At 60.2% G+C, this 49,999-nt stretch carries 81 protein-coding genes, 1 tRNA gene and 1 pseudogene (2 of these 83 only partly in view); 47 read left to right on the top strand and 36 right to left on the bottom strand.

Going from position 1 to position 49,999, the window contains the following annotated elements; genetic code table 11:
• From FQ668_RS18850 to FQ668_RS18835, 4 genes are all read right to left on the bottom strand, one after another.
• On the bottom strand, positions 1–366 hold the 5' portion of the coding sequence (locus tag FQ668_RS18850; protein ID WP_014590423.1) for an SLC13 family permease. The gene continues 1,464 nt to the left of window position 1, outside the view; 366 of the gene's 1,830 nt are visible here — the first part of the coding sequence; the start codon lies at positions 364–366; the stop codon falls past the left edge of the window.
• A gap of 126 nt (positions 367–492) precedes the next feature.
• A complete protein-coding gene (locus FQ668_RS18845) occupies positions 493–885 on the bottom strand; it encodes a glycine zipper domain-containing protein (RefSeq protein WP_003251091.1) in 393 nt (130 codons plus the stop codon).
• Positions 886–958: 73 nt separating this feature from the next.
• A complete protein-coding gene (locus tag FQ668_RS18840; RefSeq protein ID WP_019438252.1) occupies positions 959–1,144 on the bottom strand; it encodes a hypothetical protein in 186 nt (61 codons plus the stop codon).
• Positions 1,145–1,389: 245 nt separating this feature from the next.
• The gene (locus FQ668_RS18835; protein WP_014590424.1) at positions 1,390–1,680 is read right to left on the bottom strand and encodes an RcnB family protein; all 291 of its coding nucleotides are present in this window, start codon (positions 1,678–1,680) and stop codon (positions 1,390–1,392) included.
• Positions 1,681–1,797: 117 nt separating this feature from the next.
• Between FQ668_RS18835 and FQ668_RS18830 the strand changes: the two genes are divergently transcribed.
• Positions 1,798–2,148: a hypothetical protein gene (locus FQ668_RS18830; RefSeq protein ID WP_012051882.1), complete on the top strand. Its 351-nt coding sequence runs from the start codon at positions 1,798–1,800 to the stop codon at positions 2,146–2,148.
• A 169-nt stretch (positions 2,149–2,317) separates the two neighbouring features.
• Entirely contained in the window at positions 2,318–3,139 is an 822-nt protein-coding gene (locus FQ668_RS18825) for a bifunctional 2-polyprenyl-6-hydroxyphenol methylase/3-demethylubiquinol 3-O-methyltransferase UbiG (protein WP_144180586.1), read from the top strand.
• On the opposite strand, the gene FQ668_RS18820 is transcribed toward FQ668_RS18825, so the two are convergent.
• The 4 genes from FQ668_RS18820 to FQ668_RS18805 all read right to left on the bottom strand — a co-directional run bounded on the left by FQ668_RS18820 (position 3,140) and on the right by FQ668_RS18805 (position 6,279).
• Positions 3,140–3,907: an SDR family oxidoreductase gene (locus FQ668_RS18820; RefSeq protein ID WP_003251082.1), complete on the bottom strand. Its 768-nt coding sequence runs from the start codon at positions 3,905–3,907 to the stop codon at positions 3,140–3,142.
• A gap of 36 nt (positions 3,908–3,943) precedes the next feature.
• Positions 3,944–5,011 carry a phosphotransferase family protein gene (locus FQ668_RS18815; protein ID WP_014590426.1) on the bottom strand — a complete coding sequence of 356 codons (1,068 nt, stop codon included), beginning with the start codon at positions 5,009–5,011 and terminating at the stop codon, positions 3,944–3,946.
• A gap of 183 nt (positions 5,012–5,194) precedes the next feature.
• Entirely contained in the window at positions 5,195–5,512 is a 318-nt protein-coding gene (locus tag FQ668_RS18810; RefSeq protein WP_003251077.1) for an SCP2 sterol-binding domain-containing protein, read from the bottom strand.
• A gap of 56 nt (positions 5,513–5,568) precedes the next feature.
• Positions 5,569–6,279, bottom strand: a complete 711-nt coding sequence (locus tag FQ668_RS18805) for a histidine phosphatase family protein (RefSeq protein WP_010954748.1) — start codon at positions 6,277–6,279, stop codon at positions 5,569–5,571.
• Between the two features lie 197 nt (positions 6,280–6,476).
• Between FQ668_RS18805 and sohB the strand changes: the two genes are divergently transcribed.
• From sohB to FQ668_RS18790, 3 genes are all read left to right on the top strand, one after another.
• Positions 6,477–7,496 carry a protease SohB gene (gene sohB, locus FQ668_RS18800; protein ID WP_019438253.1) on the top strand — a complete coding sequence of 340 codons (1,020 nt, stop codon included), beginning with the start codon at positions 6,477–6,479 and terminating at the stop codon, positions 7,494–7,496.
• A 154-nt stretch (positions 7,497–7,650) separates the two neighbouring features.
• A tRNA-Cys gene (locus tag FQ668_RS18795) sits at positions 7,651–7,724 on the top strand.
• A gap of 138 nt (positions 7,725–7,862) precedes the next feature.
• Positions 7,863–8,840 carry a site-specific integrase gene (locus FQ668_RS18790; RefSeq protein WP_064590543.1) on the top strand — a complete coding sequence of 326 codons (978 nt, stop codon included), beginning with the start codon at positions 7,863–7,865 and terminating at the stop codon, positions 8,838–8,840.
• Here FQ668_RS18790 and FQ668_RS18785 read toward each other — a convergent pair.
• From FQ668_RS18785 to FQ668_RS18735, 11 genes are all read right to left on the bottom strand, one after another.
• Entirely contained in the window at positions 8,837–9,082 is a 246-nt protein-coding gene (locus FQ668_RS18785; RefSeq protein ID WP_064590544.1) for an AlpA family transcriptional regulator, read from the bottom strand. The two genes, FQ668_RS18790 and FQ668_RS18785, sit on opposite strands and share 4 nt — an antisense overlap.
• A 28-nt stretch (positions 9,083–9,110) precedes the next feature.
• A complete protein-coding gene (locus tag FQ668_RS18780; RefSeq protein WP_144180584.1) occupies positions 9,111–9,539 on the bottom strand; it encodes a hypothetical protein in 429 nt (142 codons plus the stop codon).
• Between the two features lie 38 nt (positions 9,540–9,577).
• Positions 9,578–9,901 (bottom strand): hypothetical protein, encoded by a 324-nt coding sequence (locus FQ668_RS18775; RefSeq protein ID WP_144180582.1) that lies wholly within the window; start codon positions 9,899–9,901, stop codon positions 9,578–9,580.
• A gap of 56 nt (positions 9,902–9,957) precedes the next feature.
• A complete protein-coding gene (locus FQ668_RS18770; protein WP_144180580.1) occupies positions 9,958–10,149 on the bottom strand; it encodes a hypothetical protein in 192 nt (63 codons plus the stop codon).
• Positions 10,150–10,195: 46 nt separating this feature from the next.
• A complete protein-coding gene (locus FQ668_RS18765; RefSeq protein ID WP_144180578.1) occupies positions 10,196–10,579 on the bottom strand; it encodes a phage protein NinX family protein in 384 nt (127 codons plus the stop codon).
• Positions 10,576–10,950 carry a hypothetical protein gene (locus FQ668_RS18760; RefSeq protein WP_144180576.1) on the bottom strand — a complete coding sequence of 125 codons (375 nt, stop codon included), beginning with the start codon at positions 10,948–10,950 and terminating at the stop codon, positions 10,576–10,578. The genes FQ668_RS18765 and FQ668_RS18760 overlap by 4 nt, the downstream gene beginning before the upstream one ends.
• Entirely contained in the window at positions 10,947–11,198 is a 252-nt protein-coding gene (locus FQ668_RS18755; RefSeq protein WP_024086938.1) for a hypothetical protein, read from the bottom strand. Before FQ668_RS18755 ends, FQ668_RS18760 begins: the two co-directional genes overlap by 4 nt.
• Entirely contained in the window at positions 11,195–11,689 is a 495-nt protein-coding gene (locus tag FQ668_RS18750) for a hypothetical protein (protein WP_144180574.1), read from the bottom strand. Before FQ668_RS18750 ends, FQ668_RS18755 begins: the two co-directional genes overlap by 4 nt.
• Before the next feature lie 76 nt (positions 11,690–11,765).
• Positions 11,766–11,999, bottom strand: coding sequence for a hypothetical protein (locus tag FQ668_RS18745; protein ID WP_144180572.1), 234 nt, complete (start codon positions 11,997–11,999; stop codon positions 11,766–11,768).
• Positions 11,996–12,646 carry a hypothetical protein gene (locus tag FQ668_RS18740; protein WP_144180570.1) on the bottom strand — a complete coding sequence of 217 codons (651 nt, stop codon included), beginning with the start codon at positions 12,644–12,646 and terminating at the stop codon, positions 11,996–11,998. The genes FQ668_RS18745 and FQ668_RS18740 overlap by 4 nt, the downstream gene beginning before the upstream one ends.
• A 304-nt stretch (positions 12,647–12,950) precedes the next feature.
• Complete coding sequence (locus tag FQ668_RS18735) at positions 12,951–13,874, bottom strand: DNA cytosine methyltransferase (protein WP_144180567.1); 924 nt, start codon at positions 13,872–13,874, stop codon at positions 12,951–12,953.
• Positions 13,875–13,948: 74 nt separating this feature from the next.
• Here FQ668_RS18735 and FQ668_RS18730 point away from each other — a divergent pair, with 74 nt between their 5' ends.
• Positions 13,949–14,215, top strand: a complete 267-nt coding sequence (locus FQ668_RS18730) for a hypothetical protein (protein WP_144180564.1) — start codon at positions 13,949–13,951, stop codon at positions 14,213–14,215.
• 39 nt (positions 14,216–14,254) lie between these two features.
• Here FQ668_RS18730 and FQ668_RS18725 read toward each other — a convergent pair whose 3' ends face one another.
• The 12 genes from FQ668_RS18725 to FQ668_RS18665 form a co-directional block, all read right to left on the bottom strand.
• Positions 14,255–15,013, bottom strand: coding sequence for a hypothetical protein (locus tag FQ668_RS18725; protein ID WP_144180562.1), 759 nt, complete (start codon positions 15,011–15,013; stop codon positions 14,255–14,257).
• Positions 15,014–15,383: 370 nt separating this feature from the next.
• The gene (locus FQ668_RS18720) at positions 15,384–15,911 is read right to left on the bottom strand and encodes a hypothetical protein (RefSeq protein ID WP_144180560.1); all 528 of its coding nucleotides are present in this window, start codon (positions 15,909–15,911) and stop codon (positions 15,384–15,386) included.
• 242 nt (positions 15,912–16,153) lie between these two features.
• Positions 16,154–16,687 (bottom strand): single-stranded DNA-binding protein, encoded by a 534-nt coding sequence (locus FQ668_RS18715; protein WP_144180558.1) that lies wholly within the window; start codon positions 16,685–16,687, stop codon positions 16,154–16,156.
• Positions 16,684–17,451, bottom strand: a complete 768-nt coding sequence (locus tag FQ668_RS18710) for a lambda exonuclease family protein (RefSeq protein WP_144180556.1) — start codon at positions 17,449–17,451, stop codon at positions 16,684–16,686. Before FQ668_RS18710 ends, FQ668_RS18715 begins: the two co-directional genes overlap by 4 nt.
• Entirely contained in the window at positions 17,448–18,209 is a 762-nt protein-coding gene (locus FQ668_RS18705; RefSeq protein ID WP_144180554.1) for an ERF family protein, read from the bottom strand. Before FQ668_RS18705 ends, FQ668_RS18710 begins: the two co-directional genes overlap by 4 nt.
• 10 nt (positions 18,210–18,219) lie before the next feature.
• Positions 18,220–19,350, bottom strand: coding sequence for a hypothetical protein (locus FQ668_RS18700; protein ID WP_144180553.1), 1,131 nt, complete (start codon positions 19,348–19,350; stop codon positions 18,220–18,222).
• A gap of 157 nt (positions 19,351–19,507) precedes the next feature.
• Positions 19,508–19,729 (bottom strand): hypothetical protein, encoded by a 222-nt coding sequence (locus FQ668_RS18695; RefSeq protein ID WP_144180551.1) that lies wholly within the window; start codon positions 19,727–19,729, stop codon positions 19,508–19,510.
• The gene (locus FQ668_RS18690) at positions 19,726–19,929 is read right to left on the bottom strand and encodes a hypothetical protein (RefSeq protein WP_144180549.1); all 204 of its coding nucleotides are present in this window, start codon (positions 19,927–19,929) and stop codon (positions 19,726–19,728) included. The genes FQ668_RS18695 and FQ668_RS18690 overlap by 4 nt, the downstream gene beginning before the upstream one ends.
• Positions 19,926–20,342 (bottom strand): hypothetical protein, encoded by a 417-nt coding sequence (locus FQ668_RS18685; RefSeq protein ID WP_144180547.1) that lies wholly within the window; start codon positions 20,340–20,342, stop codon positions 19,926–19,928. Before FQ668_RS18685 ends, FQ668_RS18690 begins: the two co-directional genes overlap by 4 nt.
• A 278-nt stretch (positions 20,343–20,620) precedes the next feature.
• Positions 20,621–20,803, bottom strand: a complete 183-nt coding sequence (locus FQ668_RS18675; RefSeq protein ID WP_144180543.1) for a DUF551 domain-containing protein — start codon at positions 20,801–20,803, stop codon at positions 20,621–20,623.
• Positions 20,800–21,078: a hypothetical protein gene (locus FQ668_RS18670; protein WP_144180541.1), complete on the bottom strand. Its 279-nt coding sequence runs from the start codon at positions 21,076–21,078 to the stop codon at positions 20,800–20,802. Before FQ668_RS18670 ends, FQ668_RS18675 begins: the two co-directional genes overlap by 4 nt.
• A gap of 492 nt (positions 21,079–21,570) precedes the next feature.
• Positions 21,571–21,753: a hypothetical protein gene (locus FQ668_RS18665; RefSeq protein ID WP_144180539.1), complete on the bottom strand. Its 183-nt coding sequence runs from the start codon at positions 21,751–21,753 to the stop codon at positions 21,571–21,573.
• Between the two features lie 442 nt (positions 21,754–22,195).
• On the opposite strand from FQ668_RS18665, the pseudogene FQ668_RS18660 reads away from it, so the two are divergent.
• Positions 22,196–22,522, top strand: a pseudogene (locus tag FQ668_RS18660) (DUF1654 domain-containing protein).
• Positions 22,523–22,569: 47 nt separating this feature from the next.
• Here FQ668_RS18660 and FQ668_RS18655 read toward each other — a convergent pair.
• From FQ668_RS18655 to FQ668_RS18645, 3 genes are all read right to left on the bottom strand, one after another.
• Positions 22,570–23,028 (bottom strand): Panacea domain-containing protein, encoded by a 459-nt coding sequence (locus FQ668_RS18655; RefSeq protein ID WP_144180537.1) that lies wholly within the window; start codon positions 23,026–23,028, stop codon positions 22,570–22,572.
• The gene (locus FQ668_RS18650) at positions 23,025–24,017 is read right to left on the bottom strand and encodes a hypothetical protein (RefSeq protein ID WP_144180535.1); all 993 of its coding nucleotides are present in this window, start codon (positions 24,015–24,017) and stop codon (positions 23,025–23,027) included. The genes FQ668_RS18655 and FQ668_RS18650 overlap by 4 nt, the downstream gene beginning before the upstream one ends.
• 142 nt (positions 24,018–24,159) lie before the next feature.
• A complete protein-coding gene (locus FQ668_RS18645) occupies positions 24,160–25,002 on the bottom strand; it encodes a S24 family peptidase (protein ID WP_060498327.1) in 843 nt (280 codons plus the stop codon).
• A gap of 96 nt (positions 25,003–25,098) precedes the next feature.
• Here FQ668_RS18645 and FQ668_RS18640 point away from each other — a divergent pair, with 96 nt between their 5' ends.
• From FQ668_RS18640 to FQ668_RS18545, 21 genes are all read left to right on the top strand, one after another.
• Positions 25,099–25,347, top strand: coding sequence for a Cro/CI family transcriptional regulator (locus tag FQ668_RS18640; protein ID WP_144180533.1), 249 nt, complete (start codon positions 25,099–25,101; stop codon positions 25,345–25,347).
• A gap of 33 nt (positions 25,348–25,380) precedes the next feature.
• Complete coding sequence (locus tag FQ668_RS18635) at positions 25,381–25,569, top strand: hypothetical protein (RefSeq protein ID WP_004573832.1); 189 nt, start codon at positions 25,381–25,383, stop codon at positions 25,567–25,569.
• 18 nt (positions 25,570–25,587) lie between these two features.
• Positions 25,588–25,767, top strand: coding sequence for a hypothetical protein (locus FQ668_RS18630; RefSeq protein WP_016711302.1), 180 nt, complete (start codon positions 25,588–25,590; stop codon positions 25,765–25,767).
• Positions 25,768–25,854: 87 nt separating this feature from the next.
• Positions 25,855–26,652 carry a Rha family transcriptional regulator gene (locus FQ668_RS18625; RefSeq protein WP_144180531.1) on the top strand — a complete coding sequence of 266 codons (798 nt, stop codon included), beginning with the start codon at positions 25,855–25,857 and terminating at the stop codon, positions 26,650–26,652.
• The gene (locus FQ668_RS18620; RefSeq protein WP_144180529.1) at positions 26,649–27,059 is read left to right on the top strand and encodes a DNA translocase FtsK; all 411 of its coding nucleotides are present in this window, start codon (positions 26,649–26,651) and stop codon (positions 27,057–27,059) included. The genes FQ668_RS18625 and FQ668_RS18620 overlap by 4 nt, the downstream gene beginning before the upstream one ends.
• The gene (locus FQ668_RS18615; RefSeq protein ID WP_144180527.1) at positions 27,056–27,961 is read left to right on the top strand and encodes a helix-turn-helix domain-containing protein; all 906 of its coding nucleotides are present in this window, start codon (positions 27,056–27,058) and stop codon (positions 27,959–27,961) included. The genes FQ668_RS18620 and FQ668_RS18615 overlap by 4 nt, the downstream gene beginning before the upstream one ends.
• Positions 27,948–28,754 (top strand): hypothetical protein, encoded by an 807-nt coding sequence (locus FQ668_RS18610; RefSeq protein ID WP_144180525.1) that lies wholly within the window; start codon positions 27,948–27,950, stop codon positions 28,752–28,754. Before FQ668_RS18615 ends, FQ668_RS18610 begins: the two co-directional genes overlap by 14 nt.
• The gene (locus tag FQ668_RS18605; protein WP_144180523.1) at positions 28,751–29,119 is read left to right on the top strand and encodes a hypothetical protein; all 369 of its coding nucleotides are present in this window, start codon (positions 28,751–28,753) and stop codon (positions 29,117–29,119) included. The genes FQ668_RS18610 and FQ668_RS18605 overlap by 4 nt, the downstream gene beginning before the upstream one ends.
• Entirely contained in the window at positions 29,119–29,361 is a 243-nt protein-coding gene (locus FQ668_RS18600) for a hypothetical protein (protein WP_144180521.1), read from the top strand. Before FQ668_RS18605 ends, FQ668_RS18600 begins: the two co-directional genes overlap by 1 nt.
• Complete coding sequence (locus tag FQ668_RS18595) at positions 29,361–29,675, top strand: hypothetical protein (protein ID WP_144180519.1); 315 nt, start codon at positions 29,361–29,363, stop codon at positions 29,673–29,675. The genes FQ668_RS18600 and FQ668_RS18595 overlap by 1 nt, the downstream gene beginning before the upstream one ends.
• Positions 29,672–29,947, top strand: coding sequence for a hypothetical protein (locus tag FQ668_RS18590; RefSeq protein ID WP_144180517.1), 276 nt, complete (start codon positions 29,672–29,674; stop codon positions 29,945–29,947). Before FQ668_RS18595 ends, FQ668_RS18590 begins: the two co-directional genes overlap by 4 nt.
• A complete protein-coding gene (locus FQ668_RS18585; protein WP_144180515.1) occupies positions 29,940–30,410 on the top strand; it encodes a hypothetical protein in 471 nt (156 codons plus the stop codon). The genes FQ668_RS18590 and FQ668_RS18585 overlap by 8 nt, the downstream gene beginning before the upstream one ends.
• Positions 30,407–30,685 carry a hypothetical protein gene (locus FQ668_RS18580; RefSeq protein ID WP_144180513.1) on the top strand — a complete coding sequence of 93 codons (279 nt, stop codon included), beginning with the start codon at positions 30,407–30,409 and terminating at the stop codon, positions 30,683–30,685. The genes FQ668_RS18585 and FQ668_RS18580 overlap by 4 nt, the downstream gene beginning before the upstream one ends.
• Positions 30,685–31,287 (top strand): recombination protein NinG, encoded by a 603-nt coding sequence (locus tag FQ668_RS18575; RefSeq protein ID WP_178095722.1) that lies wholly within the window; start codon positions 30,685–30,687, stop codon positions 31,285–31,287. Before FQ668_RS18580 ends, FQ668_RS18575 begins: the two co-directional genes overlap by 1 nt.
• Positions 31,284–31,430 carry a hypothetical protein gene (locus FQ668_RS28595; RefSeq protein WP_178095717.1) on the top strand — a complete coding sequence of 49 codons (147 nt, stop codon included), beginning with the start codon at positions 31,284–31,286 and terminating at the stop codon, positions 31,428–31,430. Before FQ668_RS18575 ends, FQ668_RS28595 begins: the two co-directional genes overlap by 4 nt.
• Positions 31,427–32,098, top strand: a complete 672-nt coding sequence (locus FQ668_RS18570) for a hypothetical protein (RefSeq protein WP_144180508.1) — start codon at positions 31,427–31,429, stop codon at positions 32,096–32,098. The genes FQ668_RS28595 and FQ668_RS18570 overlap by 4 nt, the downstream gene beginning before the upstream one ends.
• Positions 32,099–32,250: 152 nt before the next feature.
• Positions 32,251–32,562, top strand: coding sequence for a hypothetical protein (locus FQ668_RS18565; RefSeq protein WP_012053006.1), 312 nt, complete (start codon positions 32,251–32,253; stop codon positions 32,560–32,562).
• Positions 32,562–32,831, top strand: a complete 270-nt coding sequence (locus tag FQ668_RS18560) for a hypothetical protein (RefSeq protein ID WP_012053005.1) — start codon at positions 32,562–32,564, stop codon at positions 32,829–32,831. The genes FQ668_RS18565 and FQ668_RS18560 overlap by 1 nt, the downstream gene beginning before the upstream one ends.
• A gap of 95 nt (positions 32,832–32,926) precedes the next feature.
• Positions 32,927–33,397, top strand: coding sequence for a lysozyme inhibitor LprI family protein (locus FQ668_RS18555; protein WP_144180506.1), 471 nt, complete (start codon positions 32,927–32,929; stop codon positions 33,395–33,397).
• Between the two features lie 60 nt (positions 33,398–33,457).
• The gene (locus tag FQ668_RS18550) at positions 33,458–33,649 is read left to right on the top strand and encodes a hypothetical protein (protein WP_053867850.1); all 192 of its coding nucleotides are present in this window, start codon (positions 33,458–33,460) and stop codon (positions 33,647–33,649) included.
• Positions 33,646–33,894, top strand: coding sequence for a hypothetical protein (locus FQ668_RS18545; protein WP_144180504.1), 249 nt, complete (start codon positions 33,646–33,648; stop codon positions 33,892–33,894). The genes FQ668_RS18550 and FQ668_RS18545 overlap by 4 nt, the downstream gene beginning before the upstream one ends.
• Positions 33,895–33,925: 31 nt before the next feature.
• On the opposite strand, the gene FQ668_RS18540 is transcribed toward FQ668_RS18545, so the two are convergent.
• Complete coding sequence (locus FQ668_RS18540) at positions 33,926–34,135, bottom strand: hypothetical protein (RefSeq protein ID WP_256677217.1); 210 nt, start codon at positions 34,133–34,135, stop codon at positions 33,926–33,928.
• Positions 34,136–34,209: 74 nt separating this feature from the next.
• On the opposite strand from FQ668_RS18540, the gene FQ668_RS18535 reads away from it, so the two are divergent.
• The 15 genes from FQ668_RS18535 to FQ668_RS18465 all read left to right on the top strand — a co-directional run bounded on the left by FQ668_RS18535 (position 34,210) and on the right by FQ668_RS18465 (position 45,574).
• Positions 34,210–34,809 carry a hypothetical protein gene (locus FQ668_RS18535; protein ID WP_144180502.1) on the top strand — a complete coding sequence of 200 codons (600 nt, stop codon included), beginning with the start codon at positions 34,210–34,212 and terminating at the stop codon, positions 34,807–34,809.
• Between the two features lie 2 nt (positions 34,810–34,811).
• Positions 34,812–36,299 carry a terminase gene (locus FQ668_RS18530; protein WP_144180500.1) on the top strand — a complete coding sequence of 496 codons (1,488 nt, stop codon included), beginning with the start codon at positions 34,812–34,814 and terminating at the stop codon, positions 36,297–36,299.
• Positions 36,300–36,307: 8 nt separating this feature from the next.
• Entirely contained in the window at positions 36,308–37,732 is a 1,425-nt protein-coding gene (locus FQ668_RS18525; protein WP_144180498.1) for a DUF4055 domain-containing protein, read from the top strand.
• On the top strand, positions 37,722–38,768 hold the full coding sequence (locus tag FQ668_RS18520) for a phage head morphogenesis protein (RefSeq protein WP_144180496.1): 1,047 nt from the start codon (positions 37,722–37,724) through the stop codon (positions 38,766–38,768). Before FQ668_RS18525 ends, FQ668_RS18520 begins: the two co-directional genes overlap by 11 nt.
• A gap of 117 nt (positions 38,769–38,885) precedes the next feature.
• Positions 38,886–39,596 carry a hypothetical protein gene (locus tag FQ668_RS18515; RefSeq protein ID WP_144180494.1) on the top strand — a complete coding sequence of 237 codons (711 nt, stop codon included), beginning with the start codon at positions 38,886–38,888 and terminating at the stop codon, positions 39,594–39,596.
• Positions 39,597–39,608: 12 nt separating this feature from the next.
• Positions 39,609–40,577 (top strand): major capsid protein, encoded by a 969-nt coding sequence (locus FQ668_RS18510; RefSeq protein ID WP_012052995.1) that lies wholly within the window; start codon positions 39,609–39,611, stop codon positions 40,575–40,577.
• A 46-nt stretch (positions 40,578–40,623) separates the two neighbouring features.
• Entirely contained in the window at positions 40,624–41,217 is a 594-nt protein-coding gene (locus tag FQ668_RS18505; protein WP_178095715.1) for a hypothetical protein, read from the top strand.
• A gap of 38 nt (positions 41,218–41,255) precedes the next feature.
• On the top strand, positions 41,256–41,648 hold the full coding sequence (locus FQ668_RS18500) for a protein singed (RefSeq protein ID WP_144180492.1): 393 nt from the start codon (positions 41,256–41,258) through the stop codon (positions 41,646–41,648).
• 2 nt (positions 41,649–41,650) lie between these two features.
• On the top strand, positions 41,651–42,031 hold the full coding sequence (locus tag FQ668_RS18495) for a glutamate 5-kinase (protein ID WP_144180490.1): 381 nt from the start codon (positions 41,651–41,653) through the stop codon (positions 42,029–42,031).
• A 2-nt stretch (positions 42,032–42,033) separates the two neighbouring features.
• Positions 42,034–42,462 (top strand): HK97 gp10 family phage protein, encoded by a 429-nt coding sequence (locus FQ668_RS18490; RefSeq protein ID WP_144180488.1) that lies wholly within the window; start codon positions 42,034–42,036, stop codon positions 42,460–42,462.
• The gene (locus FQ668_RS18485) at positions 42,459–42,863 is read left to right on the top strand and encodes a phage tail terminator-like protein (protein WP_144180486.1); all 405 of its coding nucleotides are present in this window, start codon (positions 42,459–42,461) and stop codon (positions 42,861–42,863) included. The genes FQ668_RS18490 and FQ668_RS18485 overlap by 4 nt, the downstream gene beginning before the upstream one ends.
• A gap of 126 nt (positions 42,864–42,989) precedes the next feature.
• Positions 42,990–43,493: a KilA-N domain-containing protein gene (locus tag FQ668_RS18480; protein WP_144180484.1), complete on the top strand. Its 504-nt coding sequence runs from the start codon at positions 42,990–42,992 to the stop codon at positions 43,491–43,493.
• Between the two features lie 66 nt (positions 43,494–43,559).
• The gene (locus FQ668_RS18475; RefSeq protein WP_144180482.1) at positions 43,560–44,729 is read left to right on the top strand and encodes a phage tail tube protein; all 1,170 of its coding nucleotides are present in this window, start codon (positions 43,560–43,562) and stop codon (positions 44,727–44,729) included.
• Between the two features lie 57 nt (positions 44,730–44,786).
• Positions 44,787–45,227: a hypothetical protein gene (locus FQ668_RS18470; protein ID WP_144180480.1), complete on the top strand. Its 441-nt coding sequence runs from the start codon at positions 44,787–44,789 to the stop codon at positions 45,225–45,227.
• Positions 45,228–45,334: 107 nt separating this feature from the next.
• Entirely contained in the window at positions 45,335–45,574 is a 240-nt protein-coding gene (locus tag FQ668_RS18465; RefSeq protein ID WP_144180478.1) for a hypothetical protein, read from the top strand.
• Here the strand turns inward: FQ668_RS18465 and FQ668_RS18460 are convergent.
• Positions 45,571–46,287, bottom strand: a complete 717-nt coding sequence (locus FQ668_RS18460) for a DNA translocase FtsK (protein WP_178095713.1) — start codon at positions 46,285–46,287, stop codon at positions 45,571–45,573. The genes FQ668_RS18465 and FQ668_RS18460 overlap by 4 nt on opposite strands.
• 124 nt (positions 46,288–46,411) lie before the next feature.
• Here FQ668_RS18460 and FQ668_RS18455 point away from each other — a divergent pair, with 124 nt between their 5' ends.
• The 4 genes in view from FQ668_RS18455 to FQ668_RS18445 are tightly spaced (at most 55 nt apart) and all read left to right on the top strand, a layout consistent with a single transcriptional unit that may run on beyond the window.
• Positions 46,412–46,708 carry a hypothetical protein gene (locus FQ668_RS18455; RefSeq protein WP_144180474.1) on the top strand — a complete coding sequence of 99 codons (297 nt, stop codon included), beginning with the start codon at positions 46,412–46,414 and terminating at the stop codon, positions 46,706–46,708.
• A 55-nt stretch (positions 46,709–46,763) separates the two neighbouring features.
• Positions 46,764–49,556, top strand: a complete 2,793-nt coding sequence (locus tag FQ668_RS18450) for a tape measure protein (RefSeq protein WP_144180472.1) — start codon at positions 46,764–46,766, stop codon at positions 49,554–49,556.
• Positions 49,557–49,565: 9 nt separating this feature from the next.
• Positions 49,566–49,709 (top strand): hypothetical protein, encoded by a 144-nt coding sequence (locus FQ668_RS28590; RefSeq protein WP_178095712.1) that lies wholly within the window; start codon positions 49,566–49,568, stop codon positions 49,707–49,709.
• Positions 49,710–49,734: 25 nt separating this feature from the next.
• On the top strand, positions 49,735–49,999 hold the 5' portion of the coding sequence (locus FQ668_RS18445) for a transposase (protein ID WP_144180470.1). It continues 206 nt past the right edge of the window; 265 of the gene's 471 nt are visible here — the first part of the coding sequence; the start codon lies at positions 49,735–49,737; its stop codon lies beyond the right edge, outside the window.

Here is a 49,999-nt window from a genome sequence, read left to right as displayed (position 1 = left end):
CACCACCGGGATAAAAATGGCCACCACGCCGGTGGAGCTCATTATCGATCCCAGCCCGGCCACCGCCACCATCAGCAGTACCAGCAGGCGCGCTTCGCTATTGCCGGCCCGCTCGCTCATCCATTCGCCGATGCGATATGCAATGCCGGTGCGCACCAAGCCTTCGCCAATCACGAACAGGGCGGCGATCAGCACCACGTTGGGGTCGCTGAACCCGGCCAGGGCCTGTTCCACGGTCAGGATGCCGAGTAGTGGCAGGGCGAGAATCACCAGCAGCGCGACCACGTCCATGCGTGGGCGGTTGATGACGAACAGGATGATCACGATGGCCAGCAGGCCGAGGACCCAGAGCAACTCTTGGTTCATGGATAGGGGGTGTTCCTTCACACGGGGGCACGATAGACAGTAGCAGTCAGTGTGCCAGCTTGTAGTGAAGGGGGTGTTGATGTGCTGCAACAAAAAGGGCCGCTATGCGGCCCTCCGGTCACGGGGTCAGTGACGGTGGCGGTGGTGCTTCTTGCTGCCGCGGTTGTCGTCGCCCAGATGGTTGCCGAGGGCACCACCGGCCGCGCCGCCCAGGCCGGCACCCACGGTCGAACCGGTCTTGCCGCCTACTGCGCCGCCCAGCAGCGAGCCGCCGGCTGAGCCCAGGCCACCGCCAATGGCGGCTTCGGTACGGTTGCCTTTGCGCGCACCGACAGCGCTGCCGGCTGCGCCGCCAACGCCGGCACCGATGGCTGCGCCGGTCTTGCCGCCGAGCTGTTGACCAACAACGTTGCCCAGGACACCCCCCAGGCCACCGCCAATGGCGGCAGTACCGTCACCGGCGAAAGCGCCCTGGCATAGCAGCAGGCCGAGGGCAAGGGAAGGCAGAGTCAGACGCATGATACGAACCTCAAAGGAATCATCAGGATAAGTTGCCGCGCAACGGGCGGCAGGTCAGGGCTGAAAGGACGCTTCAGCGGTAGTAGCGGTCACCGCGGTATTGCCGATCGTCATCGCCGTCGCGGTCATGGCGGTGGTGGTGGCGATGGTCACGGTCGCGGTCACGCCAGCCGTCGTCATCATGGTAGCGATGGCTATGGCAACCTGCGGTCAGCAGAACAACAGCAACCAGGGAAAGGCTTGCAAGACGCGTGAGCACGATATAGGTCCTTGATCCGCATAGGTTTACGGGGCACCTTTTAAGACTGGGACCGATCGATTTGGTTTCCCGGGCGGGCAAAAAAAATTGTGCGTTCCAGCGATCAGCGCCAATGCGCCCGCCTGCAACAACGGGCTGTGGCGCTGACCGGCATCGACCAGCCCTGGCGTCTCGACGCGTTCCAAGCGCACTTGGCCGGCGGCGAGGTGCTGTGCAATGGGTCGCCTTGGCCAGGGCGTGTCGAATCAGGATGCCGGTTGAATCGCCAGCACCACGCCATTGGTGATTTGCACCAGCACATAATGCCTGCCCATGCGCACCCAGTGGCTTTCCTTTTCCGGTTCGGGCAGGCCCTTGGCTTTCCAGTCCTGGATGGCCTGGTCATCGCGTTTGTACTGGTCCGGGGCCTTGTCGCCGACGTTCAGTTCACGGTTGTGGGTTTCGGGGGCGGTGATGCTTTCTTCGCTTGATGGGGCGGCGCTGACGCTCAGGGGCAGGCAAGGCAGGGCGGCGAGTAGCAGATAGTGCAGTTTCATGATGCGTTCCTCGTGATGGCATGTTTTATCTGCGACAGCGGCAAGTGCGCGGCAATTCACTCGGGATGCCTGCCAGTGCTAGAGTCGCCTTCTTTTTCGCGACCCCGAGGATGGAACATGCGTGCGATTCTGCCGTTGGCTGCGGTGCTGATGCTGGCCGGTTGTGCTTCTGCGACCATGGAAACGGCGCGTGGCGGCAAGCCGACTGCGCAGCTCGACTCGCACAAGGCGCCAGAGCTGGTCGCCCAGTGCATCCAGTTCAGCTGGCAGGAAGAGAAGGTGTTCGGTGATGACGCCAGCGGCTACCTGGAACCACGCAAGCAGGGCGGGTTCACCGTGTTTACCCGTGAGGCCGAAGCGTTCGTGGACGTTTACCCGCAGTCGGGCGGGACGCGTGTGGATTACTACGCTAAGCAGAACGACGGCGTGGCCCTGCAACGCCGAGCGGCTGCTGCAACCTGCCTGTAACGGCTGGCGCTATCGCCGCTCCTGTAAGTGCCCGTACATTCAGGGTATTGAGCAAGGCAGTTGTTGCCGCAGCAGAGGCGCGCGGGCTTTACAATTTTTATCAAGGCAGTTGTGTCGCAGGGCGCGCGGTGACGACTAGCATAAGGTGCTTCCACGCAAGGACGACACCATGGACCGTTCACTGCAACTCAACCGCATCAGCTGCGATGAGCGTGCCCCGTTGCACGCCGCTTCGAAGGACTACGAGGTCGAACGCCTGGTCCAGCAACACGGGCACTTGTCCGAAACCGTACGCTTCGACCTGCCATTGCTCGGTGACATCGACGGGCTTGATACGGTCCACTTGCAGTGCCACATCGGCACCGACACCCTGTCGCTGGCGCGCCTTGGCGCCAAGGTTTGCGGCCTGGATTATTCCAAGGCTTCGCTGGCCGAGGCACGGGCATTGGCCGAGCGTTGCGCGCTGCCCATCCGGTATGTCGAGTCTGACGTCTATGCCGCCGACAAGGTACTGCCGGCGGGTACTTTCGACCTGGTCTACACGGGTATTGGCGCGCTGTGCTGGCTGCCCCGCATCGAGCCGTGGGCGCGCACCGTCGCGGCACTGCTGAAACCGGGCGGGCGGCTGTTCCTGCGCGACGGGCACCCGATGCTGATGGCTGTCAACGAAGATCATCAGGACCGCCTGCAGCTCGAATATCCGTATTTCGAACACGAAGCGCCGACGGTGTGGCACACCGACCAGACCTACGTCGAAACCGATCAACGCCTGACCCACACCGAAACCCACGAATGGAACCACGGCCTGGGTGAAGTGATCACTGCCTTGCTGGCCCACGGCCTGCAGCTGACAGCGCTGGTCGAGCACCAGAGCATCCCCTGGGAGGCGCTGCCGGGGCAGATGGTCAAGGGCGAAGATGGCGAATATCGCCTGCGCGAGCAGCCTGCACGCCTGCCCCTGAGTTACACCTTGGTCGCCGTCAAAGCCTGATCAGGACAGGAAGCCACCGTCGACATTGAGCGTGGTGCCGGTGGTGTAGCTGGAGGCATCGCTGGCCAGGTACAGCACCGCGCCCGCCATTTCCTTGGGGTCGGCCACGCGCTTGAGGGGGATCTGCTGCAAGGCGGCGTTGAGGATGGCTTCGTTTTTCACCAGTGCCGAAGCGAACTTGGTGTCGGTCAGCCCCGGCAGTAGCGCGTTGCAGCGAATACCGAAGGGTGCACACTCTTTGGCGAACACCTTGGTCATGTTGATGACCGCCGCCTTGGTCACCGAATAGATGCCTTGGAACAGCCCGGGTGAAACACCGTTGATCGACGCCACGTTGATGATGCTGCCGCCGCCGTTCTCGCGCATCAGCTTGCCAGCCTCCACCGACATGAAGAAGTAACCACGGATGTTCACATCCACGGTCTTCTGGAACGCCCCTGGGTCGGTGTCCAGCACATTGCAGAATTGCGGGTTGGTGGCTGCATTGTTGACCAGCACGTCCAGGCGCCCGAACTGTTCGCGAATGCCGGCGAACACCTGCTGAATCTGTTCCAGCTCACCAATGTGGCAGGCCACAGCCGTGGCCTTGCCGCCGGCGGCAATGATGGCGTCGGCCACCTGCTGGCACCCGTCAAGCTTGCGGCTGGAAACGATCACATGGGCCCCTTGCTGCGCGAGCAAGTGGGCGATGGCCTCGCCGATGCCTCGGCTGGCGCCGGAAACAAAGGCAATCTTGCCGTCGAGGTCGAACAGGTGGGTCTTGGACATGCTGTTTTCCTTGTTATCCGTCGTCGTGGGCTGTGCTCAGAGGCTGGACTTGGAAATGACCTGCAAGGTCATTTGTTCCAGCAAGCGGTTCATGTGAATGAACTGGGCGAAACGCTTGTCCTGGGTCTGGCCATGGTAGTAGCGGTAGTAGATCTGCTGAACGATGCCTGCCAGGCGGAACAGGCCATAACAATAGTAGTAATCGAAGTTGTCCAGGCGGATGCCGGCGCGCTCGGCGTAGTAATCGACGAACTGGCGACGGCTGAGCATGCCCGGCGCGTTGCTTGGCTGGCGGCGCATCAACTGCACTGGCGCCGGGTCGCCGGCTTCGATCCAGTAGGCCAGGCAGTTGCCCAGGTCCATGAGTGGGTCACCCAGGGTGGCCATTTCCCAGTCCAGCACACCGATGATGCGCATGGGGTTGTCCGCGTCCAGGATGACGTTGTCGAACCGGTAGTCGTTGTGCACGATGCCTGGGCGCGGGTGGTCGGCGGGCATTTTTTCGTGCAACCAGGCGGTTACCGTTTCCCAGCGTGGCGCATCCGGTGTCAGGGCTTTTTCATAACGGCTGGTCCAGCCCTCGACCTGGCGCTGCACGTAGCCCTCCGGCTTGCCCAGGTCGGCCAGGCCGCAGGCGGTGTAGTCCACCTGGTGCAGCTCGACCAGGCGGTCGATGAAGCTTTTGCACAGGGCTTCGGTCCGGCTGGCGTCCAGGTTCAGTTCGGTCGGGATGTCCGAGCGCAGGATGATGCCCTTGACCCGTTCCATCACATAGAACTCGCCGCCGATCAGGCCGGTGTCGGTGCAGTGTGCGTAGGCCTTGGGGCAGTAGGGGAAGCCGCTGTTCAGCTGGTTGAGGATGCGAAACTCGCGGCCCATGTCGTGTGCCGACTTGGCCTTTTGCCCGAAGGGTGGTCGGCGCAGCACGAAGTCGCGGCCCGGGTAGCTGACCAGGTAGGTGAGGTTGGAGGCGCCGCCAGGAAACTGGCTAATGCTCGGCAGGCCGTGCAGGCCGGGGATATTGGCTTTGAAGTAAGGGTCGATGACGGCCGCGTCGAGTTCTTCGCCGGGGCGTACCTGGGTGGACTGGTCGGTGAGCGTCATGCGTCTTCCTTATTCTCGATAGCAAGTACTATTGGGTAATCTAATGGTCCGTCAGGATTGGAACAATCGTCCCATGTGCCAAATAGGTGAGGGTGTTGCTGTTGGATCACTGCACCGAATGCAGGGCAAAAAAAACCGAAGCCGTCAGGCTTCGGTTTTTCGATCATCCGGTATTCCCAGCCCTCAGGACGGGAACAGCTCGCTGAGTTTCATCGACAGCATCATGTCGCCCTCAACCCGCAGCTTGCCACCCATGAAGGCCTGCATGCCGTCGGTTTCGCCGCTGACGATACCCTTCAGGGTTTCGGCGTCCATCACCAGGGTGCAGTTGGCATCCGGGTTTTCGCCTTCCTGCAGGTCGCAGGTGCCGTCCTTGACGATCAGCGCGTAGTGCTTGTCTTCGTCGGTGATGTTGAAGCCGAACACCAGGTCCAGGCCGGCGGCAGCGGATGGGTTGAATTTCTCTTGCATCTTTTTGACGGCATCAGCTACGGAGGTCATGGCGCATTCCTTATAGAGTGATTTACACGTCCCCGCAGGGACACAACAAGCCGGGCTTATCGGTAGGTGACAAGCTCCGGCGCCCTCAACAGCTGCACATGGGCCTGGCTGTTGAAGGAGGCTAGTGCCACGTCGCGGCCGCGAAACTTCAGCTGGCTGAGCGACGTGTTGATGATCTGCCAGTTCAGCGCGAACGCCTGGCTGGGGGTAATACCGGTAACCAGGTGGAGCAGGGCGGCAATGGTGCCACCCGAGGTGAAGATAGCAACATGATCGCCGCTGCCGGCGCTGTCCAGCACGCGTTGCAAGCCCCCTTGTACGCGTGACGTAAACGAATGCCAGGTTTCCAGGCCATTATCGGCATGCTCGCCATCGTGCCAGCGCTGCACCATCAACGCGAACAGGCGCTGAAACTCGCTGCGGTGCTGCGCAGCATTGCGCAGCACATGCAGGGCATCGGGCTCTTCGGGCAGCAGGTCGGGCAACAGGGCGCGGATCACACCGTCGGCATCGAACTCATTGAATGCGGCGTCGGTCTCAACCGCCGGCACCGGGCAGCCGTTGGCGTGCAGCGCCTGCAGCGCCAGCCGTGCGGTATCCTGCTGGCGGCGCAGGTCGCCAGCCACGCAGCGGTCCAGCCGCACGCCCAACTGGGCCAGGTGCTCACCCAGGGCCTGGCTCTGGCGTACCCCCACGGGCGAGAGGACGTCGTAGTCATCGGCACCGAAGGAGGCTTGGCCATGTCGAATCAGGTAGAGATTGCCCACGAAAGGTTCCGGCCTGTTGGAGGTTGCTGCGAGGTTAGGATGCGGCTCACGGGCTGTCAACGAAAAAACATACAAGCGTTTGAAAAGGTTGTTTGAAAGATGTTGCCAGCGTTTACACCGGCTGGCAGCACCACAGACGCAACGGTATGCTTGCAACAGTGACGCGCCGTAGTGGCGCAGGCATTTAAGGAGTCAACGTGGAGTTTCTTGCCGAATACGCAAGCTTTCTCGCCAAAACCGCCACCCTGGTCATCGCCATCCTGGTGGTGCTGTCGGCCATCGCCGGTCTGCGTGGCAAAGGTCGGCGCAAACCGGGCGGGCAATTACAGGTCACCCGCCTGAACGATTTTTACAAGGACCTGCGTGAGCGCCTGGAGTCCGGCCTGCTCGACAAGGCCCAGCTCAAGGCCCTGCGCAAGCAGCAGGCCAAGGCGGAAAAACAGCAGAAGAAGGGCAAGGCCGAGGACAAGAGCCGGGTATTCGTACTGGACTTCGATGGCGACATCAAAGCCTCGGCCACCGAAAGCCTGCGCAACGAAATCACCGCGCTGCTGACGCTCGCCACCGCGCGTGACGAAGTGGTACTGCGCCTGGAAAGCGGCGGTGGCCTGGTGCACAGTTACGGCTTGGCTGCATCGCAACTGGCGCGTATTCGTCAGGCGGGCATCCCGTTGACCGTGTGCATCGACAAGGTGGCTGCCAGCGGTGGGTACATGATGGCCTGCATCGGCGAGAAGATCGTCAGTGCCCCATTCGCGGTACTGGGGTCTATTGGCGTGGTGGCACAGTTGCCCAACGTCAACCGCCTGCTGAAAAAACACGACATCGACTTCGAAGTGCTGACTGCTGGCGAGTACAAGCGCACCCTGACCATCTTTGGCGAAAATACCGAGAAGGGCCGGGAGAAGTTCCAGGAAGACCTGGACATCACTCACCAGTTGTTCAAGGATTTCGTCTCCCGCTATCGTCCGCAGTTGCACATCGATGAAGTGGCCACTGGCGAAGTCTGGCTGGGCGTGGCCGCCTTGAATCGCAAGCTGGTGGACGAGCTGCAGACCAGTGACGAGTACCTGAGCGAGCGCGCGCGCAACGCCAACCTGTTCCACCTGCACTATGCCGAACGCAAGAGCCTGCAGGAGCGCATTGGCATGGCCGCCAGCGGTACCGTGGAGAACGCGGTGGTAGGCTTGTGGAGTAAACTCAGCCGCCTGCGCTAACACCTTGAACCCGTTGAAATTTTTTTTCGTTCAGGGGGTTGCAAGGTTAAAAGAATGAAGACATAATGGCGCCCATCGAAACGCAGCAAACTTTGAAAAAGGTTCAGCGTTTCAAGGAGATAGCAAAGCGCAAGCAGCTAGATCCGACCTTTGAGGCCGAGTAGCAAAGTGGTTATGCTCCGGATTGCAAATCCGTCTACGCCGGTTCGATTCCGACCTCGGCCTCCACCATTCGAAAGCCCCGCAGCCATTGAGGTTGCGGGGCTTTTTTAATGCCTGCGGATTTTGTCCCGCGCTCAGTTTGGGACAAATTTGGGACACCGAAGAAAATTGCGTGTCCCAGGTGTCCCCGGCAAAATCCGGTGCATGGCCACTTACGAGCAGCGCCCAGGCGGCGCATGGCGGGCAAAGATCCGCCGGAAAGGATACCCATCACTCTCTGCGACCTTCGATACCAAGGCCGAGGCCCAGCGCTGGGCAGCGGAGATCGAGGGCGATATGTCGCGCGCCCGTTTCGTCGACATGCGAGAGGCGGAGCGAACCACCCTGGCTGAAGCCTTGGATCGGTACTCCAGGGAAGTCAGCTCGACCAAGAAAGGCGCGAAGCAGGAGCAGACCCGGATCAACAAGTGGAAAAAGCATCCATTTGCCGGGAAAGGCCTGGCTGCTTTGCGATCAAGTGATTTTGCGTCGTACAGGGATGAAGAGCTCAAGGCGGGCAAGTCCACGGCCACGGTCAGGCTCGACCTGGCAATCATCAGCCACCTGTTCACGGTAGCCATCAAGGACTGGGGTATTGAGGGGCTGAGCAACCCGGTGATGAAACTTCGCATGCCCAAAGGGGCAAAGGAGAGGGATCGCCGACCGAAGAGCTTCGAGCTGGCCGGCGTCATCGAGAAGGCGGGAGCGATTCACGCCGAGATGCCGGCGATCATCCAGATTGCGGTGGAGACGGCGATGCGCCGCAGCGAGCTGCTGGGCCTGCGCCGGGAGAATGTGAAGGCCAAGCATGTGCTGCTCGAGGACACCAAGAACGGTACCCGGCGGCTGGTCCCGCTTTCTACCAAGGCGCGCGCGCTCCTTGACGGGTTGCCGGCGCGCCTGGACGGCAAGGTGTTCTCTCTTGCACCCCATTCGGTGAGCCAGTACTTCAACCGGGCCTGCAAAGCGGCCAAGGTGGAAGACCTGCACTTCCATGACCTGCGCCACGAAGGTACATCCCGGCTTTTCGAAAAGGGTCTGTCGATCATGGAGGTGGCCTCGATCACGGGACACAAAACCATGAGCATGCTCAAGCGATACACCCACCTTTGCCCGGACGCGCTGGCAGACAAGCTGGGTTAGCGGACACTGGCCAGCGTCGGCGGCGCTTGGCGCTTGCGTCCGGGTTTGGCCGGAGTGTGCAGGCCCTGTTCGAACTCCTGCAGGAACTCGCGCACCGTGCTGACCCGCCAGCACACGCGCGCGCCCTGCTTGAAAAAAGGTGGAAGCCACGCTGCACCGGCCTGCCGGGCGCTGCGAATGGCTGATTCGGACCGACCCAGCAGCTTTGCCAGTTCGGGAATGTGGATGATCTCTGGTTCCATTTAGGGCTCCTGCCGTACCCGGCGGTGATCAGTAGGATGCAACGATCTTCTTCCGCTGCTCGTGCAGCGCGTTTTCTTTGGCAAGCTGCGCGTCGCGGTCAGCCAGCCATTTCCTCGCTTTGTCCTGCGCAGCCTTGGCGCTGGTGAACAGCTTCGGCTTCGGGTGCTTCACGCCTTGGCTGTCCACGCAGAACAGCCCGTTGCGCACGATGGTGACCTCCCGTACGGCGAAATCCTCGCCCAGGGTGTAGGCCTTGAATGGAGTGGTCATTGGTAATCCTAAGGCCGTGAAGTGGTGCCCGACCTTCGCCGCCCGGGCGGCTTCCTCGGTGCGGAACATGAGTTCTTTGGTTCCAGGCCAGCCCTCAGCCGTGTATTCCACGGATACCCACCAGTGGCCGAACTTGCGGTACGGCTCGCCGAGGATCTTCGTGACGTAGCAGTCGATCAGGTTCATGGGCGATCTCCACGCCGCCGGTGGCGGCAGGTTGGTTGTCAGTCGACCTGGTAGTAGACGTAGCAGTTGACGCCTTGGTCCTTAAGCGACTTGTGCATGGCTTGCACGCCGGCACTGTGCTGATTGCCCTGGCCTGGCCAAGGCGTATCCAGATGGATGCCCTGCTGGTGGTAGCGGCTCTTCTTCTGCAGGTAGCCCGGCAGTCCTGGCAGCTGGTTAGGCCGCAGGCCCGGTACCGGGATCACGACTCGATCAAGGTTGGCACTGCCACCATCATCGGTGCAGGCAGCTGCTGCAGCCTTGCCAGCCTCCGTGGCGATGCGCACTTTCGCCGGCAGGCTGGCCAGTTCTTCTTTCGTCATGGCAATAGCTCTCCATGCCCGCTCATGTCGGCGGGCTTGAGTTGTATGGGGAGGGGTTAGGCTTCTGGCTCGAAGCAGCGTTTGTAGCGGGACCGGTATTCCTCGCGGTCAAGGTTGGCGTGCAGTTCTTGCTCGCGGCCGGCGGCCCACATCTGGTTATGGCGCTTGTTGCAGGTGAATCCGGTGTCCGATTCGTCCTCGCCGTCTACCCACTCCAGCCATTTGCAGGTGTTGCAGTTCTTGCTCATCGTGGCGCCTTCTATACTAGGTAGGCCATGTACATCAGGGGCAGAATCATGGCACTAGCTCCTTCGGCACCTGGACGTTATCGCCGAGCTTGGTGAGTACTAGGGTTCGGCAGAAGGCAACCAATGCTGTCGGGCCGTATAGCCAGATGCCGGCGCCCGCTGGGCCGGCGCTGTATTGGCAGCTGCTGTCCTGCAGGTGCTGGTTGTGATGTGCGCTGCCCCGATAACTGTCAATCAGCAGGCCGCCCTGGCTCCAGTCCTTGGACGGCTGATAGAGGTTCGTCCAGCAGCCGCCTTCTGGGGTGTCGTAGATGCAGATGACGCCATGCTCACCGATTCCAATTTCAGCGGCATCGGTTGCCATGGCCACCGCCCAGTCCAGCGCTGCGCCGATCAGGTTGGATACCCTCACTTCAATCAGGTCGGTCATGGCTGCACCTGCTGCGTGTTGCACAAGACGACTTCGTCGTCATCCAAGGCCTGCACCGGGCCAAGGCTGGCCAAGGCCTCAAGCGCAGCGGGTCGGTTTGCTTCCAGAGCCTGTCGCTCGGCCGCCATCCATATGGTCAGGCCAGTTCCGCTTCCGCCGGTTCCTCCATAGCTGGAGACTGATTCGGCTTCTTCTTTGGCCGACTCCAGAAAATCCTGCGTGCGGCAATGAGGGCACAGGTAGGAGCAGTCTTGCGGGTCGTATCCCTCGCCGGTACCGGCATCGAACAGGTAGCCGCCAGGCCTGCATTCCCAGTCATTGAGTGAGTACCCGCAGGCGCTCGGCTCAGGCTTTGCTTTGGCTTTGGTCACAGCTGATACCTCTCATCAATCCAGCGCCCAGGCGCCAGTGCGGGTGTAGGTTCGGGTTGTGTTTCGTGCGGGGAGAGCTGGCGCTCGTTGCCTGCCTGCAGCTGGCTGTCGGGGATGCAGCTGATGCCGACCCCGTTGAGCAGGTAGCAGGTGACGCCGCGCTGGCTGTCGTGCTGCACGTCGATGACGTTCTCGGTTGCGCTGGCGCCGGTGGCCAGCAGCAGGAGGCAAAGGGCGAGGCGGGTCATGGGTGCGACTCAGTGGCGTCGGGAAGATCCTCGAACGTGTAGGTCTTGATGACCCGCTCCTGCACGCCTGTGATCTTGATGAACTTGGCCTCATTCACCCACGGGTAGGCATTCGGCTCGCCGTGCTTTCCACCGCCGCTCATCTCGCAGAAGGCCAGGGCGCGGCCGTCAGGCAGGATGAATGCCTTCACGTCGATTTCGTAGTTCCTTCCCCAGCTGTAGTGGCACCACTCGCGGATGCCGCTGACCTGTTCAGCTTCGTATCGCACTTCGTTGATGGCGTCGTCATGCTCGTTTTCTTCGAAAAGAACCTCGAGCAGCTCGCCAGGTGCCGCAGCCAGGAAGGCCAGATCGACGTCGGTAGACCGCCCATCATCGTCGGTAAACGTGTAGTCGTAGCCGAACTGGAGGCCCTTGCGCATGACAAGCAGCATGGCCAACTGGCTTGCGGTAAGGGTGCTCAGGTGCTGGTTGATGTTTGCTTCGAGCATACGAATTCCTTGGCCGCCATATCGCGGCAGTGAATAGAGGGGAGAGGGGTTACAGCTATGGAGTACAGATGTTCTCTTACGGGGCAGAGCCTTCCGCGCGCATGAAAGCCGCCATGTCGCCCATCTGCTCAACGATGAATCGCTCTTCATCAGCTGCGGCTGCGATGATCCTTTCTCGGCGCTTCTTGCAGAGTCGGCAATCGACCATGGCCCAGTCGCCTGACAGCTCGGAGGATTGCCCTAGCCAGGAGCCGCACGGCGCTTGCTCAAGGTCCTCCAGGTCGGTGAATGGTGCGAAGTGCGTTTTCACGACTTCGCCTCCGGCTCGCGCTGGTTTTGCGAGCTGAGAGACATCCAGATAAATGGTTCTGCCTGCTCATACAAAGCAGCGCTATAGCCAGCCATGTAGCTATCTGCGTCATGGCCCATGCTGGATTTGGCATCTAAAGATTCCACCGCCAAAGCCTCAACGGTTTCTGATCCGCCTTCGTTCTTAAAATCACCTATACGGCAGGCTTCCATCAGCCGGTGCATGTAGTTGGTGATCGGAAACGGATCGCCCTGGCTTTGCTCCGCAGGCGCGATTCCGGCCATCGGCCCCAGGCCAACAATCGGCAGCCCAGTCGCTGCCGCATCCCGCTCCGCCTCTTCTTTGGTCCACCAGAAGGCAGTACCAACCATCCACGCTATAGGCTCAGGGTGGGGCTGCGTGGCTGCCATGGCTTGGATGATGTTCAGCAGATCATGGCGCTCAAGTTCATCGCAGTCGCCCAGGCACAGGCGATCGCCAATGTCGCGCGTGCACTGCGCATCGTCCTCGGTCAACTCTTCGGAGCTGCCAACCCAACCGCAACGACGGCATTGGGCGGGGTAGTAACGTCCAACCAGTGGCTCCAGGCCAATGTATGGCGGCACGCTGACCATCTCGGTGGTGCTGGATCGGTTTTCTGTGGGCATGGGAATACCTCGCCATGGAACTGGCAGTTCATGGTTTATGATTGGGGCACTAGGCCATCAGGAAGAAGTTATGAACGCAGCGCAAAGGGATCTCGTGGAGAGATCGTTGAGGGTGCTTGGCTGGGTATTCGCGGCTGCGCTTGGACTGGTGCTGTTCGCTGGATTCGCCAACCGAGGCACCAGGTTCATCGAAGACATTTTTGACCCAGACGAAGCCGCGACCATTATCTGGCCGCTACTTGTTGCCGCTACCGTCCTGCTTTGGACTAGGGCATTCATGCGAGCTGGGCGGGAGTAGCACAGGTCACGCTGCTTTCAGCAGGGCTTCGATCACTCTCTGCCCAGCCAGCGGAGGTACCGCGTTGCCGGCCATGTGCATGGTCAGCCGGTGGTTGTCCGGCCGCAGGGTGTCAGCTGGGAACGACATGGCGGCCAGGGCTTCGCTGGCGCTGAGCATTCGCATGCGGTCGCCGTCGACCAGTGCCCAGCGGTCCAGGGTGGTGATGGTGCCGATCGGCCGGTTGATGTCTCGGCCAGTGGTACCGGAGCCCTTGCCGTAGTAAGGCATGATGAAGCGATTGCCGAAGCGCTGGCGACCGTTGCGCACGCGGTCGAGAGTGGCCTGGGCCCGGCCCGGCTTCTCGATCTGCGACCAGCGCCCGGCGTCGAAGTCGAGGAAGCTGGCGGCCGGAACATGCCGCTCGCTCGGCAGTTGCAGCATGAGCGGCGCCTTGCTGCGCGTCAGGACCATGAACAGGCGCACTCGGTGCTGCGGCACTCCCAGGTCGGCGCAGTCCACGATGTGCGGCGCCGCCTGATACCCCATAGCCTGAACAGCCTGCAGCCAAGCCGGGTAGAGTACCCAGTCGGTGAACTCGGGTACGTTCTCGATCACTGCCGCCTGCGGCCGGTGGAACTCAAGGGCCGAGACCGGCGCCCAGGCCGTCGAGCGCGACGCGTCATGCTCCGGGTTGCCCGACTTCTTGCCGCGGGCCTTGGCATGGCCCTGGCAGCACGGTGAGGCAAGCAGGAGGTCGTGCGCCGGCACCTGCTCCCAGCGTGCCTGGTGCAAGTCTTGGCAGACGTGTTGCGTGTCGGGATGGTTCGCGCTGTGCCATTCAACGGCCACTGGCCAGTGGTTTGCCGCCCAGAGTACCTGGACGCCTGCGGCGCGCGCGCCGGTGCTCCATCCGCCAAGGCCGGCGAACAGGTCGATTGCTGTAGTCATGGTGACTTTCGTCCCCTAAAACACATTTAAAAAAGTGGGGTAGAATGGAGAGCTATTTACATGGAGGGGCAAGCATGAAAGTGGATATTCGAGAGGTTGTTTCGAGCTATTGTTTGGACGTTTTCGGTCACAAGATTCAAGCGAGGATTACAAAAGGGCTTGATGCCGATGAAGATCTTCGCTGGGAAATAAGCCATTTCTACAGGCGAGACGGAATGGGGAATGTAGTCAAACCTGAGATCACCGCTGCAGGATCGAAACAGCAGGCCTTGGATTTACTCCGTCAATATTGCGATGGTTTCCAACCAGGGTATTCGCCGGCTCCAAATTCCAATTTTTAAGCATCGGACATGAGAGCGCTGGCGGGCAGCGCAGGAGGGTCAGGCGGCTTTCGCTTCGGCCTGCTGAGCGATGATCGCCTTGGCGGCGTGGTTGATCAGGTACAGCCGATTGATCAGGCTGTCCCGAGGCTTGTCGATGGTGATCTCCCAGTAGTCACAGCCCAGGCCCAGCTCCTCGTGGTGCTCGCTCATGAACATGCTGGCTTGCTCGACGTAGCTGATGTCGTCGGCCTCGCTCAGGCGGTCATTCAGCGAGTCCCAGAAGTCGCGTCCATCCCCGCCATATTCAATGGCTGCGAGATGCTCTTTAACCAAGTTCCGGAGCTCGTCCCAGCGGCCAGCCTCGTGGCGCCCACCGTCGTTTCGCATCCACTCGGGAAGGGCATCGTACTGGTCCTCGTCGATTTGCTCGCAGACCTGGCTGCATACGCCAGTCACCAGTGCTGCGCGGAAGGCTTCCTCGTCAAACTCACGCTCGCGACAGTTCTCTTCCAGCTTTGAATGGATGTAGTAGCCGATGTCGTCACCGGCCAGGAATTCGATGCCGTAGGATAGGCCGACGTTGAAGGTCAGGCCGTCGATATCACCGATCGTGGCGATGCCGAAGCGGGTGATCAGAATGTCGAATGCATAGCTGGTGGTTCGCGGTGCCTTGCAGCGCCATGCCTTCAGCTGGTCGGTGTCAGCCAGGACGGTGTATTCGTGGTCCTTCAAACACTCGGCGGCCCGCTCGCGGCGTTTGGCCTTTTCGGCTTTCCGCTGAGCGATCCATTCTTGGTGGCGTTGTTCGTCGTTCATGGCTTTCTCCATGCATGCGCCGCCCTCCGTGGCCGGATGCGGCATGGTGGCAATTTGGTTTTGGATGGGGTATTACGGATGCCCGGCATGAGGCCGGATCAAGGAGTTTAAATGGCTAAGGTAAGAGTGAAGCGCTTGTCGATTGGGTCCCAGGGTGGGACCGCTCTCTACGATGAGCACACATGTAAGCCGCTGTATGCTGATCAAACTACCCCAAACGTCTTCAAGGTCACACTGACTGACGGAAATTACGATCATTCAGGCAGCCCACTCGATGAAGGTCAATTTGAAATGGATACTGAGGTCGGGTCATTTCATGGGTACGTCGAGAAGCAGATGCCAGGCTTGGGTTTGCCAGAATCTATCGTTCTTACGCTGATAGCTGAGTAAACGGCGCTAACACCTCATCGCCCGGGTCTTGCTGAATCATCAGCATGCTCTTCCGGTCGAAAGCCAGGGCCAGGCGGGGCGAGATGCTGATTTCATGCCGCGGCGGGGTGAGAAACTTCGCCGCGTGCAGCCTGCCCAGTGCATGGATGCCGTGGATCAAAGCCTCGATCATCTGGCTGTATGTGGCGTCTGCCCAGCCGCAGATCGCCCGCAGGTGTTGGCCTGTTCGCTTCCTGGCCGACAGCCTCAGCGGCTCAGTCCGCGCAACAGATCGGTGATCCTCGATTTCGTGGCGCGCGATCCTGAAAAGTGCGTGATGCCCGAGCGCCTCGATGTGATGAATCATCAGCGTCATCGCCTCGCCCTGTTCCTCGATCCCGGCCCACTCCATCAGTTCCAGTAGGGCCCGCTTAGTCCCTGGTCGAACCTTCAAGCGCAGGTCTTCTTCCTGCAACCGGGCGGCTTTGGCGCGGCGCTTCTCGTCGCGCTCCTTGGGTGACATCGCCATACGGCACCTCCATGATTCCGCTGGGCGGGATGTGTATGTGCAGCTGGCGGCGACGCTGCTGCGTGAGCTTCTGGATGCGTCTCATGGGTGGCACACCTCAATGGGCGTTTTCTTCGTCGAGCCAGACGGCATAACCACCAGTAAACGCTTGTTTCCTCGGTATACGCCCCAAGGCTGACCAGTGGATCTGGCCATGGCCGCCGCGTACTTCACGGCTGGCACAGGCTGAGACATGGTGGCGATCATGCGCCAGCCAGGTGGTGGAGCGGGGCGAACGGGATGTCGTCGTCGAAGCTTTCGGGGTCCGGCCCATACCCTGCTTGCTGATTCTGTTGCTGTGGCGCCTGGCGCTGCTGTTGGTACTGCTGGCGCTGCGGCTGCTGACGTTGTTGCTGTCGTTGCTGCTGTTGCTGCTGGCCGCCGCCCTGGTTGTCAGGCCGTCCCCCGAGCAGCTGCAGGGTGCCGTTGATGTCGACGTGCACCTCTGTGGCGTAGCGTTTGATCCCGTCTTTCTCCCATTCGCGGGTTTTCAGCTTGCCCTCGATGTAACACTGGGAGCCCTTACGCAGGTACTCGCCGGCAATCTCAGCGACCTTGCCGAACAGCACCACGCGGTGCCATTCGGTCTTCTCGACCCTCTGGCCGGTCTGCCTGTCGTTCCACGATTCGCTGGTGGCCAGGCTTAGATTCGTGACCGCGTTGCCGTTGGGCAGGTAGCGGACCTCGGGATCCTGGCCGCAGGTGCCGACCAGGATGACTTTGTTGATGCCCCTCATGCTGCTTTGCTCCTAAGCTGCTTTTCAAAGCCATCTACCAACAGCTTGAACTCCCACAGGTCCTGCTCAAGCTGCTCGATGTAGTCGTCATCGCGCTTGAACTCACGCCACCAGAGCTGGCGACCTACGGGCTTGAGGAGGGGGCAGTACATCCCGATGTGCCACCATTTACGGCCGGTGATCCACATGCAGCCCTGCACCTGGTCGATGACGTCGCTGGCGTCGTTGTCGATGTGGAAAGCGCGGAGCTTGTCGGGAGCCAGGAAGCACTTGTACTCGCTGCCCCCGTCATCACCGATGAATCCGTCCGCGCTGGCGCCGAAGACTCCGTCGTCTGTCTTTACCAAGCCGACCTGAGTGACGATCAGGCCGGTCTGGATTTCGTGCTCCATTCGGGCCTCCGGCTCAAGCTCGTGCCCCCGGCGCATCTGCCAGGTCTCGAACCCTCCATCGAGCGGGGCGCCCCCGATGCGCTCGACGGCCAGCTCGAAGGCGTAGGTGAGGGCGGCATTCGATGGCTCGCCCACCTTTTCGCCATCCAGCGCCCTCTGAACCACCTCCGCCTTCGGCCCTGCCTTGTATCCGGCAACGTCGCGTGCTTTGGCTTCGCTGTGCCCGGCCAAGATAGCGTCAACGTAGGTGCGCTGTTGCGCGGTCAAGCCGTTCGACTTGGAGCGGGCGGTGCTGAACATGCTGGCGGTTATCACGCCAGCGCGGGCCTGCAGCCACTCCGGCGAACCTTGGGTGCAATTGACGATAATCATGGGTTGGCCTCCAGTACTGTTTTCCGCTTGGTAACGGCGATCTTCACCGCGTCATATCCGGCTTTGTCACCGCTCGACTGCATGACCTTCACGGATGCCTGCCATACATCCTTGAGCTCGTCTGGCGTGGCGGCCGCGTCAACCTGGGCGAGGATGTCGTTTAGCGCCTGGGCCCGCATTTCCGCTGTATCGGAGCCATCCGACGATTGCGCGTCGTCGTCCCTGACGTCGCCGGTTGTGATGTTCAGCAAGGCGCACATCACGTACCGCTTGCCGTAGGTGGTGGACGAGCCGACGGCTTGAACATCGTTCCGGCCTTTGCCGATGTCGGCCGGCAGGGTCATGGTTGTCTGCTCGCGGTGGCCGTCGCGGTGCATCAGGATGCCGGTGACGCTGATCGACTTGTCCTGGTTCTCCACCTTGAAGGTGATCGCGAAGCCGTGCCGCTGCATGATCGGCTTGACGACTCGGGTGATGTCGTCGAGCGTGGCGTAGGCGTTGCCGGTGTGCAGATTTACCGCCGCTTCGAACACGGTCGGGATCTCGCATTGCATCTGCGCCATGCCGGCGTTAAAGGCGGCTTCTGCTGTCTTGGCCTGCATGCGCTCATGCATGGCCAGAAGCCGCTCCATCTTCTCGATGTCGCAGGTTGGGTCGGCGGCTGCTCGGCTGATCACCGCCATGATGCTGTTGTCGACGGGGCCGGGCGCAGCCACTGCCTGGCGACGCTGTTCGGGCACAATGATTGCGCTGGTCATGGTCTGTGCCTCAGTAGGTGATAGCGATGTTCGGGATCTTGCGCTGGGCAATCAGGGTGATTGCCTGCTTGGCGCATTCCTCGGTCATGCCGCCGGCAACGAAGGCCTCCAATGCGGCGCGGTTGATGCTGGCGCGGTGCGCCTTGTCGGCCTCGCGGGCTTCTTGCTGCCGGAGGATCTCGGCGGCAGCGGCATCGGCGCGGCGGCGCTCGTCCTCGCGGGCTAGTTCGGCGGCTTCCTCTTCCCGGCGCGCGGCGGCCTGGCGCTCTTGCTCCATCCGCTGCTCGGCGGCCACGCGGTCGGCCTCGGCCTGAATGCGGGCGCGCTCTGCTTGTTCGGCTTGCAGCTTGAGCTGCAGGCGCTGGTTCTCGGCTTCACGCTCTTGTGCGGCAGCCTGGTCTTTCAGTTCCTGCTCTCGCTTGGCGGCTGCGTCGCGCTCGGCTTGCTGCTCCTGGGCCACGCGCTGGCGCTCAGCCTCGACGGCGGCCTCTTGCGCGAGCCGAATGCGGTCCTGCTCGGCGCGCTCTTCTGCTTCGCGGCGAAGGCGGGCCAGTTCGGCTTGCTCAGCCTCAAACTGATCGCGTTTCTGCAGCGCTGCCCGCAAGGTGGAAAGAACCTTGTCCTTTGCGTTTGCCGCCTCGGCTTCGAACTCTTCCCAGTGGGCGCCGAGTTGCATGCCTTCAGCCTCAGCGATCAGGCCTTTGATATGCAGCGAGGACAGCTCACCCAGGTCGTCAGCAAGCGTCTTGAGCCAGTTCAGACGGTCGTTGTGGCGATCAATCCGCGAATCCTCTGCTGCCTGCCAGTCATCCAAGGGCTTGCGCACTTCCTTCTGCCAGGATTCAAGGATGTCCCAAACCCGCTTGCGCTCGGCGTCGATGCGCGCCGGAACCTTCTTCTGTTCCGCAGAGAGTTCCTTTCCCTTGTTTTCGATCGCTGTTTTGGTGCGGGCAACCTCATAGGCCATGGAAGCGATTTCTTTGCGGCCCTTGACGGTCTTGAGGTCTGGCACCACAGCGAGGAACTCATCGATCTTCACGCGGATCTGCTGCAGCCAAGGCTCAAGGCCCTTTTCAGCGCTGTACACCGCTAGGGCTGTTTCCTGTGGAGGAGCGACGATCAGTTCTTTTTCTGCGGACATACGAATCTCCCGCGCCATCCATGCGGTGGGCGCTGACAAGTTGGTTATTGGGTGATGCTGCCGGCCAGTGCGCTGGCGAGCATGAAGAAGGTGCAGGCGAAGAGCATGGAGAAGGAGCCGCGCCAAGCCGCGATGCGGCGGGCCCGCTGGTAGGAGGTCACGCCCGAACCTCGTAGCCGACCGTCCACTCCCCGCAGATGCAGGCCCGGCACTTCCAAGCCTGCGGGTTCTCGATGCTGGCCAGCGCTGCCTCATTCACCGCGGCGGCGAATGTCGGCCCCTTGAACAGCATCAGCACCCGGTCGGCCGGCATGGCCTGAGCTTCGGGCAGTTCAGCGATCTGCTCGTCGATGAGCGTTTGAACGATTGGCGTGGTCATGCAACCTCCTTGCGCCGTTCGGCAATACGCCGGATGCGCTCGCAGTAGTGTTTGAACTCGTTGGAGTCGATGGCCAAGAGAGAGAAGTAGGCGACCACCAGGGTCTCGGCCTTGGCATCCTCCACCGGGCCCGAGCCTGGCAGAAGCATCGTTTCGATTGCGGCCTCGATGGCGCTGAGTGCCAAGCTGTGAGGGCTCATTGATCCTCCTCGGCCTGGGCCAGCACTCCTTCTTTGGCGAAGGGGGTTAGCAGCTGGCGGGCGATCTCTTCCAGCGCCGACTCAGGGTTGGCCACGCTCATGATCTCGTCAGCTGCCGCTGCTGCGTCGCTGGTCACTTTGCAGCGCGCCGCCAGAACCAGGCGGCCCAATACAGAGTTGCTGATGCCGTTCAGGCCCAATTGGCCCATCACGAACTCATCCACCGCCTGGGCGAAGCGCTCATAGGTGACGCCCTGCTTCGGGCGCATCCGGCGCTGGAACACCACATCGCGGCGCGCCATCAGCTCAGCGATGCCGTCGTCGATCCAAGTGGATTCGGCGTCAGCTACTTCGCTCACCGCCGGCGGCATCCGGTTGTCGTACTCAAACTGTGCTGCTCGAAGTGCGCCCATGGTCGCCTCCAGTTACGGTTGGGATGCCCGATAGCGCCGCATGAGGCCTTTTGTCAGGCGCTTCATGATTCGCGGGTATCGGTCAGGGTGGTGAAGCCGGCATGGCAGCTCATAGCGCCCGACGTCGTCTTCGCAGTAATCGCAATCGCAGTGCTTCTTGAGCATTGCCCTCGCCTCAGCAGCGCAGGCGGCGCGCAATGTGAACCAGCGACGACCGCCGCCACGGAAGACGGCAGCAGTCTCGACTGTGACGGCCATGATCGCCTCCAGGTGGTGGGTTACTCGGTGGGTGGTGAAGGGAGCGGCTGCCAGTGGGTGACCGGGTACTGGCCACCAAAGCGCTCTTGGTGGGAGTCGTAGTTGATCGTGGCCACCTTGTTGCCACTTGGTGCTTGTGGGCGGTAGGTCAGCACGTAACCGCTGACCGGCAGCCTGTCGCTGCACTTGATCCAGCCGCTCATGCTGCCTCCGGCCAATGGCGGTTGATGCTCTCTTTGGCGTAAGGCGAAAGGCGCTCGAAGCTGTTAACGCCGCCACACCCGGGCATGGTTCCCTCCAGCTCAACACAGGCCTTAATGTCGCAGCGCCGGGAGCATACCCAGCCGCCGTAATGGCATTGCCGTACCTCGCCTTTCGGTTCGGGGTGATAGGCCAGGCCGCCTTTCCAAGAAGGCGATCCACGCAGCTTGAGGCCGCAACCCCGGCACACGGCCTGGGTATCGGTGCAGTTGTGCATGTGTTGATCCTCAGGACCGCATTGGCCAGGAGCCAGGCGCGGGTGACCAAACCCACCGTGAAAGGTGGCCTGGCGCCTGCCAATGCGGTCGAATGTTGGGAAGGGGATAGGAAAGAAACGGGTCTTGCTGAATGTGGGATGAATCAGAAGAGGAGCCGGCGGTAGAGGCCTACTCTGAGCCGCCGGCAATAAGAATTTTCACTCTACGATGCAGATCCAGCGGTGGTTATGTCGGTACGGCGCTCTGGTAAATGCGACGTCTGAAACTAGGAACATACCGCGCTTCTGGAGCGCTTCGGTAAGTTGAGCGAGTGTCTCTGCTTCGATAGTCATTGCTGTTACCTCGTCAGATTTACTGCGTTCATAAATCCTGACCCAGTAGGCAACTGTTGGATTCAATATTTTTGACTCACTTACCTTCGCGACGCCGCGTGAGCACTCGATTTCCTGTCTGGCCCTGTCGCCAAGGCCAGCCAGTGAAATCGGTTTTGGTCAGCGGCGCTGGTGCTCGCAGAAGTCGGCCACAGCTGCTTCGCGTGTCGCTCGAAGCGGTGCGCCAGGCACGCCCCTGGCCAGGTAGCCGGTCGGCACCAGCTGTTCAAACCGTCCGACCGCCACCGCTGCGTCCGACGGGTGCCGCGCCTTGCAAGCATCGCAAGCTGCAGTTCTTTTCATGGTCTATCTCCAGTGGATTCCCAAAGCACCCGGTCGCCCAGGTGCTTCAGTGAATCGTTCTGTCCCATTACCGCCGGGGTGGCGGGGCGCATTGCATGCCCGGGTCGTTCTCTCGGTTTAGGCGTTTCACCTTCGTCAGCCGTACAGGGTCTTCCCTGTCGTGGGCAGCCTTTCGGGGCTGTCTGATCGCCGGTCGCCGGTAGAGGCAATGCGGTCTGTTGGTTGTTGCGCTGGTTTTTAAAGAGCGGTCGGCTTGAGGGCCTCCCGAGGGTCTGTGTAGCGCCTCGATGGATTGAACGATAAGCCAATGCCTAATTCTTGTAAATAGGTAATGCCTAACTTTTTTCACGAGTGCCTAATCCGCTCTCCGGGCTTGCATCGTTCGATGGCTCGGGTAAGCTCTGCCTAATACTGGATGGATGTACAGTTAATGGAGGAAGGTATGGCCAAGCAGAAGAAGTCGACCCCGCAACCACGCCAAGAGATGACCGCCCTTGAGCGGCTGGGCCTGCGGGTGTCGTCCATGATCAATCACCCGATCGCGCAGTCGCAGCGCTGGGTGACGATCCATCGCCTGGACACGGATGGAGACATGGAGTGGGAGGAGGTGATGGGCCTGCTGGCCGAGACGCCGGAACTGGACCTGACGTTCAACGACGACGAGAGCGTGACGGTGAGGTGAGAGGCTCAGGATGCAGGAGATCGAGACGACCTGGTCGTGGAGAAGGATTGGGAGGAGGAGAGGGTAGAGGAGGAGGCGCCTTTCTGACGGGCAAAGAAAAGCCCGCCGAGGCGGGCTTGAACGGTCATTTTCCGTTACCGGCTGAAGTCTTTAGCTAGAGATACCAAGTCAAGCACAGCATATCGGTCGCTTGCTTTTACAGGGTAGGTAGAATAAACGTAATCAATGAAAGCATTGAAATACATTAATTTTGTCTTCTCAATTACAGCGTCTAATATCTCTACGTCTCTGTCGGAAAGATCAATCTCTCGATCATCACCGCAAAATTCTACTAAATGCTTAGACGAGCCATAATGGTTTTCTTGAGAAATGATATTGAAGGACCTGCTTCCTTTGGCGGAGTCCACAACATCATCTACGTATGGGCCGTAGTGATTGAATACCCAACTAATGTCTGTGAGCTGCTCTCCGTCTAGCAAGGCTGAAAACCAATCTGCCAAATAAACTAGCTTTGTAAGTCTGGCTTTGGAGAGCTCATTCTTGTATGGGTAGTTGCTGCAGAGGTAAGCCACTATGTTTTGAAGTCTGTTCATTTGGCGCCTCCTTTCTTGAAATCCTTAAGGAAATCTTTCTCTACAGAGTCAGGTGCAGACTTAATGTGCGCCTCTCTATTCAGTTCCAGACCATCGCGTAAGAATTTTGAGTGCATTCCTTGATATTCGGAACAGTAAGCGACAATCTCTGATTCGATGCATTTGTCTGGAGCATTTAGAAAATCCTCGCTGGTGCTTTCGAAGACGATAACCCCAGTATGAGAGTCTGCGTCAGATATGGCTATCGCCACGTACCTGCAGCTCTTCATGGCGAAGCCTAGGGTTTGCGAGTCCTTGAAGCCATAAGTTTTCCCCATATATACCAGATATTCTGCCCTGTTTTGGAATGCTGGGCAATGGCTTTCTACATGTTTCTGATGCTGCCACGCCTGACCTATTACCCCTTGGTTGAGGGCAAATTTTTGTCTGTGGGACTTCGCGAATACTGGATTTTTTGAATGTCTAGCTAGAAGATAGAAGTCGCTGTCGTGCTCGTAGTATATTGATATGCGCTCATTAGTTGTTAATCCTAAACTCTTGTAAGCCGCCTTTAGGTGAGTTGTTACAAGTTCTGTGTGAAGGAGCCTAAGTGATGACTTAAGTGACTCTATGGTTTCTTGGTAGCCGTTGATTTCGCTGTTTAAGCTTGGAATAGAGTTGTTCTGTGTTTTTAGGGTGTCGATAGTTGATCTAAGTGCGTTGGAGTCGAGGTAGTTACCGATTCCGCCAACTACAGAAAGCAATGTTCCTGCTATCATCCACACTACCGGGTATCGAAAAATGACTGACGCATGCTCTCCGAATGTCGTAGCCGTACTCCATTCTTGACTAATCTGGAATCCGCTTGCGTATGCACTGCCAAAGCCCAGTAGCACCGTGCCGACTACAGTCATGACAATATACAGGCTGCTATTCAGCTTGGTGCCGAGATCTCCAAGAGGGTTGCTTTCTCCTGAAAATCCAAAGTTTTTAAAAAAACCCTTTCTCATAACTTCATGATTCTATAATCTAATTTGATTAAAAAGCTTTTGGCGGCTGCAGGTAGTTACGAATCTGAATGCTCAATGCTCTCGCCAGTCTGCATCACCTCGCAGCGGCCTAAATCTGCTGGCTGGGCTCGCTTAGGGGCCCCTAGACCAAGTGCGCATTCCACACCAGCAGCACCCGAGCCTGGATGTACGTCATGTCCCGCCGGATCAGCCGATCCTTGTGCCGCGGGTTGTCCGAAATCATCTCGTAGTGCTCCTCATCAGCCACCTGCAGCCGCTTGATGTAGAGCAGGTCATCCCATACAAACAGGTACACCCCATCGCCCACGAAGTCGCGGACGTTGATATTCACGATCAGCGGGTCGCGGTGCTTGATGGTGGGCTCCATCGACTGACCCCAGCCGGTGACCACCTTCAGGTGGTAGTGCTCCTCGAACTCGACGCCGATTTCCCGCAGGTGACTGGGGCTGACGCGAATGTCCTTGAGCATTTCCGGGTAGTCGTGCGGCAGCTGGCCGCCACCCATTGCAGCGCGGATATCATAGTGAGCGATCCGGACCTCGTCCCCGACCAGGCCAGGCCGGGTGAAATCTACGGTAATCACATTTCCTTCATCGGTCGCTTCGGCGGCTGCAATCAACTGCGCGCGCGCCGAATCCGACAAGTTCTTGCCTTGCTTGGCGAGCATGGCGCGAACCATGTCGGCAGCTGAGGTTGGCGCCGGCTCTGCGACAGGTTCCGAAGTGACGTCCTGGATGCTCTCGTAGGAGAAACCTGGGCGAAGCCCCCAGTGCTCAGGGCCCACCACATCAGAAAAGTAAGCGATCACGTCCATCAGCTTGGACTTGTCGATCCGGCCGTTTTTCACCCAGCCCTGTACCGACGGAGGCTTCACCTGGAAGTCGTCTGCGAGCTGTTTCTTGGATACGCCTTTGGCGATCCGCGCAGCATCAATGGCTGCACCTAATTCTGGTCCGGTAAGCATTGCCTAATTAGGCCTATCGCCAGCGCGATTAGGCAATGGCTTGTGTGAAATAAGGTATTGCCTTATATTCATCGGTAAATCTCCAGGAGAGAACTCATGAAATCAGCAGAAGCAGCCAAAGAAGCATCCCGCGTGCTGGGCAGCCAGGCGGAATTGGCGCGCCGGCTGAATGTTGCGGCACCCACCGTCAACCAATGGTGTTCAGGAGAGCGCACGGTCCCAGCCAAGCGCGCATTACAGATTGAGGCGCTTACGAATGGCGCCGTGAATCGTGCCGACCTGTGTCCTTCGTTCCCGTGGAGCCAGATCGACAGCAGTCCGACGCACGCGCTTTCAGCCGCCTAACCCACTCACCACCTGCAAGGAGCAGTGCCCCGTATGTACGCCAATCCCAAGCACCTGCATGACCGCGAGATCAAGGTCCGGGTCGACGAGGACACCTTCAACCTGATCCAGGCATTGGCCGCGTATCACCGCACTCAGCGTGCCGTGCTGTGCCGCGAATTGCTGGAAGCGCAGTTGGCTGCGCTGGCTTCGGAGAATACCGGCGATCAAACCGCAGCCTGAAGGCCGCGAGGAGGCCCTATGCCGACCGAACAATTCGGTCTGGACCCGGGCTCGATGGAGTTGCTTGAGCGAGAGGCGCGAAAGCGGGGGATCACCCCGGAAGCGCTAGCAGCCGAGCTGATTGATCGAGAGCTGGCCAGCCGAACGAAACCTCGAAACGCGAGGGGAACGGTACTTCCGTTCCAGCGCAAGGCCTGAACAGGCCCTGATAAGCCCGAATTGCGGGCACAAAAAAGCCGGGATAGCGGCCCGGCTCTCTGCAATACAAAACTCTGTAGGGGAATTATGCATATGCAGACCCAAAGTGTACAGGCCCTATCAAGGGCGGCGCCACAAAATGCGAACCACGATTTCGTGGCGCGCACGATGTCGTCGCGCGAAATCGCTGAACTGGTGGAGGCTCGCCACAACGATGTGGTAGCCACCATTGAGCGCCTTTTCGCCAAAAACCTTTTGCGATCAAGTCGTAAAAGCCGCCGGGAGGCTACTGGCGGGCGCCCAATCGAGGTCTACGACCTGACCGAGCGCGATACTCACCTGGTCGTGGCCGGCTACAGCGATGAGCATCGCGCCAAGGTCATCGACCGATGGCAGGAACTGGAAGCCAAACCCGCGCCGCCGGCGCCCGCCGACCTGAGCAAGCTGGAAATCCTCCAGATGGCCTTGGAGTCGGAGAAGGCCCGCGTCCTGCTCACCTTCCAGGTTGAGGCCCAGGCCAAGAAGATCGACCGTCTGGAGAACCTGTTCAAAGAAGGCATGAGCCATGTCCAGTTCTGCAAGGGCCTGAATGGGGTCAACGTGATGCAGGTGGGTCACTTCCTTGAAGGCCGCAACTGGCTCTACAACGAGAGCAAGTCCGGCACCCGCTACCGCGTGGCCGCATACGCCCGCGACAAGTACATGACCGAGCACCAGCAGACGGTCAGCCCGCACGGCAAAGAGGCCTTTGTCGCCTTTACGCCTGTGCTGCTGCGCAAGGGTGCCGTGCGCCTCTACGAGCTGTACCTGGCCGGCGAGCTGCCCATGAAGAAGAACTGGGACGGCCTGCATACCCACGACAAGGCCGTGCGGGGTGCAGCATGAGCCTTCACGACATGCCAGACGGCATGAAATCCGAGTTCCTGGCCGCCTTCCGCGCTGAATTCGGCTTCGGCGAGATGACGGCCACGGCCAATGATGACGCTGCCGCAATGCTCAAGGCTGCCGCGTGGGCCTGGCAGGCCTCCAGCGAGGCTGCGCAGGCCTCGGCAATCAGCCCGGAAGTCGCGGCGCTAATGAAGCGTATCGACGACGAGGAGCGGTGCCAGGCACTGCGGGCTGAAGCATTCGTCCGCGAATCGGGGCGTGCCTCGATCTCCGCCCTTCAGCGGCATTTCAAGATCGCTTATGGGTCTGCTTGCCGGCTTATGGATCGGCTGGTTGCTGACGGAGTTGTGAGCGCAATTGACTCAGAGGGTCGTCGCCAGGTTCTGCCAAAGGTGTCGCCATGAGCATGGAACTGATGGTCAAGGCCATGAAGACCAAGGTCGGCAATCCGCTGCGCAAGCTCGTGCTCATCAAGCTGGCCGACAATGCCAGTGATCAGGGCGAATGCTGGCCGTCGTACCAGCACATCGCCGATCAGTGCGAGATCAGCAAGCGCTCTGTGATGAACCACATCAACACCCTGTGCGGTGCCGGCCTGTTGCGCAAAGAGATCCGCAAGGGTGGCCCTAAGGGTAACTCCTCGAACGTCTACTACCTCAACTTGAGTGGTGCAGTAGATTCACTAGGGGTAGTGCAGCAGATTCACCAGGGTAGTGCAGCAGGTTCACCCCCTAGTGCAGCAGATTCACTAGGGGGTAGTGCAGGAGCTGCACCCAGAACCAGTCACTCTTTTGAATCAGTAAATGAACCAGTCACTGAACCAGTTGCGACCCAGGCTGAAGCCGTGGTCGCGGAGGGTATCGTGGTTCCGTTTACGGCTCAGCAGCCGCGCTGCGAGATCCCGGCAGATATGCCAGGTCCTAAGGACCAGTCTTGCAAAACGTTCAAGGCCTGGGCGAACTACGCCATGGCGTACCGCAAGCGCTACCACGCATGGCCGGTGTGGAACGCCAAGGCAGGCGGGCAGGTTGGCCAACTGATCAGCCGTCTCGGCATTGACGTTGCCCACCATGTGGCCGCGTACTTCCTGACTGTCAACGACGCGCGCTTGATCAACGGCTGCCACAACCTGGGCGACCTGCTGGCCAAGGCCGAGGCCTACCACACCCAGTGGGTGACCAACCGCCAGATGAACGCCACGACTGCCCGGCAGCTGGAGCAGACCCAGGCCAACATGAACGCGGCGCAGGAAGCGGCGGACGCAATCCGGAACCGTCAGGGGGGTAAGCGCAATGCTTTCCTCTGACGAACAAGCCGAACTGGCCATTGCCATCTGCGCCACTGCCGAGGCGATGGGTCAGGCAATCAGTGCTGGAGGGGCTGAGCTCATCGCTGAGGACCTTTCGGCCTATGAGCCTGGCGTCATCATCGGCGCACTGCGTGCGTGCCGTAGAGAGCCTGCGGGGCGCCTTTCGCTTGGCATGGTACTCAAGCACATCCACGCGGCTGACTCACGCCCCGGAAAGGATGAGGCGTGGTCGATCGCCCTGGCGGCCAGTGACGAGCATGAAACGGTCGTGCTCACCACTGAAATCCGCCAGGCCATGATCGCCTCCGAGCCAATCCTTGAGGCCGGCGACAAGATCGGCGCCCGGATGGCCTTCATGAGCGCCTACGAGCGCCTGGTCAGCTTCGCACGTGCCGAGGATCAGCCGGCCAAGTGGGAGGTGTCGCTGGGCTACGACGCTGGGCGCCGGGTGGTGGCCATCGAGTCTGCTGTCCGCGCCCAGCTCATACCCCACGAGACAGGAGCCAAGTACCTGGCCGACCTGCGCATCGCCCCGATCACCGATGACGGCCAGGCCATTGCCGGTCTGCTGACTGGAGAAGTGCGCCCGCAGGCCAGCGCCAAGACCCGGGAAAAGCTGGCTGAGGTGCGCTGCATCCTCAAGGCAGCCAAGGCCAAGAAAGACCGCGAGCGCGCCAAGGAAGACCAGCGCCGCCGCATCGAAACCTATCTGCGCAAGCGGCAGACACGCGTCGCCATTGCTCAATTGAACATCAAGCGCGCCGGGCAGCCGGCCGGGGAGGGCGTATGAGCCTGACAGATCGCGAACTGCTGGAGCTGGCCGCCAAGGCTGCTGGCATCGGCCCGGTGCTCTGCTACGAGTCTGCACGCAACTGCCTTCGCATCGGTGGCCGCGACTCCTACCGCCTGTGGCGCCCGCTTCAGGACGATGGTGATGCGTTCAAGCTTCTGATCGATCTCAACCTGGAGGTCGAGCGAAACGATCAAGGAGAACGCTTCTACGTCGGCCGCTTTGGTGATGCCAAGTGGATGGAAGACGCAGACGATCACTGGTTCGAGGGCGCTGACGAGCGCGAATCGCGGAGCAAAGCATTCCGAACCGCGATCGTTCGCGCTGCCAGCGAGATAGGCGAAGCGATGCAGGAGGGCAAGTGATGCAGATCGCAATCGAGATTTACCGCACTGCCTGCCGCCGCTTCGAAGCGCAGATCGAGGAATGCGTGGAGCGCGTGCTGGGTTGCTCGCTGGCGAATGGCCTGGAGCGCGAGCGCGTGCGCACGCATGCCGGGCAGGTGTTCGTCGATGGCCGGCAGGTCTGCTACGTCGAGCCGCCACGCCTGAGCGGCACGAATGTGGTGTGGGTATTCCAGGATTTGACCGCGCAGGAGAAGCACTGATGGACACCAACAAGATGCGCGACATCAGCCGCGAGCAGTTCGAGGCCAAATTCCCAGTGCCTGCCGGTGTGGCTTGGAAGGAAAGCATTGGGATGTACGAGGTCGTTGATGTTTGGAGCTTGAAAAACATCTACACCATCGGCGAACAAAACGCCCGCTGGGAAGGCTGGCAGTCCTCGCGAGAGGCCGTGGTGGTGGAATTGCCGTCAGCAATCGAATCGCCACCTTACGCCTGCTTCCAGAGTGGCTGGAACGATATGCGTGGAGAAGCAGTGGATGCTATCGAGGCCCAGGGCCTGAAGGTAGCGCCATGACTATCGACAAAGCAAAGCTCCGGGCGGCAGCCATCGATTGGGGGCACCACGCGATGGAGATCACTGGCGATGACATGCAGGCCCTGCTCGATGAGATCGACCAGCTCAGGTCGGAGAATGAAGCGTTGCGTGAGGACGCAGATCGTTATCGCTGGCTGCGGAGGGTTGGAGGCAGGAAGTACGGAAATGTCCTCCCTGGCGTGCCTGGCACAAATCACATTTACGACATCGGTGTCGATGCGGAAATGGCCAAGGAGAGCGCACATGGCTGAAAAAATCAGCGTCAACAGTCAGGCCAAGCTGTCCGAGGCTATCACCATGCTCACCCTCCTGTTCCGCGACAAGAAGTTCGTCGTGGTCAGCATGCGCCCGGGCAAGGACCGAACCCTGGATCAGAACGCCCTGTGGTTCGCCATGTACGAACGCATCGCCAAGAGCACCGAGATGGGCGACATCGAGGACGTGCGCCGCTACTGCAAGCTGCACCTGGGCGTGCCGATCATGCGCGCCGGCTGCGCCGAGTTCCGCACCGGCTGGGCTGAGTCATTCATCCACCTGGATTACGACGTGAAGCTGCGCTTGATGGGCCCATGCGCGATGTTCGGGCCGGATGGCTTCCCGGTCACCCGGCTGTTCGACCGGGCCCAGGGCTGCCAGTACACCGACCGGATCGTCGAGGAGTTCACGCCGCGGGGCGTGCACTTCGCTGACCTGCTGGGGGAGGAGGCGGCATGAGCCGGGATAAATTCACCATGCGCTACATCGCTTGGCAAGCGGCCACTGGCTTGATCGATCCCGACCTGTATGTCGAGGCATGGCAAGCCGCAAAGCAACTTGGATATGTGCTTTTGGCTGTTCTCGTTCGAGCGCTGATGCTGATCACGTTCCCGGTCTCGGTTCCGTTTCTGTGGGTGTTCTTCCGAGTGATGGAGCCGCTCAACCAGAAGCGCCGTAAGAGACGCCAAGAAAAGCTGATGGCCGAATTCCGTCGTCGCCAGGAGGAGGAATGATGCTCGCAAAGGAGATCAAGCCGAAGAAGTGCAAGGCACCAGGTTGCGGCAAGCCCTTCAAGCCAGCCATGACCACGCAGAAGGTGTGCAGCATTGCCTGCGCCAAGGCCATGGCCAAAGATCCGAAGCTGCAGAAGGTTGCGGCCAAGGCCATCACCAAGCAGGCCCGCCAGGACCTCCAGGAGCGCCGGGAGAAGCTGAAGACCCGCCGCGAGCACATGGCCGAGGCGCAGACAGCGTTCAATGCGTACATCCGCGAGCGCGACGCCGGCCTGCCGTGCATCAGCTGCGACTCGCTGCCGAGCGACCACGACCTCATCACCGGCAGCCGCTGGGACGCCGGGCATTACCGGTCGGTGGGCGCTTGCCCAGAGCTGCGGTTCGAACCGCTCAACGTCCACCGCCAGTGCGTTAAGTGCAATAGGAACCTGTCGGGGAACGCGGTCGAGTACCGGATCCGTCTGGTGAAGCGCATTGGCGCCGAAGCCGTGGAGTTCCTCGAAGGGCCTCATAAGCCCCAGCGCCTGACCATCGAAGACCTGCAGGCCATCAAGGCCCTGTACAGACAGAAGCTCAAAGACCTGAGGAGGGCGGCGGCATGACACCAGCATGGGGATTTCTGATTTTGGCCGCCCTCATGGTGGTGGGTGGTGTGGCGTTGTCCTGGGCTGGGGCGGTGCGCCGCAAGCGGTACCACGAAGAATTCATTTTGAGCAAGGCCAAGCGGGCAGGGGGTAAGCAATGATCTATCGAGACGTGATTTCCGCAGTAATTCGAGCGTTGGCGTCTGAGACGATCAACAGCGCTGGTGGCTGTGACTACACCCCCAAGGTGCAGGCCAGCAAGCTCAAAGGCGAGATCGTCGGCAAGGATGCGGCATTCCTCACCGACTGCTGGGTATTCGGAAGGCTGCATTCCTGTCTCCAGCCTAAGCACTGGCTGGCTCTGAATGCGCGCTACTCGACGCACATGGCTTCCAAGGTTGGGGCTATAGGCCGGATCGTGGCGCATGTGACCTCGCCGGCGCCGAGGCTGTTCCTTACCAAGGCGGTGACCGCCTGGGCCTACCCGCAGCTAGGGGGGGCTGAGCGACCCGTTTCGCACAAGGTAACGCTCGAGGTTGACGACGATGCGCCCGCTTGGCGAAAGGCCGCTGTTGCTAAAGCCCAGCAATCCATCAACGCAAAGCTGAAGCAGCGCCAGGAAGCGCCGTGCGAAGGGGTGATCATCCTGCCCGCGCACAACTACGACATGAACACCTGGGATCTTGATGGAAACCCAGAGCGCACCCGCCGAGACTGGCGCCGCAAAATCTTCAAGGGGCTGGACAAGATGGTGGATGAAGCGCTGGTGGAGGCTGGCGAGATCCTGAGCAGTGAGGGTGTTTTATTCGATGACCAGGACGCCGCATAGACCGCTTGACATGACATGCCGCTTCGCCGAATATTCACCCATCCTGTCATTCCTGCGCTAGTTGAGGAGTGACACACAAACCCGGCCACCGCGCCGGGTTTTTTATTGCCCGAATAGGCCCTCAAGAGGCCCTGAATTCCCAAGGACAACCAATGGCCGAACCAGCAAGCACGACTGCCGGCGTCCTGCTGGTGAAGTACGGCGTGATTATTGGTGGCTTCGCAGGGGCGATCCTTTCCCTGACGTTCCTGCGAGGACTCACCCGGGGGCAGGCTGTAGCCGCCTTCTTCACCGGCTTCGCATCTGCAATCTTCTGCACCCCGCTCGCCATCAGCTACTTCAACCTCGGTACGAGTGGAGAAACCCAATACGGCGTGGCCTTTCTGATAGGCCTTCTGGCAATGAACATCATCCCGGTGCTGAAGTCGCTCGTGGGGTCGTTCGGAGCCAAAGGAGCTACCTGATGAGCTCGACCCTGATTTCAGTCCTGATAGGCGCCAATGCCTTCCTGAGCGTGCTGGTGGTGATCGCAGCATGCGACTACCTGCGCCGGATTCGGCCAATGGACCACCCGCTACTGGCCGTGGCTTTCTACTTGGTGGCCATCGGCGCGTTTGGCTCCTTCGTCCTGGCCATGAACGGTCACGTGCCCACCCTGTACGGCGTGATCCTCAAGCTGGGGATCGTCCTATATGCGGTCGCCCGGCGCGGGCATGTGTTCCAGCCGGGGTAGCGCGCCACAAAATCGAGGTGCGCCGTTTCGTGGCGCGCATACTCTTTTTGCTGCACCATTCAGTTCCTGAATAGCCACCACAAGGAGTGAGGCACGTGAAAAGTTTGTTTAAGGCGATCTGCATGGGATCAGTGCTAGTGGTCGGTACGGCCCATGCTGATGTTGGCCGGGAGGAATCACTGGATGCCGCAGTGCGCCAGTTCGCGGCAGGTGTGGAGGCCGTATGGCAGCAGTGCCTCAGGAGACCAGACGTGCACACTACGAAAGATAGCGATATGTGTCTGTCTGCGATGGTGCGCTCGAGTAACGAAGCGGTCGAACAGAAGTATCAGGAAAAGATGGTGACAGCTCAGGATATGGCTAAGCATCCTGACGCATTTGCGACCTATGAGACGGTTCCTTCCTTGCTCCAAGATTCTCAGGCGTTGTGGGAGCAATATGTCAAAGCTGATTGCAGCGGAATAGGCGCCGAGAGTGCAGCTGGCACCGCGCGCGCTTCGTATGCCCTATTATGCAAATACAAGCACGCGCTTCATCGCCTGCGCGCACTGGATGAATGGTTATAGAACCCTTGATCTTCCGCCCTTCAATCTTCGGTTGTTAGTGGCGTTCTTCTTGGAGAAGTCATGAGCAACATCATTCGTATTCGCCATGAACTGCCAGTGAGCACGGAAATCGTGCTTGCGGTGGCAGAGTTCGATGCCACCTTGGTGAAAGCGATTGATGCCGCCAAAGAAGCGGGGCTGCCACAGGGTTTGCTGGTTGGACTGCTACATGGCCATGCCCACGCCGAGACGCACAAGATGGTGGTCGAATGAAGGTGGTCGAGTTCCAGCGCGAAAATTGGCGCGATGCATCCAAGACTCTGCGCAAGATCGCGGATCAGCTGGATAGCGGCGAGCTTCCGGTTTGCAGCATCGGTGTGATGGCCATGCGCGACCCATCCGGCCAGGTGAATCTCTTCGCCTTCGGACCGGTTGCCGACGACTTGCAGTCCTTGGCCATGTTCAGGCTTGCGGAGCAGAAACTGATTGATGTACTGCTGGATATCGGGGAAGGGTAGGTGTGCCGCGGGCGAGTGCGGCACTGATGTATCACTTCAATTTCAAGGCGTCTTGAATCTGGTCTGCGTATGCCGAAAGGCTTCCGAATTCGACGCTTAGCTTTGTGGCATCTGCGCCGGAAGCCTTAGCGCAGATAACCTCAAGCGCGGCTGCAACGGCTAGTGCCCGCTTTTGTTCGTCTGGTAGTGCGCTATAGCGATGTCCACCAAGTTCAGTAAGTTTATCAATTGCAATTGCCACAGCTCGTTCCTTCTATTGGTTGATCCTTACCAATACCGGCAAAGCGCCACCATTTCAAGTATCAGGATCTATCCATGACCACCAAGCAACCCGACTGGGAGGCGATCGAACGAGCCTACCGGGCCGGGGCGCTTTCCATCCGTACCATCGCTGACCGCAACGGGGTGAGCGACACCGCCATCCGGAAAAAGGCCAAGGCCCTGGGCTGGGAGCGGGACCTGTCCGAGCAGGTGCGCAAGGAGGTTCGCAACAAGCTGGTTCGCGGCGAGGTTCGCGAAGACCAATGCGCGAACCCTGAGCGTGACGCCGAGATCATCGAGGAGGCGGCAGAAGAGGGCGCGACGGTTGTTCGCAGCCACCGCCGCGACATTCGTAAAGCCGCGAACCTTGCGAACCTGCTGATGGATGATCTGCTGACCACCATCAAGCATCGCGAAGAGATCGAAGACGAGATCGAGCGTGATACTGCTGATGATCAGAGCGGTTTCCGCCGTAGTGCGATGCTGGGGGCAGTGAGCCTGCCCAGCAATGCCAAAACCCTTTTCCAGCTGTCCTCGGCCATGAAGAATCTGCAGGTGCTCGAACGCACCGCATTCGGCCTGGACGACAAGGAGCAGTCGAAAGACGCCGACGAACTGTCGCAGCTGATGGATGAATTATCGAAGGATGCCTGACCATGAAGCCCGAGCACATGAAACTGCTCCGGGATCGGTTCTGGCGGCTGAACAACCTGTACTTCATCACGGACAAGCAGGGTAAGAAGGTCCGCTTCCGCATGACGCAGGAGCAGGTCGATTACTTCCAGGGGATGCACACCCGCAACATCATCCTCAAGGCCCGGCAGCTGGGCTTCACCACGCTGGTGTGTATCGTCCAGCTGGATGCCGCGTTGTTCGAGGCCGCCAAGTGCGCCCTAATCGCCCATACCCTGAACGATGCCAAGCGCCTATTTCGCGAGAAGATCAAGTATGCGTACGACCACCTTCCCAAGGAGATACGCGCCGCTAACCCTGCTCGCAACGATGCTGCTGGTGAGCTTGTGTTCAGCAAAGGCGGATCGCTCTACGTGTCCACATCCTTTCGGGGCGGGACTCTACGGTATCTGCACGTATCCGAGTTCGGGAAGATCTGCGCCAAGTTTCCGCACAAGGCGCGGGAGATCGTCACCGGTGCATTCGAGGCCGTGGCCGCTGAGTGCTTCGTCACCATCGAGTCGACGGCAGAAGGCCGGGCCGGGTACTTCTTCGACTACAGCCAGTCTGCCGAGAAGCAGCAACTGTCCGGCGTGCCCCTTGGCCTACTCGACTGGAAGTTCTTCTTCTTCAGCTGGTGGCGGAACCCGCTCTACTGGCTGGACCCGACCGATGTCGTCATCCCTGACCGGCTGACCAAGTACTTCGACGACCTGACCGCAAAGCACGGGATCGTCACCAATCCAGGCCAGCGCGCCTGGTACAGCGCCAAGGAAAAGACCCTCGGCGACGACATGAAGCGTGAGTACCCGTCGATACCTGCCGAGGCATTCCAGCAGACGATCGAGGGCGCCTACTACGCCAAGCAGTTCACCAAGCTCTACGCCGCCCAGCGCATCGGCAAGCTTCCAGACAACAGCCACCTACCGGTGCACACGTTCTGGGACATTGGCGTGGGCGACTCAACGGCCATATGGTTCGTCCGGATCGTCGGCGAGGAGTACCACGTTGTCGATTTCTACCAGAACAGCGGCGAGGGCCTGCGGCACTACATGAAGGTGCTCAAGGATCGCGGCTACGAGTACGGCGAGCACTGGGGCCCCCACGACATCGACAACCGCGAATTTGGTAGCGACGGCAAGACCAGGCGCGAACTCGCACGAGAGGGCTACGAGATCGACGGCCAGCGCTATTCGCTGACCTTCCAGGTGGTACCGAAGCTCGGCGTGGATGAAGGTATCGAGCAGACCCGGGAAATCCTAGCGAACTGCGCTTTCGACGAAGCCAAGTGTGAGGAAGGCATCACCGCCCTGGAGAGCTATCGCAAGGAATGGGACGACAAGCGAGGCTGCTGGAAAGACAAGCCGCTCCATGACTGGTCGTCCCACCCGGCCGACGCCTTCCGCTATTTCGCCGTGGCCAAGACCAAGCGATCCGTGGTCAAGCACGTACCAATCACGTTCACTTTCTGAGGCCACCCATGCCGAACTTCATTCCCCGGGCAGAGTACTCGGAGGCCTTGCCCGGCTGGCAGCTGGTCAAGCGCTGCGTGGCCGGCGCCCGAGAGGTGCGCAAGCACGATGAATACCTGCCGATGCCGGACCCAGAGAACAAGTCTGCGGAGAATCTGGCGCGGTACAAGCAGTACAAGAAGCGGGCGATGTTCCTGAACATCACCGGGCGCACCCGTACCGGCCTACTGGGCGCAGTGTTCCGCAAGACAGCCGAGTTGCAACTGCCCGCCGGCGTGGAGTACCTGAAAGAGAACGCCAGCGGCGACGGTACGAGCCTGGAGCAGCTTTCCAAGCGTTCCGTTGGCGAGTGCCTGGACACAGGGCGGGGCGGCTTTCTGGTGGACTTCCCGTCAGTTGAAGGCGTGTCCTCCATGGCCGACATGCAGGGGCGTCGGGCGCTGATCCATCACTACGGCGCGACCTCGATCATCGACTGGGAAGAGCAGGTCATTGATGGCGTGCTGCGCCTGGTCTACGTCTGCCTGCTTGAATGCGTGTCCGAGTTCAGCCAGGAAAACCTCGATCGCACCAAGGACACCCAGTACCGGGTTCTGCTGCTGATTGACGGCAAGTACGTCCAGCGCGTGTACGGGAAGGATGGCAAGACCTATACCGAAACTCAGCCGCTCGACAAGAACGGCCAGCCATTCGACCACATCCTGTTCAGCTTCTACGGGGCCGAGGACAACGACGCGAGCGTCGACAAGTCGCCACTGGAAGACCTGGCCGATGTGAACATCCTGCACTACGGCAACAGTGCCACTGTGGAGGAAAGCGGTTTCATCAGCAGCCAGCCGACGCTGTTCATCACCACGGATATCAGCGCCGACGAGTTCGCCAAGGTGAACCCGAACGGCATGCACATCGGATCGACCCGGGGCTACAACCTCGGCAAGTCCGGTGATGCGAAGCTTGTCCAGGCCAGCGAGAGCCAGCTGTCTCGCACGCTGATGAAGGACAAGGAAGAGCAGATGCTGATGATCGGCGCCCGTATCGTTCAGAAGGCGGGCGGCGCTGAGACGGCAGAGGCCGTGCGCATCCGCTACAGTTCGGACAACAGCGTTTTGGGCACCATCGCCGGCAACGTATCCGAGGCCCTGAAACGGGCCATCCTCGACGCCGAACGATTCATGATGGGCGAGCCGGACGAGGAAGGGACTGTGTTCTGGCTCAACCAATCGTTCTTCGACGAGACGATGACCGCCCAGGACATCCTCGCGCAGGTCCAGCTGTGGCAGCAGGGCCTGATTGCGAAGTCCGACCTGCGCACCAACCTGCGCCAGGGCGGCGTGCTTGAGGCTGACCGCACCGATGAGCTGATCGACGATGAGCTTGCCGAGCAGGCGCCTGTGACCGGCAACGACACCGGAGATGGTGGCGATGAGCAGTGACGGCTATCTGTCCGATACAGCGACTCGTCACCAGGTGCACGTGCAGCGATACGCCGGAGGTAGCCTCAAGCGCCTGGCCAAGTTCATCACCAAGGCCATCAGCACCGCCAAATCTCGCGTATCAGAAGGTTTGAGCCGATACGGCACTCAACGTTACGAGAAGCAGATCCAAGAGCTACAGGGCGAGCTGGCGGGCGTTTACGGTGAGATGAAGCAGCAGGCGGTGCTCGACCTGACCGAATTCGGTGGCTATGAGGCTGAGTTCAACATGACTCTGCTGGGTAAGGTCGTGAAGACGGTCGTCCAGCTGAACAGGCCGAGCATCGAGCAGATCGCCGCAGCAGCGCTTGCTGACCCTCTCGACCTGGAGGTCGGCAAGGGCCGCCAGCGCATCAGCATCAACGGCGCGCTCGACCAGTACGGCACCAAGAAGAGCGCTGAGATCATCAGCGAGATTCGGATGGGGTCTGCGCTGGGTGAGACGTCCGGCCAGATCAGTCGTCGGCTGACGTCACTTGGCGTCCAGCAGCGCGGTCAGGCACAGGCCCTGGTCAACACCATGACCAACCACATCGCCACCACAGCGCGCGTGGAAGTGCTCAAGGATAACGACGACATCCTCAAGGGGATGCGCCGGATCGCCACCCTGGACAGCCGCACCACGCTGTTCTGCATGAGCATCGACCAGACGATCATCCCGCTGGATGGGCCTAAGCCTCCGTATCACTGGCGGTGCCGGACCACGGTCATCCCGGTGCTGAAAGACGAGTTCGCCCGGGAAATCCCTGGCTCAACCAGGCCTTCTGTCGGCCCTGATGGTGCCGAGCAGGTTAACAGCAAGACCAGTTACGCCGAATGGCTTGCACGGCAGCCTGCAGCGTTCCAAAAGGACGTGCTCGGGCCTGCGCGTTACGAACTGTTCAGCAAGGGCGAGTTGTCCATCGACCGGTTCGTCGACGACGACGGCAAGACCCTGACCCTCAAGCAGCTGCGCGAGCGTGAGCCGATGGCTTTCGAGCGGGCCGGCCTGAACTGATCCGCGCCACAAAACACAGCGCCTCTATTTCGTGGCGCGCAATTTCCAAGCCCTGGCTGAGCCGGGGCTTTTTTGTACCCGCAGGCAGGGCCTGCTCAACGTCTCTGGGAGACAGCAATGACCTTGAAATTCCAACTGGACAGCCTTGAAGGCGTCGATGAATCGGTAGCAGCCCTGTACGTCGAGAAGGACGGCAAGTTCGTCCTGGGCATCGAGGGCCTGCCGCAACAGGAAGACGTTTCCGGCCTGAAGTCGAAGGTCCAGGAACTGCTCGACGAGAAGAAAGCGGCCGACAAGGCCCGCAAGGACGCCGAAGAGCAGGCGCGCCTGGAGCGCGAAGAAGCCCTGCGCAAGTCTGGCAACGTCGAAGAGCTCGAAAAGTCCTGGTCCGAGAAGTACAACCGCCGCGAAGCTGAGCTGAGTTCGGCGCTGGAAAACGAGCGTAACACCCTGCAAAGCCAGATCCGGGATCTGACTGTAGGGCGTACTGCCACCGAGATCGCGACCGCGCTGGCTGTACCAGGCAGCGCCAAGGCATTGCTTCCCCATATCGAACGCCGGCTGAGCGTAGAGCAGCGCGACGGTAAACCAACCGTCGTCGTGCTGGACGCCGCAGGCAAGCTCTCAGCGGCAACGCTGGACGAGCTGAAAGCAGAATTCACCAACGATCCGGCCTTCGGTCCGCTGATCGCTGGGAGCAAGGCATCTGGCGGCGGGGCCGGAGGTGCTGGAAAGGGCGGCGGGGCCGCAAAAGGAAACATCGGCGGCACCAAAGAGGAACGCACGGCGGCGATCGCTGGCCGGTTCCCAGACCTCCCACTGAAATAAGGAAAAACACCCATGTCCCTGACCCAAATGCAGGTCTTCAACGAGTACATCATGCCAGCGACTATCGAGACGCTGGATCAGATGCTCGTGGCGTTCAACGCCGCCAGCCGCGGCGCCATCGTGCTGTCCCCGGACGGATTCACCGGCGACTTCCTCCAAGAGTCGTTCTTCCAGACCCTGGCCGCTGCCCAGCGCCGCGTTGATCGCTACGCCGCCAACGGCACCGCGCCGATCACCGACCTGACCGAGCTCAAAAACTCCTCGGTGAAAGTAGCTGGCGGCTTCGGCCCAGTTCGCTACGAGCCGTCGCAGATGACCTGGCTGGAGCGCCCGACCGCCCAAGGCATCGAGGTCGCCTCCCGCGCGTTCGCTGAGATCCTGCTGAAGGACCAGTTGAACACCGCCATCGCCGCCCTGGTCGCCGCGATCACTGCCCAGGCCGCTGCAGTCAACGACGTGTCGGCCACTGCGGGTATCACTCAGGTCGGACTCAACAACGCCCACGCCAAGTTCGGGGATGCCAGCCAGAACCTGGTCACCCAGGTGATGCAAGGCACCACCTACCACAAGCTGATCGGCCAGGCCCTGACCAATGCCGAGCAGCTGTTCCAGGCCGGTAACGTCCGCGTTGTCGATATCCTTGGCAAGGTTTCGGTGGTCACCGATGCCCCGGCGCTGATGCAAACCGGCACGCCCAACAAGGAGATCATCCTCTCCCTGGTACAAGGCGCGGCACTGGTGCATGACGGCCGAGACATGATCAGCAACGTCCAGACCAACAACGGCAAGGAGCGGATCGAGACCACGCTGCAGGTTGACTACACCTTCGGCCTTGGTCTGCGCGGCTACACCTGGGATACAACTGCCGGCGGCAAGTCCCCGACCGATGCCGAGATCGCCACCGGCACCAACTGGGACAAGACCGCCACCAGCATCAAGCACACCGCCGGTGTGGCTCTGATCGGTGACGCCTCCAAGTAACCTGATGGCGGGCCGGGCTTCGGCCTGGCCCGTTGAGGACATGATCATGAGCAAAAACAATATCTGGTACCTGCCGGGCCCGTTCCACCAGTACCAGGAAGACATCAAAGCGCTGGCCAAGGAAAACGGCCTGGTCATCGTGGATGCCAACTCGTCCGAGAGCCGGCGTGGAGAGGCCAAGTTCGTGCCCGAGGTGACCATTCGCCCCGAACTGACCCAAGTAGCCGTTCTGGTTGAGCCCGGCGCGCTGAGCCAGGAAGCTGTCGATCGCCTGAAGGCTGAGCTCGCATCCATCGGGGTGATCGTTGAATCGTTCGCCGTTCAGAACCTGGATCGTCCGGTGGGCGAGTTAGGTGAAACCGCATCACGCCTGTTCGAAGTGCTTGAGGCGGTGAACGCCGGAATCTCCAGTCTGCAGCGCGAGCGCGACGGTGAAGTTGAAAGGGCAGATCGCCTGCAGAAGCAAGTGGATGACCTGCTGGCCCAAGCAGCCAAGCGTGAGCTAGAGACCGAAGAAGACCGCGAGGCCAAAGAGGTCGCTGAGCTCAAGGCCAAGCTGGACGCTGCTGGCGTCACCTATCGCGCCAACGCCTCGAAAGAGTCGCTACAGAAGCAGGTCGCCGAACTCGATCAGCAGTAATTCCGGGGCCTTGGCTCCACTCATTAAGCGGAGGCCTGATGGCTACCTACATCACCGTGGCCGACGTGGATGGCATCCTCGGGGCTGGCTGGGCAGCTGGCGACCTCAAGCAAGAGGCGGTGTTCGAGGCGAATGCCTACCTGACCGCGCTCAACCTGGTCGGCATCGACATGGACGACATTCCTAACGACGTGAAAGAGGCTGGCGCCCGGCTGGCCAAATGCGCGTCTCAAGGGAAGCTGTACCAGCAGCAGACCGAAGGATCGCTTGAGGCGAAGACCGTCAAGGCTGGGTCGGTATCGACCAGCAAGACCTTCGGCTCGATCGACAAGACCAGCACTATCGCCCAGCCAGCCTGTGTGCAGCTGGCACTTGCCCTGCTGACGCCATGGCGCAGCAACCCATTCGCCTTTGCTGTGAAAAGGGGGTAGCCATGGGTCTACGTGACGAAATCCAGGCAGACCTGGCAGAGGCCTTCGACGAAGACCTGGCCGACGCGGTATCGACGTTCACTGGCACCTACATGGGGCCTGGCGTCTGGGACCCGGTCAGCGAGACCACCACGGCCCAGCCCGTGACCTACACCGGGCGCGGAGTGCTCGACAGCTACGACAGCCGGCGCATCGACAACATCAACATTTTGGTGGGCGATGTGCTGTTGATCTGTCTGGCCAGCGAGGTCACCGACAAACCGGAAGTCGGCCACGAAATCACCGCCAACGACCTGATCACGGGCGAGCCTGTGAAATACCGCATCGTCAGCCCAGGCATTGACCCGGCCAAGGCCCACTACGAGATCCAGCTGAGGAAGTAACCATGGCCAGGGGAAGAGGTTGGAGCACGCCACCAAGCGCATTTGCTGGGGTGGTGGAAGATGCGCTCACTCAGCGCTCCAGGGCCATAGCCATGGCAATGCTTGGCGAGATCGTGTTGCGCTCTCCGGTCGGTAACCCTGATCTATGGAAAAGCCCACCGCCCCCTGGTTACTCCGGCGGGAGATTCAGGGGAAGCCACATTGTCAGCATTGGCAGTCCCGTTTACACGCAGACGAACAAAATTGACAAGGTCGGAGCAGAAACAATCGCAGAAGGGCAACGGCAGCTTTCAGGCCTAGAGCCCTTCACGGTCATTTACATCCAGACAAACTTGCCTTATGCCGAAAAGCTTGAGGATGGTCATTCGACCCAGGCGCCTGGCGGTATCTATGCAGTGTCCTTCAACGGCGTATCGCAGGCCTACTCATGACCTTTGAACAGATCCGCGCCATTGTCATCGGCCGCATGCAGCAGTGGGCCGGAATCCCCGCAGACGCCGTCGATTACCCGAATCCGCCAAAGCCATTCAATCCGGCCGGGCGCGCCATCTGGGCTCGGCTGGCCGATGTTCCCGGCTTGAGCAGCACGCCAGAAGTTGGTATCGGCCCATGCGTGCGCCAGACCGGCATCGTAGTGATTCAGCTATTCGTGCCGAGCTACAGCGGCACCCTGGCCATTACCCGGGCAGTCGACACGCTGGTCACCCAGTTCCAGTACTACAGCGCGCCAGAAGGCCCGTTCGACTTCTTCGAGGCCTCGCCGCAAGCCGTCGGCGACGAAGGTAGCGGCTGGTACCAAGTCAACGTACGGGTTCCATACCGGGCCTACTGAGCCCGCCGATTTCTGCCGCAAGGCAACCAAACACGCAGCCTAGGCCCGTACAGCCGAACGGTGGATGTTCGTTCATCCGTCCGCCCCGGCTGCGTTTCTATTCGCCTGATGAACGAGGTGTCACAGATGATCGAGAGCAACGTCATTCCGTTTCACTACCAAGGCCAGGCTGTTCGCTTCAATAGCGATGGCTGGATCAATGCCACTGATGTAGCCAAGCGATTCGGTAAACGCCCGGTCGATTGGCTGAAGCAGGACGAAACCAAGCAGTACATGGGTGTTTTAGCCGAAGCGCTTAATTGTGATCCTGAGTCACTTTTAGAAACTCGCCGCGGGCGCTACCAGAGCGGCACCTGGCTGCACCCTAAGCTGGGAGTGGCCTTTGCTCGATGGCTGGATTTGAAGTTTGCCGTCTGGGCCGACCTACACATTGATGCCCTGCTGCGCGGCGAGTTGAACGAAAAGCAGCAATTTGACCGCGCCTGCCGTGCTCTGGACGACGCGAAGGCCGTTGCAAGCCTGAGCGGTCGTGAGCTGGCCCGCTGGCGCAACAAGAAGTCAGGCCTGGAACACCAGGTCGAATACTGGCGCGACCAGTTGCAAATGACACTCGGGCTCGACGCGGCCTGATCAGAGCCCGACCAATGCACCGCCACATGGCGGTTTTTTTACGCCTACTCATAGGAGAAACACCCCATGTCGAGCGGTGCAAAAGTACAGCTTGCCTCCATCAAAGAGGTGACGCCAGGCGTAACGCCGGCCGGTGACTGGAAGGTGCTGACCCGCATCAGCAACGGCCTGATGCCGACCTTCAACTCGGAAGAGAACAACGAAATCGGCTTCACCCGCATGTCTCAGGGTACTGCCCAAACCACCGTGGACGTGGGCGGCGATATCGAAACCAAATGGCGCTTTGGCGCACTGGACGATTTCATGGCCTCCTGCTTCGGCAAGGACTGGGCCGGCAACGTCCTGACCATGGGCGACGACCGCATCACCTTCTCGATCGCATCCTACGCGACCGATATCGGTGTCTCGGCCATTGCTCGTGGCGTGCAAGTCGCAAACATGAACTTCGATTTCCCAGGCGACAACGAAGTCACGGTCACCATGACCATGGCGGCGCGCTCCTGGGATGACAAGGGCGACAACACGTCGTTCATCGTCAACGCCCAGCCCGAGTCCAGCCAGCGGCGGTTCAGCTTCAAAGACATCAGCGGCCTGCGTATCAACGGGGTCCAGGTTGGCGAGGGCAACGCCTGCGTCGACAGCTTCAACCTGCAGTTCGACAACAACGTGCAGACCCAGCGCTGCATCGGCAATGGCAACCCGTACCCGGGCAACATCATTGCCACCACCTTCACCCCGTCTGGCGCGATCACCATCAGCTGGTCGAAGATGGCCTACGAGCTGTGGAAGGCCCAGAAGGGCAACGACGCGATCAGCTTGGAGTTCACTATCGGCAACGCCGACGGCGGCTACCAGTTCCTGATCCCCGAGATGGAAGTTACCGCTGACTGGCCTGATGGCGGATCGACCGACATCATCCAGGTCGAACTGAACTACACCGCCCGCCGTGTTGCTCCGACCATCACCCGTCTGCCGGCGCCGATCGTTGTGGCTGCCGTGGACGTCACTCCGGCCACTCTGAGCCTGGAAGTAGGTGATACCGGCGACCTCGAAGTCGTGGTCACCCCGGCCGGTGCCAGCCAGCAGGTCACCTGGACCAGTTCCGCCCCGACCATCGCCAGCGTGAGCGAGACCGGCCTGGTCACCGCTCTGGCAGTCGGCACCGCCACTATCACGGCCACCAGCGTCGCAGACGGCACCAAGACCGATACCTGCGCTGTAACCGTCACCGCTTAACCCTTTGCCCGGCGCGCCCTGCGGTGTGCGTCGGGCCTTTTACCGCAGAGGAATACCATGGGCATCACCATCAAGAAGCCTGAGCTGGATTTCGAGGGTCAGCGCTGGGTTGACTTTGCGCCAGGTGCGAAGCTGCTTGTAGCTTCCTTCGGTAATCCGATGTTCAAGTCACACAAGGCAATCATCCAGCGCCATTTGGACTCCATCGATCTCCAGACCAAGGCAGGGACCAAGGACTTCAGCCTGGACGCGGTGGCGGAGGTCGAGATCGAATCTGGCGATGACCTGTACTTTGAGTTGGCAGCGCGCCACCTGATCAAGGACTGGCAGGGCGTGGACGTTGCAGATAACCCTGGAGTCCCGGCCCAATACACGCCAAAGCTTGGCGTTGAACTGCTCAAGATGATGCCTGATGTTTACTGGATTGTTGTCCGGGCTGCCTTGGACATCATGACCAGGGCCAAGGAGCGGGCAGCAGAAACAGCGGAAAAGCAGTAGCGGCATATCGCTGGGGTCGGGACTGGGCCGGGCCCGAGAACGAAAAGAAGCGCTGGAAGCATGAGCGCCTTGGCCTCAAGGCTCAGGAGCCGCCAGAGATCGACGGCGTGGTTGCCGAGATCCTTGAGGCCTACGGCCACATAGGCAGATCGCGACAGTACGTCGGAATGATGGGGGCCCCGGCACCGATTGCGCCGGCCGCCATCGCCGAATACCTCGACCGCTACCCCTCAGTGATATGCCGCGAAGAGTTCGACGCCGCCATCTTCGCTTTGGACGAAGACTTTCGCCGGACCTGGAATGATACTCAAGCTCAAGAGCGGAAGCGCGAAGGCAAAGGCCGCTAGATAACTTTTGCTATGAATCGAGTCATGCCGCCATGAGCTTCGATAAACGCCGCATAGCAATGTCCGTCTGAGCCCGTTAACTGCCCGATAGATTTGATCATCTCGGCATTCACGTGCGCTGGCAGCTCGCTTTCAGCTGCGGCCCTGACTTGCACTAAAAAATCAATGTAATCATTAATCGCGAAGTCAAGCTGGCCAATGTCGGTATAGGTGAAAAAATCTGAAACTTGTCCGCTCTTGTTCGATGGAACCCAGCGACCATTCCTCGTAGCGAGCTCGTCGAACACTGGATCGCTCATGTAGCATTTCCTTCCGGCAAGCAAGAGGTCGGAATGCGGCGTCGTAATGCGAGGGTATGGGACGAAGTAAAACTCGCGGTCAAATGGATCGTCAGCATCAGGGCGATGGCCATTAGCCGGCAGTGTACGGGTTATTTTGTCTCGCTCTTCATCTTTCAATACCCTGCGGGCGCCAGCGGAATCCAAGGAGGTGATGATGTTGTCTCGCTCCATGGCATCAATCAGCTTGCTGGCTCTAAGGAAGCCTATGCGGAACTCTTTCTGAACGAAAGAAACGGAGCAATTTCCAGATTCCATGACTCGAGCTACGGCACCTGGATACAGGTCGTCATCATTTTCGGACAGGATCGGGCTTGACGCGTTATCTTGCTTGCGCCCAGATTTTCCGCCGAACAGACTGCTCCACCATGACATGGCCATTCCTTCTGATGGTTGACGAGAGGGACATCTTGAAGCTTGCCGTGATGAATCGTCACGTTTTGTTTTTTGACTACATGCTGATGATGGTAAATTGCAGACCTCATACAGGAGGGATGCCATGGAGATTGTGATCGTTTGGCTGGCAGTAGCCGCAATCACGGCTTATTTCGCCAAGCAGAAAGGGCGCAGCGCTGGCGCATGGTTTGCGCTTGGGTTTATGTTCTCGATTTTTGCTCTGATTGCTATCTGGCTGGTGAATCCGGTCGGTGTTGATGACGCCAAAAGCATAGAGATCGCGAAGAAATTCGGGTCATCTGCCAGCTATCGAAAATGCCCTTACTGCGCCGAGGTAGTCCAGCGAGAGGCTATCAAGTGCAAACACTGCTCATCGGACCTAGAGCCGGTCGTAGACTGAGCAGACATTCAACCGAAGCCCGCCCAGCGCGGGCTTTTTTGTGCCCGGAGTTTGTATGAACCAAGAGTCTCGCCTGGCGGTTACGATCGACTCCAGAGGCGCTCAGCGCGATGCCCGCGCTATGACCAAGGACCTGAATTCCTTGGAGTCAGCCGGCAACCGTGTTGACCCGGCAATGGATAGGGCCGAGTCCGGCATCCGCGAGATGGGCAATCAGGCGTCAACAAGCGCCTCTAAAGTCAGAACGCTGGAAGGCCAGACAGACCGACTTGCTTCGGCAGTCACCGGGCTGGCCGGACCAATTGCGGCGGCATTCAGTGTTGCGAAGATTGCAGCCGCTGCTGAGCAGTACGTAAACCTGACAAACCGTCTGCGATTGGTAACTGAAAGCGCAGAGCAGCTGGCGTTCGCCCAGGAATCGGTTTACCAGGTCGCCCAGAACTCACGGCAGTCGCTCGAGGTTACTGCCCAGGTCTATCAGCGGGTTGCACAAAACGCACGACAGCTCGGGCTCGACTTCTCTGATGTGGCCAGCGTCACCGAGACGGTGGCGAAAACGGTCGCACTCAGCGGCGCCAGTGCTCAGGCCGCCGATGCGGCTATGGTTCAATTTGGCCAGGCGCTGGCATCCGGAACGCTACGCGGCGACGAATTGAACTCGATCATGGAGCAGACGCCGGCCCTGGCCCAGGCAATCGCTCGCGGCCTTGGAGTGACTATCGGCCAACTCAGGGCAATGGGCGCAGAAGGTAAGCTGACATCCGAAGCAGTGGTTAAGGCCCTCCAGAATCAGAAAGACAAGGTCGACGAGCTCAGTTCGGCCATGACCCTTACCGTCAGCCAAGCGATTACCTCCTTCAATAATGCCTTGATAACCACGGTCGGTAGGCTGGACGAGGCCACCGGGGCAAGCAGTAGGCTAGCTGGTGGGATTGCGGCACTTGCGCGCGCAATGGATGGCTTCAACTCAGGCGAGTTCTTGGACTTCTTCCGCAAGGACAAGCAAACCGTAGCCGGGCTGAACAACGAACTCAGCGTCACCATGGCCGGTATTCGTGACCTGCAGAATGCAAGGTCACGGCTGGCAAAGGATGACCCGGCTGATACGGTCTTTTTCAAGTTCAAGTTCTACGACCGCGCAGAGATTGATGCCGAGATCAAAGAGCTTGAGGGAAAGTCCACTGCGATCAGAGCGATCGTAAGCAAGATGGAGTCGGCAGCGGCCGGAACTGGCGCACAGAAGCCAAAAGGCGAAGAGCCGGCAACAGTCGTTAACGCTGAATACGAAAAAATGCTGGCCAGCCTAAAGAAGCAGGCCGCCCTACAAGGGGAAAACACAGAGGCAGCCAAGGTCAGGTACGCCATTGAGAATGGCGAACTTGGCAAGCTGCTTCCCGAACAAGAAAAGCTCCTCCTGAAGTACGCCGAGGAGAAAGATGCCAAGGCGGCAGCAGAGAAGGCTTCAAAGGCAGCGGCTGCAGCCGCTACAAAGGCAGCTGCAGCGCAAGGCAAGGGCTTGCCTGAGGCGCTCAACACATTCTCTCGCCTGTATGCCCAATACGACCCAGCAGCAGAGGCGGCCAGGGCTCTGGCCAAAGAGGAGGCACAGCTTCAACTGGCCTTCAGTAGCGGCAAGATAACCCAAGAGGAATACAGCAAGGCTCTTGCTCAATCCTCGACCAACTATGCCGCAGCCATCAAGGGTGCCCAAGGCCTGACCGCCGTCGAACAGTACCGCGCCCAGTTGCAGAAACAGCTGGCCAACGAGCGCGACCAGTACGCGCTTGACGCAGCCAGCATCGGAATGGGTGACCTGCAGGCCTCCCGCATGCAGCAGCGGCTCAACCTGGAGATGCAGACCAACGACCGCCTGCTACAGCTGCAGACCGAACTGGCCAACGCTACGGATGAGAAGCAGCGCCAGGCGCTCCAAGGCCAGATCGACGCCATCAACGAGTTCCTGCCTCAGCAGCTCGCAGCTATGCAGGCCGGCTGGGCGCAGATGGACCAGGCCATGCTCAACCCTATCAACGGGTGGACAGCGGCGGTACAGAACTTCGGCAACCAGGCGCGGGATATCGCCGGGCAGACGGAGTACATCTTCTCCAGCGCGTTCAACAACATCTCCACCGACATCACCGACGCGATCATGGATGGGCAGTTGTCCTTCAGCAACCTGGGTGACATTGCCGGTAACGTGGTGCGCGACATTCTCGCGGGCTTCGTGAAGATGGGCGTGCAGATGGCGCTGAATGCGGCGCTGAATGCCACCCTAGGTACGGCTGCAGCCAGTCAGAGCATGATCTTGGCTGGAACCACGGCCACCGCCTGGGCGCCGGCGGCGGCGATGGCTTCCCTTGCAACGCTGGGCGCCAACTCCGTGCCGGCGGCTGCAGCGCTGACCTCGACAACGGCCCTGGCATCCAGCCTGGCTGTAATCCCGGGGTTCGCCACTGGTGGCTACGTATCAGGCGCCGGTACCGGCACCTCCGACAGCATCATGGCCAGGCTCAGCGACGGCGAGTTCGTGGTGAATGCCGCGGCTACCAAGCGTAACCGGGCGCTGCTGGAGGCGATCAACTCGAATGAGCGGGTATCGGTGGCTGGCGGCTCCAGCGCAGCTTCTTCAACTCCGGCCAGCAGCAGCCAGACAGCAGTAGCCGCCTCGCCCCAGCCAAACGTCACCGTGAACCTGATCGAAGACCGGTCCCGTGCCGGCACAGTCGACCAGCGCACCGGCGACAACGGCCAGCTTGAGATCGACGCCTTCGTCGCTGACATCTGGGGAGACGGCGAGCGAGCTCAGGCGCTTCAGGCGGCCTTTGGTCTTCAGCGCGTTCCAACGTAAGGAAATTACATGACCACCGAAACGGAAGAGGCCGATACCGGGCCGGGCTCAACTGTGCCCGAGCCTGTCGCGCCGCCTGACGAGAAAGAGCTTCTGCTGCAACGGCGGCTTGCCCGTATCGAGGAAGCGCTGGGCCTCAGCCCTCTTACCTAAAACGAACCTCAGCTGAGGAATGGCAATGATTCAATACCCGGCAGAATTGCCACTTCCTCTGCAGGAGGGGTATGGCCTGAGCACGGTTGATCCGATGCGGGCCACGCCGATGGTCACCGGCCGGTCGCGGTATCGACGGGTAACCAGCAATCCTCCGACCTCCGCTCAGTTCACATTCAACTTCAGCCAGGAAGAGGCTGCGCTGTTCGAGGGTTGGCATACCTGGGCTCTGAACCTTGGCGTCGAGTGGTTCGAGATGCCACTTCAGACCCCGCTGGGGATGCAGGTGC

The sequence above is a fragment of the Pseudomonas sp. Kh14 genome (assembly GCF_900291005.1).
In the GTDB taxonomy this organism is placed as follows: domain Bacteria; phylum Pseudomonadota; class Gammaproteobacteria; order Pseudomonadales; family Pseudomonadaceae; genus Aquipseudomonas; species Aquipseudomonas alloputida.
The sequence above is the reverse complement of the archived record's forward strand: the minus strand, read 5'-3'. Positions and strand labels throughout refer to the sequence as shown.

Bases quoted from the DNA above. Each gene is read 5' to 3' on its own strand.
- FQ668_RS18845 (WP_003251091.1), bottom strand. From the start codon at position 885: ATGCGTCTGACTCTGCCTTCCCTTGCCCTCGGCCTGCTGCTATGCCAG.
- FQ668_RS18835 (WP_014590424.1), bottom strand. From the start codon at position 1,680: ATGAAACTGCACTATCTGCTACTCGCCGCCCTGCCTTGCCTGCCCCTG.
- FQ668_RS18830 (WP_012051882.1), top strand. From the start codon at position 1,798: ATGCGTGCGATTCTGCCGTTGGCTGCGGTGCTGATGCTGGCCGGTTGT.
- FQ668_RS18825 (WP_144180586.1), top strand. From the start codon at position 2,318: ATGGACCGTTCACTGCAACTCAACCGCATCAGCTGCGATGAGCGTGCC.
- FQ668_RS18820 (WP_003251082.1), bottom strand. From the start codon at position 3,907: ATGTCCAAGACCCACCTGTTCGACCTCGACGGCAAGATTGCCTTTGTT.
- FQ668_RS18815 (WP_014590426.1), bottom strand. From the start codon at position 5,011: ATGACGCTCACCGACCAGTCCACCCAGGTACGCCCCGGCGAAGAACTC.
- FQ668_RS18810 (WP_003251077.1), bottom strand. From the start codon at position 5,512: ATGACCTCCGTAGCTGATGCCGTCAAAAAGATGCAAGAGAAATTCAAC.
- FQ668_RS18790 (WP_064590543.1), top strand. From the start codon at position 7,863: ATGGCCACTTACGAGCAGCGCCCAGGCGGCGCATGGCGGGCAAAGATC.
- FQ668_RS18785 (WP_064590544.1), bottom strand. From the start codon at position 9,082: ATGGAACCAGAGATCATCCACATTCCCGAACTGGCAAAGCTGCTGGGT.
- FQ668_RS18780 (WP_144180584.1), bottom strand. From the start codon at position 9,539: ATGAACCTGATCGACTGCTACGTCACGAAGATCCTCGGCGAGCCGTAC.
- FQ668_RS18775 (WP_144180582.1), bottom strand. From the start codon at position 9,901: ATGACGAAAGAAGAACTGGCCAGCCTGCCGGCGAAAGTGCGCATCGCC.
- FQ668_RS18770 (WP_144180580.1), bottom strand. From the start codon at position 10,149: ATGAGCAAGAACTGCAACACCTGCAAATGGCTGGAGTGGGTAGACGGC.
- FQ668_RS18765 (WP_144180578.1), bottom strand. From the start codon at position 10,579: ATGACCGACCTGATTGAAGTGAGGGTATCCAACCTGATCGGCGCAGCG.
- FQ668_RS18755 (WP_024086938.1), bottom strand. From the start codon at position 11,198: ATGACCCGCCTCGCCCTTTGCCTCCTGCTGCTGGCCACCGGCGCCAGC.
- FQ668_RS18750 (WP_144180574.1), bottom strand. From the start codon at position 11,689: ATGCTCGAAGCAAACATCAACCAGCACCTGAGCACCCTTACCGCAAGC.
- FQ668_RS18740 (WP_144180570.1), bottom strand. From the start codon at position 12,646: ATGCCCACAGAAAACCGATCCAGCACCACCGAGATGGTCAGCGTGCCG.
- FQ668_RS18735 (WP_144180567.1), bottom strand. From the start codon at position 13,874: ATGACTACAGCAATCGACCTGTTCGCCGGCCTTGGCGGATGGAGCACC.
- FQ668_RS18730 (WP_144180564.1), top strand. From the start codon at position 13,949: ATGAAAGTGGATATTCGAGAGGTTGTTTCGAGCTATTGTTTGGACGTT.
- FQ668_RS18725 (WP_144180562.1), bottom strand. From the start codon at position 15,013: ATGAACGACGAACAACGCCACCAAGAATGGATCGCTCAGCGGAAAGCC.
- FQ668_RS18720 (WP_144180560.1), bottom strand. From the start codon at position 15,911: ATGGCGATGTCACCCAAGGAGCGCGACGAGAAGCGCCGCGCCAAAGCC.
- FQ668_RS18715 (WP_144180558.1), bottom strand. From the start codon at position 16,687: ATGAGGGGCATCAACAAAGTCATCCTGGTCGGCACCTGCGGCCAGGAT.
- FQ668_RS18710 (WP_144180556.1), bottom strand. From the start codon at position 17,451: ATGATTATCGTCAATTGCACCCAAGGTTCGCCGGAGTGGCTGCAGGCC.
- FQ668_RS18705 (WP_144180554.1), bottom strand. From the start codon at position 18,209: ATGACCAGCGCAATCATTGTGCCCGAACAGCGTCGCCAGGCAGTGGCT.
- FQ668_RS18700 (WP_144180553.1), bottom strand. From the start codon at position 19,350: ATGTCCGCAGAAAAAGAACTGATCGTCGCTCCTCCACAGGAAACAGCC.
- FQ668_RS18695 (WP_144180551.1), bottom strand. From the start codon at position 19,729: ATGACCACGCCAATCGTTCAAACGCTCATCGACGAGCAGATCGCTGAA.
- FQ668_RS18690 (WP_144180549.1), bottom strand. From the start codon at position 19,929: ATGAGCCCTCACAGCTTGGCACTCAGCGCCATCGAGGCCGCAATCGAA.
- FQ668_RS18685 (WP_144180547.1), bottom strand. From the start codon at position 20,342: ATGGGCGCACTTCGAGCAGCACAGTTTGAGTACGACAACCGGATGCCG.
- FQ668_RS18675 (WP_144180543.1), bottom strand. From the start codon at position 20,803: ATGAGCGGCTGGATCAAGTGCAGCGACAGGCTGCCGGTCAGCGGTTAC.
- FQ668_RS18670 (WP_144180541.1), bottom strand. From the start codon at position 21,078: ATGCACAACTGCACCGATACCCAGGCCGTGTGCCGGGGTTGCGGCCTC.
- FQ668_RS18665 (WP_144180539.1), bottom strand. From the start codon at position 21,753: ATGAAAAGAACTGCAGCTTGCGATGCTTGCAAGGCGCGGCACCCGTCG.
- FQ668_RS18655 (WP_144180537.1), bottom strand. From the start codon at position 23,028: ATGAACAGACTTCAAAACATAGTGGCTTACCTCTGCAGCAACTACCCA.
- FQ668_RS18650 (WP_144180535.1), bottom strand. From the start codon at position 24,017: ATGAGAAAGGGTTTTTTTAAAAACTTTGGATTTTCAGGAGAAAGCAAC.
- FQ668_RS18645 (WP_060498327.1), bottom strand. From the start codon at position 25,002: ATGCTTACCGGACCAGAATTAGGTGCAGCCATTGATGCTGCGCGGATC.
- FQ668_RS18640 (WP_144180533.1), top strand. From the start codon at position 25,099: ATGAAATCAGCAGAAGCAGCCAAAGAAGCATCCCGCGTGCTGGGCAGC.
- FQ668_RS18635 (WP_004573832.1), top strand. From the start codon at position 25,381: ATGTACGCCAATCCCAAGCACCTGCATGACCGCGAGATCAAGGTCCGG.
- FQ668_RS18630 (WP_016711302.1), top strand. From the start codon at position 25,588: ATGCCGACCGAACAATTCGGTCTGGACCCGGGCTCGATGGAGTTGCTT.
- FQ668_RS18625 (WP_144180531.1), top strand. From the start codon at position 25,855: ATGCATATGCAGACCCAAAGTGTACAGGCCCTATCAAGGGCGGCGCCA.
- FQ668_RS18620 (WP_144180529.1), top strand. From the start codon at position 26,649: ATGAGCCTTCACGACATGCCAGACGGCATGAAATCCGAGTTCCTGGCC.
- FQ668_RS18615 (WP_144180527.1), top strand. From the start codon at position 27,056: ATGAGCATGGAACTGATGGTCAAGGCCATGAAGACCAAGGTCGGCAAT.
- FQ668_RS18610 (WP_144180525.1), top strand. From the start codon at position 27,948: ATGCTTTCCTCTGACGAACAAGCCGAACTGGCCATTGCCATCTGCGCC.
- FQ668_RS18605 (WP_144180523.1), top strand. From the start codon at position 28,751: ATGAGCCTGACAGATCGCGAACTGCTGGAGCTGGCCGCCAAGGCTGCT.
- FQ668_RS18600 (WP_144180521.1), top strand. From the start codon at position 29,119: ATGCAGATCGCAATCGAGATTTACCGCACTGCCTGCCGCCGCTTCGAA.
- FQ668_RS18595 (WP_144180519.1), top strand. From the start codon at position 29,361: ATGGACACCAACAAGATGCGCGACATCAGCCGCGAGCAGTTCGAGGCC.
- FQ668_RS18590 (WP_144180517.1), top strand. From the start codon at position 29,672: ATGACTATCGACAAAGCAAAGCTCCGGGCGGCAGCCATCGATTGGGGG.
- FQ668_RS18585 (WP_144180515.1), top strand. From the start codon at position 29,940: ATGGCTGAAAAAATCAGCGTCAACAGTCAGGCCAAGCTGTCCGAGGCT.
- FQ668_RS18580 (WP_144180513.1), top strand. From the start codon at position 30,407: ATGAGCCGGGATAAATTCACCATGCGCTACATCGCTTGGCAAGCGGCC.
- FQ668_RS18575 (WP_178095722.1), top strand. From the start codon at position 30,685: ATGCTCGCAAAGGAGATCAAGCCGAAGAAGTGCAAGGCACCAGGTTGC.
- FQ668_RS28595 (WP_178095717.1), top strand. From the start codon at position 31,284: ATGACACCAGCATGGGGATTTCTGATTTTGGCCGCCCTCATGGTGGTG.
- FQ668_RS18570 (WP_144180508.1), top strand. From the start codon at position 31,427: ATGATCTATCGAGACGTGATTTCCGCAGTAATTCGAGCGTTGGCGTCT.
- FQ668_RS18565 (WP_012053006.1), top strand. From the start codon at position 32,251: ATGGCCGAACCAGCAAGCACGACTGCCGGCGTCCTGCTGGTGAAGTAC.
- FQ668_RS18560 (WP_012053005.1), top strand. From the start codon at position 32,562: ATGAGCTCGACCCTGATTTCAGTCCTGATAGGCGCCAATGCCTTCCTG.
- FQ668_RS18550 (WP_053867850.1), top strand. From the start codon at position 33,458: ATGAGCAACATCATTCGTATTCGCCATGAACTGCCAGTGAGCACGGAA.
- FQ668_RS18545 (WP_144180504.1), top strand. From the start codon at position 33,646: ATGAAGGTGGTCGAGTTCCAGCGCGAAAATTGGCGCGATGCATCCAAG.
- FQ668_RS18535 (WP_144180502.1), top strand. From the start codon at position 34,210: ATGACCACCAAGCAACCCGACTGGGAGGCGATCGAACGAGCCTACCGG.
- FQ668_RS18530 (WP_144180500.1), top strand. From the start codon at position 34,812: ATGAAGCCCGAGCACATGAAACTGCTCCGGGATCGGTTCTGGCGGCTG.
- FQ668_RS18525 (WP_144180498.1), top strand. From the start codon at position 36,308: ATGCCGAACTTCATTCCCCGGGCAGAGTACTCGGAGGCCTTGCCCGGC.
- FQ668_RS18520 (WP_144180496.1), top strand. From the start codon at position 37,722: ATGAGCAGTGACGGCTATCTGTCCGATACAGCGACTCGTCACCAGGTG.
- FQ668_RS18515 (WP_144180494.1), top strand. From the start codon at position 38,886: ATGACCTTGAAATTCCAACTGGACAGCCTTGAAGGCGTCGATGAATCG.
- FQ668_RS18510 (WP_012052995.1), top strand. From the start codon at position 39,609: ATGTCCCTGACCCAAATGCAGGTCTTCAACGAGTACATCATGCCAGCG.
- FQ668_RS18505 (WP_178095715.1), top strand. From the start codon at position 40,624: ATGAGCAAAAACAATATCTGGTACCTGCCGGGCCCGTTCCACCAGTAC.
- FQ668_RS18500 (WP_144180492.1), top strand. From the start codon at position 41,256: ATGGCTACCTACATCACCGTGGCCGACGTGGATGGCATCCTCGGGGCT.
- FQ668_RS18495 (WP_144180490.1), top strand. From the start codon at position 41,651: ATGGGTCTACGTGACGAAATCCAGGCAGACCTGGCAGAGGCCTTCGAC.
- FQ668_RS18490 (WP_144180488.1), top strand. From the start codon at position 42,034: ATGGCCAGGGGAAGAGGTTGGAGCACGCCACCAAGCGCATTTGCTGGG.
- FQ668_RS18485 (WP_144180486.1), top strand. From the start codon at position 42,459: ATGACCTTTGAACAGATCCGCGCCATTGTCATCGGCCGCATGCAGCAG.
- FQ668_RS18480 (WP_144180484.1), top strand. From the start codon at position 42,990: ATGATCGAGAGCAACGTCATTCCGTTTCACTACCAAGGCCAGGCTGTT.
- FQ668_RS18475 (WP_144180482.1), top strand. From the start codon at position 43,560: ATGTCGAGCGGTGCAAAAGTACAGCTTGCCTCCATCAAAGAGGTGACG.
- FQ668_RS18470 (WP_144180480.1), top strand. From the start codon at position 44,787: ATGGGCATCACCATCAAGAAGCCTGAGCTGGATTTCGAGGGTCAGCGC.
- FQ668_RS18460 (WP_178095713.1), bottom strand. From the start codon at position 46,287: ATGTCATGGTGGAGCAGTCTGTTCGGCGGAAAATCTGGGCGCAAGCAA.
- FQ668_RS18455 (WP_144180474.1), top strand. From the start codon at position 46,412: ATGGAGATTGTGATCGTTTGGCTGGCAGTAGCCGCAATCACGGCTTAT.
- FQ668_RS18450 (WP_144180472.1), top strand. From the start codon at position 46,764: ATGAACCAAGAGTCTCGCCTGGCGGTTACGATCGACTCCAGAGGCGCT.
- FQ668_RS28590 (WP_178095712.1), top strand. From the start codon at position 49,566: ATGACCACCGAAACGGAAGAGGCCGATACCGGGCCGGGCTCAACTGTG.